Origin of the sequence: Methylocystis sp. (assembly GCF_051061285.1) — a bacterium.
GTDB lineage: Bacteria > Pseudomonadota > Alphaproteobacteria > Rhizobiales > Beijerinckiaceae > Methylocystis.
In genome coordinates this window covers 1-54,884 of sequence record NZ_JBPFEA010000036.1, presented here as the reverse complement: position 1 = coordinate 54,884, position 54,884 = coordinate 1, and the positions used below count along the sequence as shown (strand labels likewise).

The 54,884-nt window shown below is 63.4% G+C and carries 57 protein-coding genes and 2 tRNA genes (1 of these 59 running past the window's edge); 23 read left to right on the top strand and 36 right to left on the bottom strand.

The window, feature by feature from the left end; all coding sequences use genetic code 11:
* The 4 genes from ACR65T_RS13380 to ACR65T_RS13365 all read left to right on the top strand — a co-directional run.
* Positions 1-5,014, top strand: the 3' portion of a protein-coding gene (locus ACR65T_RS13380) for a hypothetical protein (protein ID WP_434496937.1). Its footprint begins 146 nt before the window's first position; only the last 5,014 of its 5,160 coding nucleotides appear in the window; its start codon lies off the left edge, out of view; its stop codon occupies positions 5,012-5,014.
* Positions 5,015-5,031: 17 nt separating this feature from the next.
* Positions 5,032-10,869 carry an alpha-2-macroglobulin gene (locus tag ACR65T_RS13375; protein ID WP_434496936.1) on the top strand — a complete coding sequence of 1,946 codons (5,838 nt, stop codon included), beginning with the start codon at positions 5,032-5,034 and terminating at the stop codon, positions 10,867-10,869.
* 248 nt (positions 10,870-11,117) lie between these two features.
* Positions 11,118-13,325, top strand: a complete 2,208-nt coding sequence (locus tag ACR65T_RS13370) for a transglycosylase domain-containing protein (RefSeq protein WP_434496935.1) — start codon at positions 11,118-11,120, stop codon at positions 13,323-13,325.
* A 155-nt stretch (positions 13,326-13,480) separates the two neighbouring features.
* Positions 13,481-14,494, top strand: a complete 1,014-nt coding sequence (locus ACR65T_RS13365) for an AI-2E family transporter (RefSeq protein WP_434496959.1) — start codon at positions 13,481-13,483, stop codon at positions 14,492-14,494.
* Positions 14,495-14,557: 63 nt separating this feature from the next.
* On the opposite strand, the gene murA is transcribed toward ACR65T_RS13365, so the two are convergent.
* The 4 genes from murA to galU all read right to left on the bottom strand — a co-directional run bounded on the left by murA (position 14,558) and on the right by galU (position 18,391).
* Complete coding sequence (gene murA, locus ACR65T_RS13360) at positions 14,558-15,853, bottom strand: UDP-N-acetylglucosamine 1-carboxyvinyltransferase (protein WP_434496934.1); 1,296 nt, start codon at positions 15,851-15,853, stop codon at positions 14,558-14,560.
* A complete protein-coding gene (locus ACR65T_RS13355) occupies positions 15,853-16,059 on the bottom strand; it encodes a hypothetical protein (RefSeq protein ID WP_434496933.1) in 207 nt (68 codons plus the stop codon). Before ACR65T_RS13355 ends, murA begins: the two co-directional genes overlap by 1 nt.
* Positions 16,060-16,112: 53 nt before the next feature.
* Complete coding sequence (locus ACR65T_RS13350; RefSeq protein WP_434496932.1) at positions 16,113-17,333, bottom strand: beta-ketoacyl-[acyl-carrier-protein] synthase family protein; 1,221 nt, start codon at positions 17,331-17,333, stop codon at positions 16,113-16,115.
* A gap of 173 nt (positions 17,334-17,506) precedes the next feature.
* Positions 17,507-18,391: a UTP--glucose-1-phosphate uridylyltransferase GalU gene (gene galU, locus ACR65T_RS13345; protein WP_434496931.1), complete on the bottom strand. Its 885-nt coding sequence runs from the start codon at positions 18,389-18,391 to the stop codon at positions 17,507-17,509.
* Between the two features lie 219 nt (positions 18,392-18,610).
* Between galU and galE the strand changes: the two genes are divergently transcribed.
* From galE to ACR65T_RS13320, 5 genes are all read left to right on the top strand, one after another.
* Positions 18,611-19,600 carry a UDP-glucose 4-epimerase GalE gene (gene galE, locus ACR65T_RS13340; RefSeq protein ID WP_434496930.1) on the top strand — a complete coding sequence of 330 codons (990 nt, stop codon included), beginning with the start codon at positions 18,611-18,613 and terminating at the stop codon, positions 19,598-19,600.
* An 86-nt stretch (positions 19,601-19,686) separates the two neighbouring features.
* On the top strand, positions 19,687-20,016 hold the full coding sequence (locus tag ACR65T_RS13335) for an ArsR/SmtB family transcription factor (RefSeq protein WP_434496929.1): 330 nt from the start codon (positions 19,687-19,689) through the stop codon (positions 20,014-20,016).
* A 2-nt stretch (positions 20,017-20,018) separates the two neighbouring features.
* Positions 20,019-20,486, top strand: coding sequence for an SRPBCC family protein (locus ACR65T_RS13330; RefSeq protein WP_434496928.1), 468 nt, complete (start codon positions 20,019-20,021; stop codon positions 20,484-20,486).
* Between the two features lie 68 nt (positions 20,487-20,554).
* A tRNA-Arg gene (locus ACR65T_RS13325) sits at positions 20,555-20,631 on the top strand.
* Positions 20,632-20,871: 240 nt separating this feature from the next.
* Positions 20,872-22,017 (top strand): hypothetical protein, encoded by a 1,146-nt coding sequence (locus tag ACR65T_RS13320; RefSeq protein ID WP_434496927.1) that lies wholly within the window; start codon positions 20,872-20,874, stop codon positions 22,015-22,017.
* Positions 22,018-22,308: 291 nt separating this feature from the next.
* On the opposite strand, the gene ACR65T_RS13315 is transcribed toward ACR65T_RS13320, so the two are convergent.
* Both ACR65T_RS13315 and ACR65T_RS13310 read right to left on the bottom strand, forming a co-directional pair.
* A complete protein-coding gene (locus tag ACR65T_RS13315) occupies positions 22,309-22,893 on the bottom strand; it encodes a thermonuclease family protein (protein ID WP_434496958.1) in 585 nt (194 codons plus the stop codon).
* Between the two features lie 176 nt (positions 22,894-23,069).
* Complete coding sequence (locus ACR65T_RS13310) at positions 23,070-23,219, bottom strand: hypothetical protein (RefSeq protein WP_434496926.1); 150 nt, start codon at positions 23,217-23,219, stop codon at positions 23,070-23,072.
* 38 nt (positions 23,220-23,257) lie between these two features.
* On the opposite strand from ACR65T_RS13310, the gene ACR65T_RS13305 reads away from it, so the two are divergent.
* Positions 23,258-23,491, top strand: a complete 234-nt coding sequence (locus ACR65T_RS13305; RefSeq protein WP_434496925.1) for a hypothetical protein — start codon at positions 23,258-23,260, stop codon at positions 23,489-23,491.
* Here ACR65T_RS13305 and ACR65T_RS13300 read toward each other — a convergent pair.
* On the bottom strand, positions 23,483-23,749 hold the full coding sequence (locus ACR65T_RS13300) for a hypothetical protein (protein WP_434496924.1): 267 nt from the start codon (positions 23,747-23,749) through the stop codon (positions 23,483-23,485). The two genes, ACR65T_RS13305 and ACR65T_RS13300, sit on opposite strands and share 9 nt — an antisense overlap.
* Positions 23,750-24,098: 349 nt before the next feature.
* Here ACR65T_RS13300 and ACR65T_RS13295 point away from each other — a divergent pair, with 349 nt between their 5' ends.
* Complete coding sequence (locus ACR65T_RS13295) at positions 24,099-24,398, top strand: putative quinol monooxygenase (protein ID WP_434496923.1); 300 nt, start codon at positions 24,099-24,101, stop codon at positions 24,396-24,398.
* A 259-nt stretch (positions 24,399-24,657) separates the two neighbouring features.
* Here ACR65T_RS13295 and ACR65T_RS13290 read toward each other — a convergent pair whose 3' ends face one another.
* From ACR65T_RS13290 to ACR65T_RS13275, 4 genes are all read right to left on the bottom strand, one after another.
* Entirely contained in the window at positions 24,658-24,879 is a 222-nt protein-coding gene (locus ACR65T_RS13290; protein WP_434496922.1) for a hypothetical protein, read from the bottom strand.
* Positions 24,876-25,241, bottom strand: coding sequence for a hypothetical protein (locus tag ACR65T_RS13285; RefSeq protein ID WP_434496921.1), 366 nt, complete (start codon positions 25,239-25,241; stop codon positions 24,876-24,878). The genes ACR65T_RS13290 and ACR65T_RS13285 overlap by 4 nt, the downstream gene beginning before the upstream one ends.
* The gene (locus ACR65T_RS13280; protein WP_434496920.1) at positions 25,238-25,627 is read right to left on the bottom strand and encodes a hypothetical protein; all 390 of its coding nucleotides are present in this window, start codon (positions 25,625-25,627) and stop codon (positions 25,238-25,240) included. The genes ACR65T_RS13285 and ACR65T_RS13280 overlap by 4 nt, the downstream gene beginning before the upstream one ends.
* 93 nt (positions 25,628-25,720) lie before the next feature.
* Positions 25,721-25,993, bottom strand: coding sequence for a hypothetical protein (locus tag ACR65T_RS13275; protein WP_434496919.1), 273 nt, complete (start codon positions 25,991-25,993; stop codon positions 25,721-25,723).
* A 66-nt stretch (positions 25,994-26,059) separates the two neighbouring features.
* On the opposite strand from ACR65T_RS13275, the gene ACR65T_RS13270 reads away from it, so the two are divergent.
* Positions 26,060-26,335 carry a helix-turn-helix domain-containing protein gene (locus tag ACR65T_RS13270; RefSeq protein WP_434496918.1) on the top strand — a complete coding sequence of 92 codons (276 nt, stop codon included), beginning with the start codon at positions 26,060-26,062 and terminating at the stop codon, positions 26,333-26,335.
* Between the two features lie 68 nt (positions 26,336-26,403).
* Complete coding sequence (locus ACR65T_RS13265; protein ID WP_434496917.1) at positions 26,404-27,477, top strand: hypothetical protein; 1,074 nt, start codon at positions 26,404-26,406, stop codon at positions 27,475-27,477.
* Between the two features lie 148 nt (positions 27,478-27,625).
* Here ACR65T_RS13265 and ACR65T_RS13260 read toward each other — a convergent pair whose 3' ends face one another.
* The 16 genes from ACR65T_RS13260 to ACR65T_RS13185 form a co-directional block, all read right to left on the bottom strand.
* On the bottom strand, positions 27,626-28,105 hold the full coding sequence (locus tag ACR65T_RS13260) for a hypothetical protein (RefSeq protein WP_434496916.1): 480 nt from the start codon (positions 28,103-28,105) through the stop codon (positions 27,626-27,628).
* A 435-nt stretch (positions 28,106-28,540) separates the two neighbouring features.
* On the bottom strand, positions 28,541-28,843 hold the full coding sequence (locus ACR65T_RS13255; RefSeq protein ID WP_434496915.1) for a hypothetical protein: 303 nt from the start codon (positions 28,841-28,843) through the stop codon (positions 28,541-28,543).
* Entirely contained in the window at positions 28,840-29,010 is a 171-nt protein-coding gene (locus ACR65T_RS13250) for a hypothetical protein (protein ID WP_434496914.1), read from the bottom strand. The genes ACR65T_RS13255 and ACR65T_RS13250 overlap by 4 nt, the downstream gene beginning before the upstream one ends.
* Entirely contained in the window at positions 29,007-29,438 is a 432-nt protein-coding gene (locus ACR65T_RS13245) for a DUF5681 domain-containing protein (protein WP_434496913.1), read from the bottom strand. The genes ACR65T_RS13250 and ACR65T_RS13245 overlap by 4 nt, the downstream gene beginning before the upstream one ends.
* The gene (locus ACR65T_RS13240; RefSeq protein ID WP_434496912.1) at positions 29,438-29,809 is read right to left on the bottom strand and encodes a hypothetical protein; all 372 of its coding nucleotides are present in this window, start codon (positions 29,807-29,809) and stop codon (positions 29,438-29,440) included. Before ACR65T_RS13240 ends, ACR65T_RS13245 begins: the two co-directional genes overlap by 1 nt.
* A gap of 8 nt (positions 29,810-29,817) precedes the next feature.
* Positions 29,818-30,519 carry a hypothetical protein gene (locus tag ACR65T_RS13235; RefSeq protein ID WP_434496911.1) on the bottom strand — a complete coding sequence of 234 codons (702 nt, stop codon included), beginning with the start codon at positions 30,517-30,519 and terminating at the stop codon, positions 29,818-29,820.
* Positions 30,512-30,721 (bottom strand): hypothetical protein, encoded by a 210-nt coding sequence (locus tag ACR65T_RS13230; protein WP_434496910.1) that lies wholly within the window; start codon positions 30,719-30,721, stop codon positions 30,512-30,514. Before ACR65T_RS13230 ends, ACR65T_RS13235 begins: the two co-directional genes overlap by 8 nt.
* Before the next feature lie 39 nt (positions 30,722-30,760).
* Positions 30,761-31,087 (bottom strand): hypothetical protein, encoded by a 327-nt coding sequence (locus tag ACR65T_RS13225; RefSeq protein WP_434496909.1) that lies wholly within the window; start codon positions 31,085-31,087, stop codon positions 30,761-30,763.
* Between the two features lie 441 nt (positions 31,088-31,528).
* Complete coding sequence (locus ACR65T_RS13220; RefSeq protein ID WP_434496908.1) at positions 31,529-33,829, bottom strand: DUF927 domain-containing protein; 2,301 nt, start codon at positions 33,827-33,829, stop codon at positions 31,529-31,531.
* Between the two features lie 146 nt (positions 33,830-33,975).
* Positions 33,976-34,287 carry a hypothetical protein gene (locus tag ACR65T_RS13215; protein WP_434496907.1) on the bottom strand — a complete coding sequence of 104 codons (312 nt, stop codon included), beginning with the start codon at positions 34,285-34,287 and terminating at the stop codon, positions 33,976-33,978.
* On the bottom strand, positions 34,284-34,634 hold the full coding sequence (locus ACR65T_RS13210; protein ID WP_434496906.1) for a hypothetical protein: 351 nt from the start codon (positions 34,632-34,634) through the stop codon (positions 34,284-34,286). Before ACR65T_RS13210 ends, ACR65T_RS13215 begins: the two co-directional genes overlap by 4 nt.
* A gap of 3 nt (positions 34,635-34,637) precedes the next feature.
* Positions 34,638-34,922, bottom strand: coding sequence for a hypothetical protein (locus ACR65T_RS13205; protein WP_434496905.1), 285 nt, complete (start codon positions 34,920-34,922; stop codon positions 34,638-34,640).
* A 68-nt stretch (positions 34,923-34,990) separates the two neighbouring features.
* Positions 34,991-36,040: a hypothetical protein gene (locus ACR65T_RS13200; RefSeq protein ID WP_434496904.1), complete on the bottom strand. Its 1,050-nt coding sequence runs from the start codon at positions 36,038-36,040 to the stop codon at positions 34,991-34,993.
* A 91-nt stretch (positions 36,041-36,131) separates the two neighbouring features.
* Complete coding sequence (locus ACR65T_RS13195; RefSeq protein WP_434496903.1) at positions 36,132-37,421, bottom strand: tyrosine-type recombinase/integrase; 1,290 nt, start codon at positions 37,419-37,421, stop codon at positions 36,132-36,134.
* A 219-nt stretch (positions 37,422-37,640) separates the two neighbouring features.
* Positions 37,641-38,429, bottom strand: a complete 789-nt coding sequence (locus ACR65T_RS13190) for a hypothetical protein (RefSeq protein WP_434496902.1) — start codon at positions 38,427-38,429, stop codon at positions 37,641-37,643.
* A gap of 56 nt (positions 38,430-38,485) precedes the next feature.
* Complete coding sequence (locus tag ACR65T_RS13185; RefSeq protein WP_123176748.1) at positions 38,486-38,686, bottom strand: DUF2905 domain-containing protein; 201 nt, start codon at positions 38,684-38,686, stop codon at positions 38,486-38,488.
* Positions 38,687-39,255: 569 nt separating this feature from the next.
* Between ACR65T_RS13185 and ACR65T_RS13180 the strand changes: the two genes are divergently transcribed.
* On the top strand, positions 39,256-39,939 hold the full coding sequence (locus ACR65T_RS13180) for an alpha/beta hydrolase (protein WP_434496901.1): 684 nt from the start codon (positions 39,256-39,258) through the stop codon (positions 39,937-39,939).
* A gap of 98 nt (positions 39,940-40,037) precedes the next feature.
* Here the strand turns inward: ACR65T_RS13180 and ACR65T_RS13175 are convergent, their stop codons facing one another.
* On the bottom strand, positions 40,038-40,796 hold the full coding sequence (locus ACR65T_RS13175; protein ID WP_434496900.1) for a class I SAM-dependent methyltransferase: 759 nt from the start codon (positions 40,794-40,796) through the stop codon (positions 40,038-40,040).
* A 107-nt stretch (positions 40,797-40,903) separates the two neighbouring features.
* Between ACR65T_RS13175 and gloB the strand changes: the two genes are divergently transcribed.
* The 3 genes from gloB to ACR65T_RS13160 all read left to right on the top strand — a co-directional run bounded on the left by gloB (position 40,904) and on the right by ACR65T_RS13160 (position 43,058).
* Positions 40,904-41,680, top strand: coding sequence for a hydroxyacylglutathione hydrolase (gloB, locus tag ACR65T_RS13170; protein WP_434496899.1), 777 nt, complete (start codon positions 40,904-40,906; stop codon positions 41,678-41,680).
* Positions 41,677-42,132: a cupin domain-containing protein gene (locus ACR65T_RS13165; RefSeq protein WP_434496898.1), complete on the top strand. Its 456-nt coding sequence runs from the start codon at positions 41,677-41,679 to the stop codon at positions 42,130-42,132. The genes gloB and ACR65T_RS13165 overlap by 4 nt, the downstream gene beginning before the upstream one ends.
* Before the next feature lie 86 nt (positions 42,133-42,218).
* Positions 42,219-43,058, top strand: coding sequence for a DUF5765 domain-containing protein (locus tag ACR65T_RS13160; RefSeq protein ID WP_434496897.1), 840 nt, complete (start codon positions 42,219-42,221; stop codon positions 43,056-43,058).
* On the opposite strand, the gene ACR65T_RS13155 is transcribed toward ACR65T_RS13160, so the two are convergent.
* From ACR65T_RS13155 to ACR65T_RS13140, 4 genes are all read right to left on the bottom strand, one after another.
* A complete protein-coding gene (locus ACR65T_RS13155; RefSeq protein ID WP_434496896.1) occupies positions 43,059-44,057 on the bottom strand; it encodes a biotin-dependent carboxyltransferase family protein in 999 nt (332 codons plus the stop codon).
* The gene (locus tag ACR65T_RS13150; RefSeq protein WP_434496895.1) at positions 44,054-44,785 is read right to left on the bottom strand and encodes a 5-oxoprolinase subunit B family protein; all 732 of its coding nucleotides are present in this window, start codon (positions 44,783-44,785) and stop codon (positions 44,054-44,056) included. The genes ACR65T_RS13155 and ACR65T_RS13150 overlap by 4 nt, the downstream gene beginning before the upstream one ends.
* Positions 44,786-44,790: 5 nt before the next feature.
* Positions 44,791-45,567 carry a LamB/YcsF family protein gene (locus tag ACR65T_RS13145; RefSeq protein WP_434496894.1) on the bottom strand — a complete coding sequence of 259 codons (777 nt, stop codon included), beginning with the start codon at positions 45,565-45,567 and terminating at the stop codon, positions 44,791-44,793.
* Between the two features lie 512 nt (positions 45,568-46,079).
* Complete coding sequence (locus ACR65T_RS13140; RefSeq protein WP_434496893.1) at positions 46,080-48,341, bottom strand: PAS domain-containing sensor histidine kinase; 2,262 nt, start codon at positions 48,339-48,341, stop codon at positions 46,080-46,082.
* Between the two features lie 329 nt (positions 48,342-48,670).
* Here ACR65T_RS13140 and ACR65T_RS13135 point away from each other — a divergent pair, with 329 nt between their 5' ends.
* Positions 48,671-49,027: a phasin gene (locus ACR65T_RS13135; RefSeq protein WP_196400583.1), complete on the top strand. Its 357-nt coding sequence runs from the start codon at positions 48,671-48,673 to the stop codon at positions 49,025-49,027.
* A 107-nt stretch (positions 49,028-49,134) separates the two neighbouring features.
* Positions 49,135-49,509, top strand: a complete 375-nt coding sequence (locus ACR65T_RS13130) for a phasin family protein (protein WP_434496892.1) — start codon at positions 49,135-49,137, stop codon at positions 49,507-49,509.
* 80 nt (positions 49,510-49,589) lie between these two features.
* Here ACR65T_RS13130 and ACR65T_RS13125 read toward each other — a convergent pair whose 3' ends face one another.
* The 4 genes from ACR65T_RS13125 to ACR65T_RS13110 are packed head-to-tail and all read right to left on the bottom strand — an operon-like array spanning position 49,590 to position 52,050.
* Positions 49,590-50,432, bottom strand: coding sequence for a shikimate dehydrogenase (locus ACR65T_RS13125; protein ID WP_434496891.1), 843 nt, complete (start codon positions 50,430-50,432; stop codon positions 49,590-49,592).
* A gap of 15 nt (positions 50,433-50,447) precedes the next feature.
* Positions 50,448-50,747 (bottom strand): acylphosphatase, encoded by a 300-nt coding sequence (locus ACR65T_RS13120; RefSeq protein WP_196394729.1) that lies wholly within the window; start codon positions 50,745-50,747, stop codon positions 50,448-50,450.
* On the bottom strand, positions 50,744-51,601 hold the full coding sequence (panC, locus tag ACR65T_RS13115; RefSeq protein ID WP_434496890.1) for a pantoate--beta-alanine ligase: 858 nt from the start codon (positions 51,599-51,601) through the stop codon (positions 50,744-50,746). Before panC ends, ACR65T_RS13120 begins: the two co-directional genes overlap by 4 nt.
* Entirely contained in the window at positions 51,598-52,050 is a 453-nt protein-coding gene (locus ACR65T_RS13110; RefSeq protein ID WP_434496889.1) for a gamma-glutamylcyclotransferase family protein, read from the bottom strand. The genes panC and ACR65T_RS13110 overlap by 4 nt, the downstream gene beginning before the upstream one ends.
* A 46-nt stretch (positions 52,051-52,096) precedes the next feature.
* Here ACR65T_RS13110 and ACR65T_RS13105 point away from each other — a divergent pair.
* The 4 genes from ACR65T_RS13105 to ACR65T_RS13090 form a co-directional block, all read left to right on the top strand.
* Positions 52,097-52,186, top strand: a tRNA-Ser gene (locus ACR65T_RS13105).
* Positions 52,187-52,343: 157 nt separating this feature from the next.
* Positions 52,344-53,549: a tyrosine-type recombinase/integrase gene (locus ACR65T_RS13100; RefSeq protein WP_434496888.1), complete on the top strand. Its 1,206-nt coding sequence runs from the start codon at positions 52,344-52,346 to the stop codon at positions 53,547-53,549.
* Entirely contained in the window at positions 53,546-54,505 is a 960-nt protein-coding gene (locus ACR65T_RS13095; RefSeq protein ID WP_434496887.1) for a hypothetical protein, read from the top strand. Before ACR65T_RS13100 ends, ACR65T_RS13095 begins: the two co-directional genes overlap by 4 nt.
* Positions 54,506-54,545: 40 nt before the next feature.
* Positions 54,546-54,884 (top strand): transposase (locus ACR65T_RS13090; protein WP_434496886.1); only part of this gene is annotated, 339 nt, incomplete at its 3' end.

Here is a 54,884-nt window from a genome sequence, read left to right as displayed (position 1 = left end):
CGCCGAGACAAGAGCCAAACCAAGCTCGATCAGCATTACGCCAAGCGAGTTGGCGGCGGATCGCGATGGCGCGAGCCTGATCGCCGCGCCGGCGCCAGGCCGCTATTCGATTCGTGCAAAAAGTCCCTCCGGCGCGCGCATCGAACTCATCGACATGATCGCCGGCCCGCTCGACTCAAGCGGCGCGCCCGGCCTGCGCGACGGACGCATCGACGCGTTGCTCGACAAGGGCGTCTACAAGCTACGGGTTTTCGGCGTGAAAGGCGCGAGCGGCAAGGCCGCGCTCTCCGCGCAGGCGTTCGTCGAAGCCAGCCCGTCGAAGCCGACGCTCGCGCCAGGGCGCATCCAAAGCGGTGAACTCGGCGACCTGCAGCAACGCTCCTATTCCTTCGACGTCGGCGCCGAGGGTCGCGTGCGCCTTGAAGCGATCGGCCGGGCGCTCAGCGACCTGCGCGTCTGGCGTAGCGACGGCGAACTCGTCGATCTCGCCTTCGAGCAGGAGACGGTCGAAACAAAGCCGGGCCGCGCGATGAATCGGCTGCGTGTTGAGGGCGCGCTGGAGCCGGGCCGCTATGTCGTCACCGCCTATGGCGGCGAGAAGCTGGTCTGGGCGCAAGGCGATGCGGCGCAGCCCTTCCTGCTGCGGCTCGACGCGCCGGCGCTGCTCGCGGCAGGCGTCGCCGCAGGCGTGATCGGCCCCTTCGGCGCCGAGCGTTTCGACGCGCCGGCAAGCTATGACGCTTTCCGTCTCGACCTCGCGCAAACGACGCCGGCGCGGCTTGAAGCGCGGCGCAATGAATCGAAAGAGATTGCGACGATCTCGAAGAACAGTCGTACGCCATCGGCAAACGTAAGGCTCGCGTCCGACGGCAAGACAAGCGCGCGTCTTGAAGTCTCCGGCTACGAGGGTCAGGCGTTCACGCTGCGTGGGCTACGCCAATCGGATCGCGAAACATTCGAAGCCTCTGGACCGCATCTTGTCGGCGTCGATCTTGCTGGCGACGGCGGCGACGAAGCCCCTGCCACGGCGCTTCTCGCGCGCATAGAGAAAGACGGCAAGACGCGGGTGATCGCCTCGGACGCGCCGCGCATCGGCGCCGGAAAAGCGTGGCGCGGAAAATTCAACCTGTTCGGGCCAACGTCGATTCTCTTCGAGGCGACGCGCGACGGACTCGTCGCGATCGATGTGAAAGGCGTCAAGATCGACGCTTCGATTGAACCGGCGCTTGGCGCGCTGGCGCCCCGCGCCGACGGAAAAAACCCGGCGCGCTACGATCTCCAGGCAGGCTATTATTTTCTCAAGCTCGAGCCGAAGGGCGACTCAGCCGGCGTTATCGACGTGACGCTCGGCCCGCCCGGGCTCTCTGTATCAGCGGCTGCGGCGGCGCCTTCCCGCTCCACAATTTCCTTCGGGACGCAGACTCTCGAAAGGGACGGCTCCTATCTCATCCTGACGAATGTCGCGCCGCAACTCTTAACCGGGCCGCGCGTCGTCGCGCTTCCCGTTGAACTCGACAAGGCGCCATTAGCGCTCTGGCAGGACGCGGGCAAGGACGTCGCATTGCCGGTGCGGCTTCCCAAGACCGGCAAGGCGATTGCGCGCGATTGGCATGGCGCCGATGTCGCGCTGACCTTCGGCGATCAAAAGGAAGAGAACGCGCAGCGTTTGGCGACATTAAAGATCGCGGCCGCGGAAAAACCGCGCGCGCTCGGCCTCATCTTCGTTCCCGATCCGACGCCGGCCAAGTCCGAGGAGCCCGGCAAGCCCGCGCCAACCGCGCTTTCCGCCGCCGTCGCGCGCCCGGCCTTCTTCGATCTTGCCCGCGACGAAACGAGGCGTCTGCGCTTCGACGTCGCGCAAGGCGGCCTTTACCGGGTCGAAACGCTGGGGCGCATGAAGACCGCGCTGCGCGTCGGCGCGAATGTTTCGCCGCGACTTGGCGAAGGCGATGCGAATGGACCCGGCGACAATGCGCTGGTGACGGCCTTTCTGCGCGCCGGCGGTTATCGCGCGGCAGTAACGGCGAAGGAGTCTTCCGGCCATCTCGGCCTTGCCGTATCTCCTGCGACTCTTGCGCCGACGACGAAACTTGTCGATGCGGGAATCGCCCGCGCGACGCTCGATTCCGGCAAGGGCGCCATCGTGCCGATCGAGATCACGCGCGAGGGCGAATATCGCATCGAGCTTCTCGGCCTGAAGCAGAAATGGCGCGCGAGATTGGAGGACGCCGACGGCTGGCCGCTCGCGGCGCCGGGCGAAATGCGGCGAGTCACGCGGCGGTTCGAGAAAGGCGTCTATCGGCTGGTCGTCCTGCCGAGAGACGTCGAAGCGCGCATGGCGGCGCGACTGACGCCAATCGTCGCCGCAAAAGCGCTGGAGGGCCATGGTCCGCATCCCCTGCCCTTCGGCAAAGCGCAGAAACTGCAATGGCGCGAACCGCAGGCGCGCGACGCGCCGCGTGCGCCCGACGTGTGGCGCTTCGCGCTCTATGGCGACGCAAAGATCGATCTTTCGATCGGCGACGGCATGATCGGCGAAATTTTTAGGGGCGAGAAGGAAAGCATCGGCAAAGTTGTCGCCGGGAGGCCATTCAAGTCGAAGCTGTCGGCAGGCGACTATCGGGTCGAGTCGCGAAGCCTCGCCCATGACGATCGTCTCGACTACGAGATTTCACTCGATTCGAAGGAATTGCAGCCAGATGCGCGGCGCACGGTTCAGCCACCGACGCATGTTGATTTCGCGCTGGCGAAGGACAGCGTCGTCGACCTTTCCAGCTTCGGCGAGATAGAGACCATCGGCGTATTGAAGGACGACAAAGGCGATGTGATCGAGCGCCTGCAGCCGCGCGCCGACGACTGGAATGTCGCTCTGTCGCGGCGGCTACCCGCCGGAAATTACCGCCTAGAGCTTGAAAAACTCGGCGCGGAACCGAGTGCGCCTGCGGAGGCCGAAGAGGCGACCGGCGAGACTGAAGAAATCTCCAACGAAGAAGAAGCCGCGGAAAGCAATGCTCCTCTTAGCGGCGTCGAGCTTCGACTGGCGCTGCCTGCCGAGAAGAATGACGGCGCCCTGGCGTTCTCGAGCGAGAGGACGCTGAGCGGAGAGGGCGCGCATATTCTTTCCCTCGCGCCGGCGCCCGCCGGGAGTCTCGCGCTGATCGCGGCGCGGTCGGAAGGCGACGTCGCCATCTCAATCGAACGGCGCGACGCTGGCGGCCAATGGCGCGCCATCGGCGTCGAGCGCGGGCGCGCGCCCGTCGCGGCATGGCCTGCGGCCGGCGAAGGCGAAATGCGCGCGGTCGTCTGGACGATCGGCGGCGAAAACGCGCCGATTTCGCTCGCCGCGCGCGCTGTCGAAAGCCGTCCGCGCCGACTGGGCGAAATCGCGCTTGATCCGGTCGACGGCGTCGCCGGAGTCTGCGTCGCCAAGGTTGCAACGCCCGACGCGGCCCTCGTGACGCTGGCGACGCAAGAGAATATCGCCGCCGGCTCGATGGCGGGGACATTATTGCGCGCGGCGCGCTCCGGACCGCTCGCGCCGCAAGCGCAAGACCTGTGGCTGATGGGGCGCGGCGACTGCGCCTCGCGGATCGGCGTCGCCGCTTTCGACTGGACGGGCACCGAGATTTCGCTCGACATCGGCGAAGGCGAGCGCGCGCATCTCGTTCCGCTCGCGCCAGCCGCCGGCAAGTTGCGGCTGTGGCTCGCGCGGTCCGCCTTCGCTCAGCCGGCGCTCGATGGCGGACGCGGCGTCGGCGTGGCGAAGGGCGCGGCGTTGACGCTCGCTGGCGACGCTCCGCTCGAACTTTGGAACGCTGAAGGAAGCGCGCCGATGCGCGTCGCGCTGAGCGCGATCGATGTCGAGACGCGGCCGGCGATGAAGGGCGGCGCGCAATTTTCGGGGATCATCGCGCCGATGAGCGCGCAGCCTGTCGACATGGATGACGCCGCCGGGCCGCTCGCGCTCGACCTCGCCGGGGGGCTCGCCGCCTTTGCGCAGCCGCGCGTCGTCTTTAGCGACGGCGCCGCCACGTCGCGCCTTCTGCACGGCGTCAAATCGCGCGTGCTTCTCGTCAATCTGACGCAAGCGCCGCTGCCAGCGCGGATCGCACGCGAGGCTGGCGAAACGAGACGACTCGACGCAACGCGCGCATTCACGCGCTTCTTCCCGGCGGCCGGACAGATTTCGCTGCCGCTCGACGCGCAGAAGGACGACAGGCTGATCGTCAGCGGCGCGCAGGCGACGGTCATATCGAACAGCGGCCGGATCGCGCGCGGCGAGAACATTGCGCTCGACGGCGCCGGCGAAGCGATCATCGAGCACGGCCCCGGCCTCGTCGCTTTCTGGATCGAGCGCGCCGGCGCATCGCCGTGGCCCGCGGCCTCGGCGCGCGCGCTCAATCCGCCGCAGCGCGTGGCGCTGCAGGGCGCCGCGATGCGCTTTTCGATCAGGAGCGATAGGCCCGCGCTGTTGAGAGCGACAGGCGGCGCGCCGGCGATCGTCGGTTTCACGCAGAATGGCAGGCGGGAGACGCTCGCTTTCGCCAATGGCGTCGATCTTCATCGCTACATGACGCCGGGAGACGCGACGCTCGATGTTTACGCGCCCTATGAAGGCGTGCTGTCCGGCGCGCTCGATATTTCAGCGCAGCCCGTCATCGAGGCGCATGAAGGCGTCAACGACGCGGTGGCGGTTTCGCCCGGCGCAAGCGCGCTCTTCAGCTTCGAGGTGAAGGAAGCGCGCAACATTGGCCTTGGCGTGCGCGCGGAACCCGACCGAGTCAGCGCGCGCCTGATGGATGCGCAGGGCAAGACGCTCGGCGAAGGCGTCGCGCAAACGATGACGCTTTCGCCCGGCCGCTATTTTATCGAGGCGCGCACGCCCGCCGACGCGCCGGCGACGACGATCCGCGTCGCGATCGTCGGGCTGTCCCCGCCCGTGAACGCGCCGCCTGCGGAGATCGTCGCGGAGCTGCTCGACAAGGCTGGCATGAAGAAAAGCAAGGCGCAATGATTGCGAAAGGCGCGGCGATGAAAAAACTTCTGCTTCTCTCTCTTTGCGCATTTCTTGGCGCGTTTCTTGGCGCCGCGGCGCCGCTGCGCGCCGAGGCCCCGCGCGTGTTCGACCGCGCGCAACGCGCCGATGGCGCGCGCGTCGCGCCGGATAGGTTTTTGCGCGCCTATGATCCGGTGACGGTCTTCTTCTCTAGCGACACGGGGCCGAAGGCCGGCGGAGCGGAAGACACGCCGCAAAAATATGTGAAGATGACCCCGCAGCCTGCCGGCGAATGGCGCTGGCTCGGTCCGCGCGCGCTGCAATTTCGACCCGCCGACGCCTGGAAGCCGCTGTCGCGCGTCGACGTGAAGCTCGGCGCGACGGAGATCAAACTCGTCGCGCTGCTGCCGACGCCGCGTTCGACGAATCCCGCCGAGGGCGCCGATCCGCAGCTGGAACTGACGCAGATCGCCTTCACCTTCGCCGAGCCGGTCGATGTCGCCGCGCTGACGCGGCTGCTCACGATCGAAATTCGTCCTTCGCCCGGCGTCTCGCCGCAAGGCGGACAAATGCTCAGCGCTTCCGCCTATGAAATCCGCGCCCTGGAGCGGGGCGAGCGCGCCGAGGAGCAGACCTACGTCTTCCGCTTCCGCGAAAGGATCGCCGACGGCCGCGTCGCCATCCTGCGGCTGCGGCTTTCCGACGAAGCCGGACTCGACGACCAGACCTATGAATTGCGGCTGCGCACTGCGCCGCCTTTCGCGGCGACGGAGGCAAGCTGCGGCCGCGGCTGGAGCGACGACCGCGCCGAAAGCGTGTTGCGATGCACATCCTATCTTACGTCGCCCGAGAGCGGCGAAGAAGAAAGCGACGCCGCCATCCCCTATGCGCCGGCGAGCAAGCGGCAGCTCACGGTCTCCTTTAATGCGACGCCCGAGACGATCGACATTCTGCGCGCGCGCGAGGCGCTGCGCATCACGCCGCCGGTCGACGATCTTGCCGTCGAAACCGACGGCAGGCGACTGCGCATGGTCGCGAAATTCCTGTCGGACCAGATTTACGAAGTCTCCATCGCCGAAGGCGCGCTGAAGGACGCGCAAGGACGCGCGCTGGCGAGCGCCTTCTCGCAGCGCTTCGCCTTCACCCGCGACGCGCCGGCGCTGCAATGGGACGCGGGCTATGGCGTCGCCGAGCGCTTCGGCCCGCAACTTCTGCCGCTGCGCGGGCGCGGCTATGACCGCGCCGACATCCGCATCCACGCCATCGATCCGCTGTCGCGCGACTTCTTCCCCTTCCCGGCGCATGGCGTCGAGACGAGCGATTCCGACGCGCCGCCCTTGCCCGGCAACGAGCCGAAATCCTGGAGCGAGACCGCAAACATCGAGGCCGAGGCGATCAAGCAGCGCGTCAAATCGCTTGGATCTCCCGAGGTGTCGCGGCTGGTCGATCTGCCGATCCGCCGCAATGGCCCCGACGCGAAATTCGGCGTCGACCTCAAGGAGGATTTCGCCAAAGTCAGCGGCCGCGACCAACCAGGGACCTATCTCGTCGGCCTGCGCGCCGTCGATGACGACAAGCGCCGTTGGCTGCGCGTGCAGATCACCGATCTCTCGCTGTCCGCCATCGAAGAGCCGACGCGAGTGCGTTTCGCCGTCACCTCGCTGTCGACGACGCAGCCCGTGAGCGGCGCACAGATCCGCGTCGAAGGGATCAAGGACGATAAATTCGTCACGCTCGCGAGCGGAATCACCGACGCTTCGGGCTTCTTTTCCTGGACGCCCGACAAGCGCGGCGGCGGCGAAGCGCGCCGCATCGTGGCGAACAAGGGGCTCGACACGCTCGTCATCGACCCCAACAGCGCGCCTTCGGAATATTCGCGGGAAATCTGGTCGAAGCCGGAGTCGGAATGGCTCGCCTGGACGAGCGAGGCGGACCAGCCGCGCGCCGAAAAGCCGCGCACGCTTTGCCATCTCTTCTCCGAGCGGCCCATTTATCGGCCGGAAGAATTTGCGCACATCAAGGGCTTCGTGCGCAGCTACCGCGGCGGCGCGCTGAGTCTGACGAAGACCGGCGGAACGCTCGTCGTCACCGGCCCCGGCAATCAGGAATGGCGCATTCCAGTGAAGCTCGACGCAAGCGGGAGCTTCTATCACAAGTTCGACGCGCAAACTCAGGCCACCGGCGACTATTCGGCGCGGTTCGAACCGGATGCGCCGAAAAGGACGAAGAAAACCGAGGCGCAGAAGAGCGATACGGACGAAGCCGCCGAGGCAGAGAGCGAGGCGGCGGAGCCCGCTCAAGACATCTCCTGCGGCCAGTTCACCTTTAAGAAAGAAGCCTATCGTTTGCCAACTTTTGAAGTCGTGCTTAATGCGCCGCAGACTGTTGCGCTCGACGGGACCTTCGAAGTCGACCTCCTTGCCCGCTATTTCGCTGGCGGACTTGCGGCTGAGCGCCCCGTCAAATGGCGGGCCGCGCAATTTCCGCATGTCTTCACGCCGCCGGGGCGCGAAGGCTTTCTCTTTTCGACCGACGCGCGCTTCTCCGGCGACGGCAAGTTCAAGTCGACCGCGGTGCTCGAGCGCGATCAGCGCACCGACGCCGGCGGCGCCGCCCGCATGACCTTCGACACCGCGATCGAACCGACGGCGCAGCCGCGCCGCTACTCCATCGAAGCGACGGTGACGGGCGACGACGGCATAGAAGTGCGCAATGTGCAGAACGTCATTGCGCTGCCGCCTTTCGTGCTCGGCGTGAAGACGCCGCGCTATGTCGAGCGTCCCGGCGCGGTGACGCCGGAGCTCCTCGCCATTGACGGCAAGGGCGAGCCGGTCGTCGGCCTCGAGATGACGCTGCGGCTCATCAAGCGCAACTGGATTTCGACGCTGCAGGCCTCCGACTTCGCCCAGGGCGCGGCGAAATATGTCACGCAGACGCAGGACGACGTTCTGATCGAACGCAAGGTGACGAGCGCCAAGGAGGCGCAGAAGATCGAATTGGCGACGCGCGACGCCGGCGTCTATGTCGTGCAGCTCGAGGCCTATGACAGGCTGAAGCGCCGTCAGCAGGTGAGCGTCGACTTTTTTGTCGGCGGCGATACGCCTGTCACTTTCGCGCGGCCGCCCGCCGAATCCGCGACGATCACGACCGACAAGGACAAATATGCGCCGGGCGAGTCCGCGACGCTCATCATCCAGTCGCCGTTCCAGAATGCGCGCGCGCTCGCCATCGTCGAACAGCCGGGCGGCGTCTATGACTATAGTTTCGTCGACATCAGCAACGGTTTTGGGCGCTATACGCTGCCGGTGAAAAAGGAGCAGACGCCAAAGCTCGCCGTGCATTTTCTGATCATGCGCGGACGGCTGAAGGATGCGCCGCCGCAGCCGACGGCGAGTTTCGATCAGGGCAAGCCCGTCACCATCGCGGCGACGAAATGGGTCGAGGTGACGCCGGTCAAGAATATCGTCAATGTGAAGATCGAACATCCGGCCAAGGCGCGCCCCGGCGACACGATCGAAGTCGCGCTACGGCTTTCCGACGACGCCGGCAAGCCGCTCGCAGGCGAAGCGACCTTCTGGATGGTCGATCAGGCAGTGCTGTCGCTCGCCAAGGAACGACCGCTCGATCCGCTGCCCGACTTCATCGTCGAGCGCGAAACGAAAATGGCGGCGCGCGACACGCGCAACATGGCGTTTGGCGTCATTCCGCTCGAAGAGATCGCCGGCGGCGACGGCGACGAGCTGCAGGAATGGGGCGCCGAGAACAATATTTCCGTGCGCAAGAATTTCACCCCCGTGCCGATCTATCTGCCGAGCGTGAAGATCGGCCCCGACGGCGTCGCCAAAATCAAAGTGCAGCTTCCCGATACGCTGACCGTGTTCAAGCTGCGCGCCAAGGCGGTCAGCGGGCCGGATCGTTTCGGCGCCGCGGGCGGCGAAATTCTGATCCGGCAGGCGCTCGTCGCGCAGCCGGCGCTGCCGCGCTTCATTCGGCCGGGCGATTCCTTCGATATCGGCCTTGTCGCGCGGATCGTCGAAGGACCCGGCGGCGCCGGCAAGGCGTCGATCGCAGCGCCGGCGCTAACGCTCTCGGGCGAGACGAGCCGCAAAATCGAATGGACGCAGAACAAGCCGGTGCGCATCGATCTGCGCGCTGCGGCTCCAGCCCAACTCGCCGGCGACGCGACGCTCGGATTCCGCATCGAGCGCGACGCCGACCATGCGAAAGACGCCGTCGAAATCGCTCTGCCGGTGAAAGAGGATCGCGATGCGACGCGCCGCTTCGAATTGGTCGAGATCGCGCCCGGCGAAACCAAGACGCTTGCTCCCACTGGCGAGCAGGCGCGGCCGGGCAGTTTCTCGCGCGAAGCGATCGTCGCCGCTGACCCCTCGCTCGTGAGGCTCGTCGCCGGATTGAATGCGCTGGTCGAATATCCCTATGGCTGCACCGAACAGCGCCTGTCCCTCGCGCGCGGCGGACTGGCGCTGAAAAGCTTCGGACCAATTCTTGCGGCCGCGGGGCTCGAGGATCGGGTCTCGGCCAATGTGAAATCGACGGCGCAGATCATCGACCAGTCGATCGACGCGGATGGGCTCGTCGCCTTCTGGCCGCGCGCGCGCGGCAACGTCTCGCTGACCGCATGGTCTTATGATTTCCTCGCGCGGGCGGAGCGCGCCGGCGAGCCGATCGACAAGACGCTACTGGATCGTCTCGCCAATATCCTGAAATTGTCGCTACGCTCCGATTATCCTCGACTGCTGTCGGGCGATGAATTGCGCGAGCGCGTTGAAGCGCTCGCGGCGCTCGCGGAAGGCGGCAAGCTCGACGACTCCTATGTCGCGGAATTTACGCGCCGCGCCGACTTTTTGCCCAATATCAGCGTCGCGCAGATGGCCTCCGCCGCCGCGCTTCTGCCCAATGTCGATCAGCGCGCGCTCGCCGGACTGATCGATACGATGTGGAGCCGCGTGAAATTCGCCAGCCGCAACGGCGTGCAGGTCTATGCGCGACAGGCGGCGGAGAGCGCTTCGCCGATCATTCTGCCTTCCGAGACCCGCAGCCTCGCCGAGATGGTGCGCGCCGCGGCGCTCACCGCCTCCGGGGACCCGCGCGCCAATGCGCTGCGCGATGCGCTGCTGCGGCTTGGCGAAGGCGACGGCTGGGGAACGACGAACGCTGACGCCGCCGCCATCGAAGCGCTGGCCGAGGGGTGGCGGCGGCCGACCGCGCCAATCGGCGTGACCTTCAATGATGGCGGACAGGATCGCGCGCTGACGCTCGACGCCAACACGCCGGTCGTGCGCCATGTCTCCAGCAGCGACGCGCCGCTGAAGATCGCCAACGGCTCCAACGCGCCGCTCGTCGCGATGATCGAGACACGCTACATGCCGGCGGAGCCGGGCGCCAAGGCTCAAGCGACGAGCGACGGCTTTACGATCACGCGCCAGGGCTGGCGCATCGAAAGCGGCAAGGCGCCGGAAAAGATCGAAATCCGCGACGGCGTTCTGCAGGTGAAGCAGGGCGACCTCATCGAGGAGACGGCGGAAGTGGTCAATCCCGAAGATCGCACCCATATCGCGATCTCGATTCCGCTCGCCGCGGGCTTCGAGCCGCTCAATCCCAATCTCGCCACGGCGCCCGCTGAGGCGCAGCCCTCAATTGCGCCGACGCTGCAACCGACATGGGTCGCCTTTGGCGACGACCGGGTGTTCTACGCCTATGATTCGCTGCCGAAGGGAACCTACCGCTTCGCCTTTCGCCTCCGCGCGCAAACGGCCGGCGCCTATACGCAGCCGCCGGCGCATGTCGCAGCGATGTACAAGAAGGGCCTTCGCGCGACGAGCGCCGGAGCGAGGGTGGAGATCGGGAAATAGGCGCGCGTAACGCTCTTTGATTGTGGGAGTTGGTCACGCAACCGTCTCCTGTTTGAGAAGCGCGCGTGTAACCCTCTCCCCAGGGGAGAGGGTGGCCCCGCGAAGCGGGGTCGGGTGAGGGGAAACAATCTTCGCAGGTTCGACGCAACCGCATGCCGACAAATATCGTAACCCCTCACCCGGCTGCTCCGCAGCCACCCTCTCCCAAAGGGAGAGGGTGGGCGCGCGGCGTCGCGCTTGCGCTTACTGTGGCCATCATTGCAACCGCCGCCTGGCTCTCGCATGAGGCGCTGTCGCGCGCCGAACTCATCTCTCCGCGCGCCAGCGCCATCGTTTACGACCGCAACGGCGCCTTTCTCACGCAAATCGGCGACAAGACTCGCGATCCTGCGGCCAAAACCCCGCGCGTCGATTACGGCTATTGGCCGCTCGCCTCAATTCCGCAGCGCATGGCGCGCGCGACGCTCGCTCTCGAAGACCGCCGCTTTTACGATCATCCCGGCGTTGACCTGCGCGCGCTGCTGCGCGCCGCATGGCGCAATCTGACGACGCGCGGCAGACGCGAAGGCGCCTCGACCATCGCCATGCAAGTCGCGCGCATGCAAGGCGAGAGGCCGCGCTCATTCGCCGAAAAGCTGATGCAGGCGGCGACGGCGCTCGCCATCGTCGCGCGCAATGGACATGAGGCGACGCTGGCGCATTATCTGCGCCTCGCGCCTTACGGATTGAACGGCCATGGCGTCGCCCATGCCGCGCGCTTTTATTTCGACAAGCCGGTCGAGGATCTTTCCTGGGCGCAGGCGACGCTGCTGGCCGCCATCCCACAGTCGCCAGGACGGATGAACATCTCCCGCGAGAGCGGCCTCGTCCTAGCGACGGCGCGCGCGCGTCACGCTGTCGCGCGGCTCGAAGAAGAAGGCGCGCTCGACGCCGCGCAGGCGGCGCTGGCGCGCGCCGAGATCGATCATATGCGGCCGCTCGACGCCAAGCGTCGTCCCGAAACGCTGCATCTGGCGCTGCGCTACGAAGCGCTCGCGCGCGAGGGCCTGGCGCGCACCGTCGCGGACAATGACCGACGCATCAATGCGACGATCGATCTGGCGGTCGAACGAGACGTGCTGCATCTCGCCCGCCGCTATCTTTCGAATTTCCGCCGCCGCGGCGCACGGCAGGTCGCGGTGATGGTCGTCGAGCGAGGAACGAACGCCGTCATCGCCGACGTCGGTTCTTCTGACTATAACGACCCGCAGGCCGGGGCATTCGATTTCACCCGCGTGCGGCGTTCTCCCGGCTCGACATTGAAGCCTTTCATCTATGCGCTGGCGTTCGAGCGCGGCGTGCTCAAGACGACGGATCTCTTGAACGATATTTCCGAAGGCGCGTCGGGCGTATCGAACGCCGACGGGCTCTATCTTGGACCGCTGACGCCGCGTCAGGCGCTCGCCAATTCCCGCAACGTGCCGGCGACAAATCTGCTGCGGCGCGTCGGGCTTGAGACGAATTTCAATTTCCTTCGCGACCTCGGCCTGCACGATCTCGAAACGCCGGCGGAGAGTTTCGGGATTTCCATGGCGATCGGCGCGCTGCCGACGCGGCTCGAGGATGTGATGCGCGCCTATGCCGCGCTCGCGGACGACGGGATCATGCGCGAACTTGCGTTCACGCGCGACGACGCGCGACGTCCGGCGCGGCGCGTTTTGTCGGTCGACAGCGCGCGGCTGATCGCCTCGATGCTCGCCGATCCGCAGGCGCGGCTTCCCTCTTTTCCGCGCTACGGGCCGCTCGAATATCCGTTCGCCGTCGCCGTGAAGACCGGCACGTCGCAAGCCTATCGGGACGCCTGGACGATCGCCTTTTCGCATAAATTCATCGTTGGCGTGTGGCTCGGGCGCGGCGACGCCGGCCCAATGCGTTCGATGACGGGCGTTTCATCGGCGGCGCGGCTCGCCCACGCCGTGCTCGCGAAGCTGCATGATTCCAAGCCCGGAGACATCGCGCCGGAAACTTTTGCGCCGCCGCCGGGACGCATCGCCATCGATCTCTGTCGCGCCGACGGCGGCGCCGACTGCGCGCAGACGCTGCGTGAATGGGTGAAGCCGGCGGAAACGCGAGAGGCTGCGACCTACGATGGGAGTCCTGCACAGGGCCGGAGCATGGCTTCCGCGCCGGACTCTCTGGCGACAGGAGCCGCGCCGCTCGTCATCGCGACGCCGGAGCACAACACGCATATCTGGCGAAACCCGGAGCAGCCCGAGCGCTTCAACCGACTCGCGTTGAAGCTCGCGCCAACAGGCGCAGATGCGCAGATCGTCTGGACGGTCGACGGCGAACCTTTCGCCACGGCGCAGGCGAACGAGACCGTGTTCTGGCCGATGACGCCCGGCAGACATCGCATTCAGGCGCGGCTGGCGCTCGCCCCGGTCGCGTCGCGCACGGTGAAGGTTGTGATCGAGTGAAGGGACATATCAGGAAACCGTCGTTTCAAACCGTGTAGGCGCAAAATCGCCAAATTCGTGAATCGAAGTAGATGGTTCTCAATTACGGCGCTAAACTCACGGCTTAGCGATTGAACATTGACCGGTGCGCCATGGATAACAAAGTCGTGAGCATTATGGCCGGGCTCATCATCGCGTTCGTTGTGCTTGCAGCGTCTTCACTGGCCCAGGTTGTGTTCGAGCCGGTGATCTTCGCGATATTCATCATCGCGCTGATATGGCCGCTACAGAAAGCGCTCGCGTCCAGAACGCCAAAAGCCTTGGCGCTCCTGATCACCATTGCCATCACTCTTGCCGTCGTCGTTGCGCTGACGTCGATGGTTGTATGGGGCGCCGGCGAAATCGCCGACTGGATTCGTCAAAATCTCGTGAAGATTGCAACGACGTTCCGCAACTCGACGAAGTGGCTGGAGGATCACGACATATTCGTGATGTCGCATGTGACCGAAAATTTCGACGCCGCGTGGTTGGTTGGCTTTCTCAGAGCGGTCGCGTCGAGGATCAACGTTCTTGTTGGCTTCTCGCTTCTGGTCTTCATCTTCTTGATCATGGGCCTTGTCGAGACGGAAGATTTTCAAAATCATATCGCGAAGCTGCAAGACCAGGAGACAAGTCGTCGTCTGTTGACGGCGAGCCAGTCGATTGGCCGGAAATTCCGCAAATATATGATTGTGCGCACGATTGCGAGCATCGCGACGGGCGTCGCGGTCGCCGGTTTTGCGCTGCTGATGGGTCTCGAGCTTGCCGTCGCCTGGGGAATCCTGGCCTTCGCGCTGAACTATCTGCCCTATATCGGCGCGTTGATCGTTACTGTTCTTCCGGCGTTCTTTGCTCTTGTTCAATTCGATTCCTGGCAAAGCGCGATGTTCGTGTTCGTGGTTCTCGCCGTGATTCAATTTGTCATCGGCAGCTATCTCGAGCCGCTGATTTCGGGTTCGGCGCTGGCGATTTCGCCATCCGTCGTGACATTCGCCGTCGTTCTGTGGACTTTTCTGTGGGGCCTGCCGGGAGCCTTCATCGGCGTCCCGCTGGCGATCGCTTTTCTCACGCTCTGCGCGCAATTTCCGTCAACTCAGTGGATCGCCACGATGTTCTCTGGAACATCGCGAACACGGTCGCCCGTGGACTGAGCAACCTCGATTCAAAGAGAATCGAGAGAGTCCGAAGGCGCCGAACGAAACGCTACGCCTCGCTCACCCCGCCGCGGTGATGCGCTCGATTTCCGCGCCGCAGCCGCTCAGCTTTTTCTCCAGGCGCTCGAAACCGCGATCGAGATGATAGACTCGGTTGATCGTCGTCTCGCCGCGCGCGGCGAGCGCCGCAATAACGAGCGAGACAGAGGCGCGCAGATCTGTCGCCATCACCGGCGCGCCATCGAGGTGATCGGCGCCCGTCACGATCGCCGTGTCGCCTTCGAGCTTGATGCGGGCGCCAAGCCGCGCGAGCTCCTGCACATGCATGAAGCGGTTCTCGAAAATGGTTTCGGTAATGCGCGAAACGCCCTTGGCGCGCGTCATCAGCGCCATGAACTGCGCCTGCAGATCGGTCGGGAAGGCCGGGAACGGCGCCGTCGTGACGTCGACCGGCGAAATGCCGGCGCCGTTACGCGTCACCCGCAGTCCTTCATTCGTCTCGGTGATGCTGGCGCCTGCCTGCACAAGGGCGTCGAGCCCCGCCTGCAGAAGATCGGCGCGCGCGCCGGCGAGCAGAACGTCGCCCCCCGTCATCGCCACCGCCATGGCGTAGGTGCCGGCTTCGATGCGATCGGGCATCACGGCGTGTCTTGCCCCATAGAGCGAACCGACGCCCTCGATTTCGATCGTCGAATGGCCGGCGCCCTTGATGCGCGCCCCCATTTTTATGAGGCAATCGGCAAGATCGACGACTTCGGGTTCGCGCGCGGCGTTGCGCAGCACGGTGGTCCCGCGCGCGAGCGACGCCGCCATCAGCGCCGTATGCGTGCCGCCGACGGTGACTTTGGGAAAGTCGATCTCGGCGCCGACCAGACCGTTCTTCGCCGAGGCGACGACGTAACCATTTTCGATGTCGAGTTTGGCGCCGAGCTTTTCCAGCGCCATAAGCAGAAGATCGACGGGGCGCGTGCCGATAGCGCAGCCGCCCGGCAGCGATACGCGCGCTTCGCCGCAACGCGCGACGAGCGGCGCGAGCACCCAGAAGCTGGCGCGCATGCGCGAGACGAGATCATAGGGCGCGGTGGTGTCGACGATTTCGCGCGCGGTGAGATGAACGGTGCGGCCGGCGTCGACGGACTCGCCGGTACGCTTGCCGGCGATGGCGTAATCCACGCCATGATTGCCGAGGATGCGCTCGAGCAGCATCACGTCCGCGAGGAGCGGCATGTTGGCGAGCGTCACGGTTTCGCGCGTCAGGAGCGATGCGATCATCAGCGGCAAGGCGGCGTTCTTCGCGCCGGAAATCGGGATCACGCCATTCAGCCTGGTCCCGCCGACGATCTTGATCTTATCCATCACCCCTCGCTGTCGGTTTTCGAGTCCCCGCCGTGTTTCGCTGGCGCCTGGTCCCGCAGCGCGCGCTCGCGCGCCTTGCGACGGGCAAGATTGGCGCGCAAGGCGGCGGCAAGCGCCGCCTTCTTCTTCGACTCGCTGTTAGACTTCGGGCTAAAATCCGCCCCTTTTGGGGCGCCCCTCCTGCCCTCCTCGTCGTTCTCAGCCATCGCGATCGACCGCCCCAGTTGCAAAACTACTGCGATTCTAGGGCCCTAGCCGATCAAGTCATCGCCCGCACGGCGAGCGTCGCGTTGATGCCGCCAAAGGCGAAAGAATTTGAGAGCGCGACGCGAATCGGCATTTGCCGCGCGACATTGGGGATGGCGTCGACCGCGCATTTGGGGTCCGGCTCAAGAAAATTGATCGTCGGCGGCGCGATCTGATCGCGCAGCGCGGAAACCGTCACGACGAGCTCCAGCCCGCCGCTTGCGCCGAGCGCATGGCCATGCACGGGTTTCGTTGACGAAACCGGCGGCGGCGCGTCGCCGAAGACGGCGCGCATCGCCTGCGACTCGGTGATGTCATTGGCGTAGGTCGCGGTGCCATGGGCGTTGAGATAGTCGACGTCGCCGGGCTCCAGTCCGGCGCTTTCGAGCGCAAGCCGCATGCAGCGCGACGGGCCTTCGACATCGGCGCGCAGCGGATCGAAAGCGTCGCTCGTCGTGCCATAGCCGGCGAGTTCGCAGAGCGGCGTCGCGCCGCGCGCCAGCGCGCCTTCCAGCGTCTCCAGGATGAAGACAGCGGCGCCTTCGCCAAGCGTCATGCCGTTGCGCTTTTGCGAGAACGGGCGGCAGAGATCCGGGGTGAGAACGCGCAACGCCTCCCAGGAGCGAATCGAACCATTGATCACGCAGGCTTCGGCGCCGCCGGCGATCGCCCGGTCGGCGCGGCCGGCGCGCAGCATTTCGAAGGCTTCGCCGATGGCCTGCGCCGCCGAGGAACAGGCGGAGGCGAGCGCGAAGGTCGGTCCCTTGGCGCCGTAGCGCATGCCGAGAGTCGTCGGCGCGGCGCTCGGTATCAGGCGCGGCACGGTCAATGTGTCGGGGCGGCCGTCGAGCTTATATTCGAGATAGGCGTTGTTATCGATGGTCGTGGCGCCGCCGATGCCGGTGCCGATGATGACCGCGGTGCGCGGCCCGCCGACTGCCTTGCGCTCAAACCCGGCTTGCGCAAGCGCTTCATCGGCGGCGACGATGGAAAATTGGGTAAAAGGATCGCAATAGGGGAGCAGTTCGGCTTCGATATGCGTCGCCGGATTGAAATCCGGCACCTGCGCGGCGATCTTGATCCGCCCAACATAGGGGCGCTCCGATCTCAGCGGGCGCACGCAAGACATGCCGTCACGCGCCGCGCGCCACAGCGGCGTCGCGCCAACGCCGGCGGCCGACACCGCGCCCATTCCGGTAATGACGATTCTGCGCGCGGCGCCTTGTTGCGGCATCAGTGTTCAATCCTTTGCTTGATTTTCAACCACGCGCGACGACGCGCCGATCTTAAGAATCGTTTGAAGGTTTAATGAGTCGCGCGCCGGCGTCAAACGCGGGACCGCGCCGCAGACAAGAGCCACAGTTCGCCAAAGACGCGCATAAGCCACTGTCTTTTTTGGATATACACCTAGTCGAGCATCTTCTTCAGCTCGGCGCGCAGGCCCTCCGCGACGTCCGGCCGCGCCAGGCCGAAGGCGACATTGGCGACAAGGAAGCCTAGCTTCGAGCCCGTGTCATAGGTCCGCCCGTCGAAGCGTACGGCGTGAAAGGGCCGCGTCTTCGCAAGATGGATCATGGCGTCGGTGAGCTGAATTTCGCCGCCAGCGCCTTTTTCATGCTTTTCGAGCAGCGCGAAAATTTCCGGCTCCAGAATATAGCGACCGGAAATGATGAAATTGCTGGGCGCCGTCCCCTGCGGCGGCTTCTCGACCATCCCTGTGATTTCGAACGTCGCCCCGTAGTCCTTGCCGCGCGCGACGATGCCGTATTGATGCGTCTCTTCCGGCTTCACTTCCTCGACCGCGATGATATTGCCGCCGTGTGTTTCGTAAGCCGCGACCGCCTCGGCGAGACAGCGCGCGCTTTTGCCTCGCGCGGGAAGCGTGATCATGTCGGGCAGCAGCACCGCGAAGGGCTCGTCGCCGATAATGTCGCGCGCGCACCAAACCGCGTGTCCGAGTCCAAGCGGCGCCTGCTGGCGGGTGAAGCTTGTCGCGCCGGCGGCTGGCAGGTCCGACATCAGCGCTTCATATTCCTTGGTCTTGTTGCGGCGGCGCAGTGTGTCTTCTAGCTCATAGGCCATGTCGAAGTGATCTTCGATGGCCCCTTTGCCGCGCCCGGTGACGAAAATGAAATGCTCGATTCCGGCTTCTCGCGCCTCGTCCACGACATGCTGCACGACCGGGCGGTCGACGACCGTCAGCATCTCCTTCGGCACAGCCTTGGTGGCCGGCAGAAAGCGCGTGCCGAGCCCGGCGACGGGGAAAACAGCCTTGCGAATGCGTTTGCTCATGGAGAGGCCCATTGAGAAGTGAGACGGCGAAGGGTGATAGCGGCGAATCGCTCCGGAAGCCACTCGCCGCGGGATCGATGGAAGAAGTCTTGAAAAACGGGCCGTTTAGCACGATTTGGCTGGATCGCAGAGTTCGCGACGCGAATGGCGCAAAAGACATGAGGCGTTCAGGCCCTGCGGCGTTAACATCAGCCGATGATACGAGAGGAAGGTTGTGGCATGACGGTTCTGGTTACGGGCGGCGCCGGCTATATCGGCAGTCATACGGTTCTCGAACTGCTGGACGCCGGCGAACCTCCGCCCGTCGTGCTCGACGATCTCTCGACCGGATTCCGCTGGTCGGTTCCCGAGGGGACGCCGCTCGTGGTCGGCGATTTTGGCGACGCGGATCTCGTCGCGGATTTGATCGAGCGCTATGCCATTGATGAGATCATCCATTTCGCCGCAAAGATCGTCGTTCCCGATTCCGTCGCCGATCCTCTCGGTTATTATTTCAACAATACGGCGAAAGCGCGCACCCTGCTCGCGACGGCCGTGGCGCGTCGCGTCAAACGCTTCATCTTTTCTTCGACCGCCGCCGTCTACGGCGACCCGCTGCAAAATCCGGTCAGCGAGGACGAGCCGCTAAAGCCGGTTTCGCCCTATGGGCGATCGAAGCTCATGGTCGAGTGGATGCTGGAGGATACGGCGCGCGCGCACGGCCTTGCCTATGTCGCCTTGCGCTATTTCAACGTCGCCGGCGCGGATCCGAAGGGTCGTTCGGGGCAATCGACGCCGAACGCTACCCATCTCATCAAGGTCGCCGTGCAGGCGGCGCTCGGCCTGCGCCCAAAACTGCAGGTCTTCGGCGACGATTATCCGACGCCGGACGGCACATGCGTGCGCGATTATATCCAGGTCACCGATCTCTCGCGCGCCCATCTCGACGCCTTGCGCTATCTGCGCGACGGGGGCGCGAACCTGACGGCCAATTGCGGCTATGAGCGCGGCTTTTCCGTGCTCGAGGTGATCGAATCAGTGAAGCGGGTTTCGGGCGTCGATTTCGCCGTCGAATTTGCGCCGCGCCGGCCCGGCGACCCCGCCGCGATCGTCGCAGCGAACGAAAGAATCCGCCGGGCTCTCGGCTGGACGCCGCAGTACGACAATCTCGACGAGATCGTTCGTCAGGCTCTGGAGTGGGAGAAGCGCCTCATGGCGCGCGGCGGCTGATACAGCGCAGGAATGCGTCCGTCCAACACTTAAGCGGTTTGTGAAGTTTCTGTCGCCGCTGACGGCGCGCAATGATACTTAAGCAAATGCCTAAGCGTTCTGAGAATCTCGATCGCATGTTCTCGGCGCTCGCCGATCCGACGCGACGCGCCATGGTCGAGCGCCTTGCGCGCGGGCCGGCGAATGTCAGCGAATTGGCCGGGCCGCTCAACATGTCGTTGCCAGCGGTCATGCAGCATCTGCAGACTCTGGAGCGGAGCGGGCTTGTGACGAGCCGAAAGACAGGACGCGTGCGCACCTGCCGCATCCAGCCAAAAAGATTCGACGCCGCGCAGGCGTGGCTCGCGCGGCAACGCGCGCATTGGGAGGCGCGCTTCGATCGTTTGGACGCGTTCCTGGAGAAAAGCGAGGATTAAGGATGGGCGATCAAAAACTGGATCTTGAAATTTCCCGATTCGTGGCCGCCCCCCGCGCGCGCGTCTGGAAGGCTTGGACCGACCCTGAGATCCTTAAGCAGTGGTGGTGCCCGCGGCCCTGGACGACCGAGGTTCGCGCCTTCGACTTCCGTCCCGGCGGCGGCTTCCACACGTTCATGAGCGGCCCGGATGGCGGAGAAAGCGACAATCCCGGCTGCTTTCTCGACATTACGCCACAGGAGCGCATCGTCTTCACCTCGATGCTGGTCGGCGGCTGGCGTCCGGCCTCGCCCTGGCTCGCGTTCACCGCGATCGTGAGCATGGCCGACGAGGGCTCCGGCACGCGTTACGTCGCGCGCGTCATGCACAAGGACGACGCCGAACGCCGACGCCACGAAGAATTGGGATTCTACGATGGCTGGGGCGCATGCATTACGCAGCTCGAGGACGTGGCGCGGAATATTTCCTGAGCAGCAATGCCGGCCGGCGCGCGCACGGAATTTTTTTAAAACGCGCGCCGTGCTAAAGAAGCTCGCACGGTCCCGTAGCTCAGCAGGATAGAGCAGCGGTTTCCTAAACCGAAGGTCAGGGGTTCGAATCCCTTCGGGACCGCCAATAATATCAAATACTTAGCTCAGATTCGGCCGCGCCATCCCTGGCTATGGCGCCATTTGGTAAGCGGCCGGTAAGCAGAATTGCCGATTTGGCGTAGCCGACGAGGGCCAATCGGATGATTGCGTGCCCGTCGGGGGGCGGCCGATATACTCGTCCTACTTCCACCAGCTATCCCTACGTTAATCCTGCCCCGTCCGAAGAAAGCCTATCTTCGCTCTCAATTGGAAAAAGGAAAGCTGTATGGGCGAGAACGCGGCGCGTCCCATAACGGTTAATAGGGAAGAGCTTTTTCGTCAGGTCTGGGAGACGCCATTAATCCAGCTTGGCGAGACTTACGGCATCACCGGTAGCGGTCTCGCCAAAATTTGCGACCGGCTGGCCATACCCTATCCTTCACGCGGTCACTGGGCCAAAAAAGCCGCAGGCAAGCAGGTTTCGCGGCCTTCGCTGCCACCTCCAAAGCCAGGAAATCCATCCTCGGCAACGATCAAACCGACCATGCCAAAACCCCCGCTTGTCCTTTCGGCGGAGCAGACGGCATTAGTAGATAAAGCCGTGCGGGATGGTCCTATTTCTGTCCCGGAACGCTTAGCACGGCCGCACCCTGTCATTGCTGGTTGGATTGCAGAACACGACCGACAGCGACGTGATGCCAAACGCGAACGCGATATCTTCGGCCCCATCTTCACTGAGTGGACCGACACCGATCATCGTCGTCATCGCATTCTCGATGCCCTCTTCAAGGCGGCGGCGAGACAGGGTCTAAGAGCCGAGACGGGCGAGCGCGGAAAAACGTATTTCACCTCGGGAAGGGATAAAATCGAATTCAAGCTTCGCGAGAAACAGAAACAGGTTCGCAGACCAAAAACAGAAGGCGAGATGCGATGGTCGCTGCCAGGCGATCGCAATTGGACGCAGGTGCTCGAACCCACCGGAGTCCTTGTTTTCAAGATCGATAGCTATTTGGGCGACAGCGCAATTCGAAATGAATGGATAGAAGCACCCGACGCGCCGCTTGAGAAACAGCTCCAGGAAATCGTCTGTTCGGTCATCCTCGCTGCGTCAGCGCTCGCAAAATTGCGCAATGAACGCGAGGAGGCCGAACGAAGGCGGCTTGAGTCGGAGCATCGCCGGCAAATCGAGCGTGAGCGTCGCCAAAGGGAACACAATCAGTGGCGCCGCTTTATCGACCTCGCTCACAGATGGGAAGAGGCAATGACAGCTCAGCGTTTCCTTGAAGAGTTGAAGGCGCACGAGCCCCATCTGACCCAAACAGTGTGTGGGCGGTCAATTGCCGAATGGTTTGATTGGGCACAGGATCAGATCCGCAATCGTAATCCGATGAATGGTGGGGTTGAAGGCATTTTCAAAGACGTTGACGGGTGACACCGTGGACCTATCGAGATTAATGCGAACTCCGAAGACCCGGATCTGGACCAGCCTTTGGATGGGCAACCTCGCATCGGCGGCTCAGTTCTTGCCCGTCACAGCGAGGTCGCACCTTCGACGCAATGCCGATGGCGCCGCAGATACCGTTCATCACTCTCGCGCGGCCGCGCCGCTTCGTCTGTTCGGCGTGCTGCTCTCAGGACGTTCATCTGATGCCGGACTGGCCGCCCTATCGGGGGCGGAGATAACGAAAAATCCTGATCGTCGCCGGCCGGGCTGCGATGGGAGCTACAAGCCTCCCCGACGATCTTTTCGCCATTCCCAAGGCGGTTGAGCCGAGCCGGCCCATAGCCCTCTTTTTGCGTTCTTCGCTTCCTGTTCGGCGCCGATGTGGTCGCTCGAATAGCGACGATACGCGAACGCATGCCCGTTTCGCACAAGCCAAGCCTCTATATCGACGCCGCGCACGGCGCACGTGGCGACAGTGCGGCCGTAGCGATCTGTGTCTCGCTCGCGGCAGGTGACAGGCGACGCGCCGATGAATCCATCGAGAGCCATCGCGGCAATCTGGCCGCAGCGATAGGACGTGCCAGAGGCGTCAAAGCAGGGCTGTCCTTTCTCGGGTGCGTCGATGCCGTGAAGCCTAATACGCTGTCCATGGATTTCGATCGTATCGGCGTCGATGACCGAGGCTCTGCCAATGATTTCGGCGAGCGCGGCGCTTGAAAGGGTCGCCGCTAAGATAGTGATGATGATCCGCTTTATCGGGGCAATCACTTCGGCGCGAACTCCTTTGGCTGCTTCGATTCGATCGCCTTCACTCCGAACTTGGCCGCCTCTGCGGCGCCTGCATTTGGTCCCTCGGCTGTGCATCGTGTTGTTGGCGGACTTCCGCACTTGCGCCCGATATCAGCCCAGCCGACGCAGTGGCCGTCCGGCGCGCGGTAACCCGGTCCTCCGCGGCACCCGCAGCCGCTGCAGGCCTCCGTCTGCGGGATGGCGCCAACGAAGGATAAGAGAACGGAAGCGATGAAAGGCGCCACGCGCATCTATCCGCCACTCCGAAGCGCATAGGCGAATGCGACCAGGAAGATCACGAACAGCGCCAGGCTCGGCCAGTCATAGCGCTCCCAGAACGGCAGTTTGCGCCACTCGCGCTCGGCGTCACGATCCCGATTGTCTTGTCCGCGCCAGCCCATGAGCGATTATTAGACCAGCTCCTGGAGCCGCGAAAGAGATGACGCCCCCGCCGTTCGCCCTGCCGCTTCGGATCCGCAAGGCCGCCGAGGCCTTCGTTGTGGAAGATGCCGGCGGCGTTGCGCTCGCCTATGTCTATTTCGAGGACGATCCGAGCCGGCGCGGGCTCGTCAATCGGCTCCCTGGCCGCGAGGCCAAGGCCGTCGCTCAGACGATCGCGAGAGCGTTAACGGCGGCGCTACGCCTACATGAGAGCGTCGGCGACCTATTCTGACGGAACGTTCAATTTGGCGGGAAGCTGCGCCCGGATCACATCCACGATCCGCTCAATCGCGGCCTCCGCGTCGTCTCCGCGCCGCTCCGACGCGGCAAACTCTGCCGTCTTAGCGGCAAGCTGCGACCGCAGAATCTCAAGCTCCTTGTCCGCCTGTTCGGCGGCGGCCAACATTTGCTCGATTTGTGCCTCGGCCAAGCGCAGCATCGTCTCGGCGCGTTCGGCGCGCAGCTCTGCGCGGCCCAGCTCTTCCTTCACCGCATCGGCGACTTCATGAGCGCGCATTAGCGCTTGAGCTGCCTGCTCATCGAATGCTTTGATCGCCGCCGCCGTTTCCGACACAAGATTTAGCGCGGCCGTGACATCGTAGCTCTCACGGGCAGGCTGATGAGCCGCGCCCTCGCTTCCGCGGACGGGTTCGCCCGTCGCTTGGTTTAAATCGGGCGCATTCATTGACGCCTCCAGCCGTCGCCTGTTTAGGCTTGTCGAGCACCGACAGACTATTGGTTCCCTGATGGTTGCGCGACCAAAGAATCAACCGTCGTGCAAAATGCCTCGAAAGGTGCAAACTGACGGCCCGGAGGCCATAGTTCCCAAGGAGGTCGCAATGGTAAAGTTTGGCATCTTGGCGACGCTGGAAGCGAAGATCGGCAAGGAGCACGAGGTTGCGGCGTTCTTGAAATCGGCGCTGCCGCTCGTGGAAGCGGAGCCGGGCACGGTGTCGTGGTTTGCGACCCGAGTGTCGACAACCACTTTTGGCATCTTTGACGTCTTCCATGACGAAGCCGGCAGAGACGCTCACCTTGCCGGGGAGGTCGCGAAGGCGCTCATGGCAAAGGCGCCGGAGCTTTTCTCGCTACCGCCGAAAATCGAGAAAGTTGACGTGCTGGCATCAAAGCTGGGCTGATCGTAAAAAAAGCCCCGTTGTTACAGCCACGGTCGGGGCGTTCCTGGCTCCGGCAAAGAGGAGACCAAAGCCGGCGAGTTGCGGAAAGCCTAATCGCTCACAGCCTATGCCGCAAATCCTCGGGCATGAGCCTTGCGCCGATCCTTCGCCGCCGCCCACGCCGTGGCCAGGCATTGCCGGAAAGTCCAGCCGAGCCCGAGGCGCTTGCCGTCTCGGAACCGTTTGTGGGCGTCCCGCATGATCGCGGCGCGATCGTAAGTCACGGCCTCAGCCTTCTCCGCAAACCGTCCGACTTCAGCGCGCAGCGCTCGGCGCTCTCGACGATGCGATGCGATATGCTCATCGCCACGCCGTCGTAAGTGTCCGTCACGCGAGCGAGCCAAAGGAAGAGCCGGGCGAGCTTGATCCGCCACGTTATCGCAATGATGGTGCGAAGCGGCAGACGGTGAAGCCGCGCCTTGACGTTGCTGAGGTCAGTCATCGACGCGCATCCAGACAGGCCAGCGTCGTCGCCGCGACCATCGCATGCTCGTTAACGCACCTGAGGAAGCCAATTTCCAGCCCGCCAATTTGGCCTCGCCCCGCCATGTCGCGCACGATGCAACTTAGGAGAGTGGCGTTGCCGATCGTGGGATATCGTCCGACGAAGGATAGATACTCGCCCGCGAGCGCGCGGCCGGTTTCGCAGTCTCGAGAGTAGCTCCCCGAGGGCTTCACGGCCCAATAGTTTATGCCTGTTCCCCTTGGTTTCCGCCGCTTCATAAAGGACAGCACGTCAGCATGGTGGGGGACCTTGCCGCGCCGACGATCGCGCGCGTCCGAAAACTTGATTATGTTGCTCATGACCGCGCCTCCTGGTCCAGCACCGCGATTGCATTGCGGATGGCGTCGCCGACCATGTCACCGACCCAATTGTCATTGACGATGTCGTCTTCGTCCAGAAAGTCGGCGATGAACCGAAGGAATTTGGCCGCGCCTGCGGGCGTTGTCGGCTTAGTTGAGTACAAGTCGATATCCGCATCGAAGTAGACGCTACAGGCGGCGTCCTGGTCAGGCCCTTCCTCCGATTGATTGAAGGCGGCATAGGCGCATTGGTGTTTCTCAATAGCCGCGAAGATCGGGTCGGCTTCCGCGACGACGCCAGCAATGGCGGGAAGTCCGGCGACGGGCGCAGCGGCAAGGCCGGCGAGCATGTCCCGCCGCGATGGTGTATGAGACTGTTTAGCCATGATGTGGACCCTCTATACTTCGCGTTGTGGTTAGGCCGGGCTTGGCGATGAAGGCGCGCCTCGCCCGGCCGCTTCTCAGGCGGGCCTTGTCGATCAGGCCGCGAATGATCCGGCGAGTCGGCCGGAATGCGTGGTGTAGAGACGGCATAGGGGCATGCGAGGCGCGGGGCGGTCGGCGATGCAGGAACCAACCGGAAAACCGACGTTGCTCTCATCGCGCACGCGCGCCGCCTTGGCCTTCTTCCATTCCGCCGACAGCGCCTTGGCGAACCATTCCCGATAGGAGCCACCGACCGATTGAACGCGCCAGCGCGCCATGAAGTGCGCGGCCTTCATGATGGCGGAGCGGTCGAAGTTTGCGGACATGACGGCGGCTCTCCATCCGTGATACTATATGGATCATACATTGTGATACAAAAGGTGTCAAGAAGAATGAGCCAAAAAGTTTCAGAGATGCAATCAGGGTCGCTATCTGTTGCTCAATTGCGCGGCGCGCGGGGCCTGCTAGGCTGGTCGCAATCTCAACTCGCAGAAGCGGCCGGTCTGTCGCTACCGACGATAAAGAGAACGGAGCTTGAGACAGTGAAAGTCTCGGTTGATGCACGCGAAAGGTTGCGCGCTGCGCTTGAAAAGGCCGGTGTCGAATTCATCGCCGAGAACGGCGGCGGGCCAGGGGTAAGGTTGAGGAAGAAGGGAAGCAAGCAATGAGCGGCGGCGCGCGTGTGTTGCGAACGTTGCATGCGTGCGCCGTTGTAGAATCGTAAGAGGGGAACGATTTGAAACTCATTCCTCAAATACTCGCATATTTCGCCCTATCAATAGCGCTTGGTGCGCCGACGAACCCCGCGCTGGCGATGACCTTCTCACTGAACAAGCACACGGTCATAGCGGGCGGTGAGATTGTGTCTGGCGACGCCCGCGCGCTCAAGGCATTTCTAAAATCCGGAGGCATAAAGTCTGATGTGGACAACAGTTTCGAAATCGTCCTGTCCTCGCCTGGGGGAAATCTGTTCGAGGGGATGAATCTTGGAAGGGTAATCCGCGAAGCGGGACTCTCGACGACGGTTGCGCGCGCACAGACGTGCGCTTCTGCCTGCGCACTCGCCTACCTAGGAGGATTTTTCATCGGTGCGGCTGCCGATGCGATTGGGCGTCAACTAGAATATGGAGCCCTTCTTGGCTTTCACGGCTTCGCGGTTGAGCGTGACAAGGTGATCTTGATGAATGAAAGCCTCGAAAGTTCAAGAGTCGTAAGCGCGCTGATATTGGCATATGCAGAAGAAATGGGGGGAGTTGACCTCGGCTGGCTTGCTCAAAAGCTCAATGTCTCTGCGAGCGCTATGTATTTTGCGCGGACGCCAGCCGATATTAAGGCCCTTTCCATCTCAGTGATTGGCCTGCCGAGGAGATTTCCAGAGCAGTGGCATTTGAATGTCTGTAGAAAGGCCATTGAACCATTTCGTCCACAACCCGACCGCATCGAAGATCGGACCAAAGGACGTAGCGAGGCAATCAGGACGATCAAGGAATTGAGACAGGCTGTTATCAGAGGTCGCTTCGGAGATAGCTCTACTGGGCTTTTGTTCGAAAGCCTTGGGGACAGCGACGCGCTCGATCTCGTGATGGCCGAGCCATTTTATCTCAATCAAAAAAAGCCGATTCTCGATGCACGCAGTGTCGAACTGGAGCGGGGTGCTGGATTGTATTTCGATCGTTGTTTAGTAGTGAGGTCAAAAGCGTCCGTCAGCGCCATCCTTTTAGATGCGGTTGGCCAGCGAGTTATTCTCAAAGAATTTGACGAGAATGCAGGCACGTTAGCATTGTACCCGGATGATCAGCAGCTTTGGTAGCGGGGCAGCTTTCGCCCCGCTGGCGCACTCCCGCGAAGCACGCGGGCGAGCGTTTCCTGCTCAAAGCAGTGCGGCTCATCTCGCCGTCCGTGCGCTTCCTAGTCGAACCGGAACCAAGCCTGTCTGTCCGCGCAGGTGCGCCGCGAACTCACTGAACTGTCGGCTTCGCCGTAGCGTCCTTAATGCACTTCTTCGTGAAGCTCGTCTTGGCGGCGCCATGCAGTTTCTTTTCAACAGCGGCGGCTTCGCAGGGAGCAGCTGCGGCGTCCCTTTCGCACTTCTTCATAAAGCTGTTCAGCGCCGCACCATGCAGCTTCTTTTCGCTTGCCCTGGCGGCGCAGTCCGGAGCGGCTGGCCCAGTTTGGGCGTAAGCAGCGACGGAAAACGAAACGCCAGCGGCGAAGATCGAAGCGGCCAAAGTTCTCCTCGACATACTATCCTCCTCAAAAAGTGGAGCCAGTCGGGCCCAGAGTTGGCGATCAATATCCGCGACCGAAGCGGCCTGTATGAGGGTTGTAGTTACCCTCAGCGCCATAGTTGTCATGAGTTGTGCTGTTGGGATTGGTCTGATAGTGCGGCTGAGTGTAACTGCCATTGATGTTGTAGTGACCACCAACGAAATGGTCATTTGAATTTGATCCGTTCCCGTAGTTGTAGCCTTGGGCGCTGGCCGGGACTGTGAAAGCCGCAATGGCGGCGACGGCGCAAACCATCCTAATCATATTCGTTCTCCAATTATTAACGAGGCCAGATTAGCGGTGTCGCTACTTGGAGTCCATTCAGCGCTAGATGGTCGCAATCACATCTAAGCATGCCTGCTACCTAATGCCGCGCCAAAGCGCTCCCTCGTCTAACCGCCGCTTTGACAGCATCGACGACAACGAGGAGTTCTTCATCGGTAATGCAGCAGGCGACGCCGCCCCTGGCCCTTATGGCCTCCCGCGTCGGGGAGCGGCCGCCCAGATATTTTCGGAAGGTCTCGTTGATCGCGGACAATTCATCATCGGAGAATGCGCAGAGCCGGCTAGGGCCGCTCTTGCTTTCGATCCGCGCCAAGCGGCGCTCAAATTGTCCGCGCATCGCCCTTGCCCAGCATACGCGCGACTGTCTCGCAATCCCCGCGCCGATCTGCCTCGATAATCAAGGCGAGGTTTTCGGGATCGTCGCTGAAGCGCACCTTAAACAATTGCGCAAAGCCTGCATCCAATCCGCCGGCGCGAAACGCAGGAATTACGGTCGACATGACAGCAGGATCATAGTCGCAGGCGGCTTCAAGCAATTGCTCATCGGTCATATAACGCCAGTTGGTGACCCGATTGCCGGTTCGCTCCAGCCTCACTAGGCGCGTGAGATTGGCTCTGGTCATCGCCGCTTCTCCGCGCCGCAATAGACGGTCTCCCATTGCTCCTCGGTCATTATGCGGCCACTGGCGACCTCGTCATCGGGAAGTGTGTCGAGCACGACGTAGTTGACGCCTCCCCGTCCATCTGCGGCCTCAAGCCGTTCCAGGCGCTTCTCGGTCGTGATCCTCATAGCCCCGCTCTCCCCTCAAGCCGTTTCAGCCGCTCGTCGATCTCGGTCAGTTCGATGGTTCTCACGAAGCCATCGATCAATTTGGAGACTTCCGCTGCCTCGCCAGGAGTAATCTCGCCACTGGCGACAGCGGACAGGATTGCGCTTTGCGCCGCCACCGCATCGGCGACGCTTTCGATCTTTGGGAATTCGAACGAAACCGGACTGTCTCGCCGTGCTGGCGCGATCCTATCGAGAACGATCCGCGCCGCGGTCATGTCGCCATCCTTCGCAGAGTCGAGAACAGCTTTCACGATAGCCTCAGCGTCGGCCTGCATGAGCTTTTCGGCAAGCAGCGTCGTCTTGTGGCGCGCGCCCTTGGGCTTGCCAGGGTTGCCCGGCTCGAAAGGCTTCCCCCGCGAATTGGCCGCGTTTTTACGCGAGGTCATTAATGCTGCGTCCCGCCGACTGCATGCGATGGCGGCTCGGCGTTCTTCGTGAGCTTGTTCAGTGTGTCGCGCAGTTCAATTAAGCCAGCGACAGGCAAGGCGAGGCGCGCGACGACGACATATTGCGCGTGGCTCTTGGCGACCCCTTCAAGCCGATCGTCGCCGTAATGGAATAGAGCTTCTGCGGCGATCCGCGTTTGCGTGAATGTCAGCACGGCAAAACCGTCGCCGAGATGCACATGGAACGGCCCGACGCAAAAAGTCTGCGCAACATTGTGGGGGTCTATTGCTGTCGGTCGCGCGTCTGAGTCTTGCGTCGCGTCGTTCCGTGGCTGATCGCATCGGGGCGAACCGCCTTTGGCTTTTTCCATAGGGTGTCTCATCGTTGGAAATAATGGCCGAGTTGGTTTCTGATCGCCTGGCCGGCGAAGCTGCTCGGCAGGATGCTCGTGCCGCCGGTAAACGGCGCCAGCGCGAGGCCGCCGAGCCCGAGCGTCCCCGCGAGATTGAGCCCGCCCGCAAGCGCCGTCCCAAGCCCGGATTGCTGCTGCTGTTGCGGCTTGTAGAGGTCCATCAGGCTGTTCGTCGTGTTCTGGAAGACGTTCGCCTGCTGCGTCCCCAATCCAGTGTCGAGGTTGGCGAGAGCGCCTTGCCGCCCGGTCTGGCCCTGCGCAGCGTTCAAGCCCATGCCGGAGAAATTGCCGAGACGATCCTGCCAATTGCCATATTCCTGGTTGGCGAGGCCCTGCGAATATTTCAAAATGTCCTGGGTGTTATTGCCGCTTGCCAACATGCCGCGTGATGCAGCGTTGCGGTTCAACGCCTCAAGACCCTGGCCGAGCGCAAACTGATAGCCCGGTCCGGCCTGAAACGCATTCGTCGCCGCCTCATTGCCGGCCGCGCCGCCGAGCCCGAGCGCATTGGCCTGCATCCCCGGCGCGCCGGAGGTCGCCTGCGTGTAAGGGTCGTAATAACTCGTATCGAAGCGCTTGACCGCAGAATCATGGCCACGTCCGAGCGCGTCGAGGCTGCCTTGCTGGCCTAGCATAGCGGCGAGCAAGCCCATTTGGTTATTAGCCAATAGAGCCTCCTATTTCTTCCGCCTTCGCCGCTGATTGTTCGATCGCGCCGGCGACGGCGCGGCGGACGAATTCGCTCGTCGAAAGCTGATTGGCTTGCGCCGCTCGCTTCACGGCTTCCGTAAATCCCCTCGGCGCGCGGGCGCGCACGGTCTCGATGAACCGTGCGGCGTTCTTGGGATGTGAGATCGTTTCCGTCTGCATGCGCGACGATGCGCCGATCGAGCGAAGCGCGCTACAGAACTACTGCGTTTGTTGCGAGTTCTGTTGCTGTTGCGAAATTTGTTGCGGCTGGCTCAATCCGGCGCGCCGGAAATAGGAGATGACCAGTTCGCTCTCGCGGTCGCCGGCAAGATAGGCGCGCAGCGCGCGGGCGTCGTCGTCGAGAAACATCTGCAACGCTGGCCTGCTCACCATCCAGGGACCGCCCGCGACGCGGCGGCCGATGTAATGGGTCTGGCACCAATTGCGCAGGGTTGATTCCGATCGGCCGGCCAATAGAGCGGCTTGCCGCAGCGTGATCGCTTCTCGCTTGTCATAGGGGATCAGGACTTGCGGATAGTCGTTCATGCACGACCTCGCGTCGGCGCGCATTCGTTGCATATCCACACATCGCGACCGTCATTGCCCGGCCAGGCGAACGTGGCGAGATGGCCGCAGCGGCAGAAGCGGTCGGTTATCCCATCGCGTGCGGTTGCAGCGTTCCGGCGATCGGCTTCGCGCTGGAGACGCTCGGGGTCATAGAGCGGCGTTACAGGGAGTCCGTTCCGACTCGGTTCCAACGCGCGTTCCGACATGCTTTCGGAGGAAAAGCCGCTTTCTCTTTTACCCCTGACTTCATGTGTTGGAACTGTTGGAACCGTTGGAACCACGGGGGTTTTGTGTTGGAACTCCATGTTGGAACTTGTTGGAACGGAAGGTTGGAACGGGACCGGTTCCAACGTTCCAACTCCAACAGCCGCATTTTGAGCACTCGCGCCGCGCATCGTTCGCCGCAGCCTTTCGAGCATGTCAGGGCGCATCGGCGCCTCCGTCCAAAATGCTCGCAGTGAGGACATAGGCCCATGCCCGCTGATTGCCGCCCAGGTTCACTTTGCACTGGAGCCCGCGGCCGCCCTGTGTTCGCAACATGCCGCGTTCACAAAGAGTCTTGGCGACCAATGTCGCATCCAAGCCCGAGCAAATTTCCGCTTTCCAGGTCTGAGGCGGAACCCACCACTCGCGATCGGCGCCGGAGCCCTTGCGCCAGCCGAGCCGATTAGCGACAGGGCGATCGTCGGAATCGTCAACCGCCTCGAAACGGGCTTCGCCGTGTTGTTCGATCGCCAGCCGCACTTGTTCGATCGCTTGCTGAATTTCCGCCGGCTCAGTTCCGCCGCGCCCGTCTATCCACCGCTCAAGAGCCCAGGCCGCCGCCGTGCGAGCCTCGCCTTCACGCCAAGGCGTGACGCTCAGAGCCGTCGCTAGTTCGCCGGCCGCCGCAATTAGCCCAAGTCGAGCCGCCGCCCGGTCTATCTGGCCGTCGGCCATCGCCGGCACAGTAGACGCGACAAACTCGGAAACCATCGCTCGGACGGTCTCGCCGTCGATTCTGTTCGCGATGAGCCGCCGCACAAATTCCGGTCCGGCTGTCCCATAATTAGAGGTTGCGGCGTGCTTGAAGGTCGCGGCCAGTTTCGCGGGATCGCCTTGCTGTCCGGCATGATCGAAAGCCCCGCAGCCCGCGCCCCGATCGGCGGGAATGTCCAACATCCGGACGAGCTGCCCGGCGCGAGCCCGCCGGCTCTTGTCCTCGCGCAGTTTCGTTTCGGTTGGGATTTCCCCGCTTGATAAAATGAGCGCTCGCCAGCTCTTCGGTTCGCGCAGCGCGCCATCGCGCGCGGCTCTGGCTTTGCCGGTGCCGTTCGAGAGGGAATAAAGCGCCGACGCTGCGTCGCGCGCTTCGACCTGACCCAGTTCGTCAAGAACCAAACATGTATCGGTCGCCGACGCCGCTGCGCCTTCGAGCCCGTTCGCGGTTGCCCGCCACGCTCGCATATATCCTGGCGATGCACCGCGTCCCCACCCGCTCGCGCCCAATTGCAGGAGCGTCGTCTTCCCTTTCGACGAAGGGCCGAAGAAATTGAGCCCGCCGCCCTCTTGCCCCGCGAGATGCAAAAGCGGTCCAGCGAGCGCCGCGCTAATCGCAAGCACGGGCAGCGCATGTCCGGACGCCAGCGCGCCGACGCCATTCCGCCAATCTTGAAGCGTCCCGTGCGCCTCATACGGACCCAGCGCCGCCGTATCGAGAATCACATGTTCGCCGCCACGCGGTCCGATGGTCTCGCCCGGCAAAACGAAAACGTCGCGCCCTGCGATGGAATGCCATCCAGTCCGCGAAACCATTGTTACGCGGCCTTTGACTCTGGCCCCCGATAGATAGGTGACGAGCGCGCGTTGCTGGCCGCGATTGATGCGCAAGCCTTCGTCCGCGAGTAGTCCGCATAAAGAGGCCGGGTCGCCGTGCAATGCGGAGTCTGATACGTGGCGAAGGTGTTCGCGCTTGTCGCCGTCGAGGAAGCGAAGCCATTTGCCCCAGGCTCGTCCATGTGGGTCGCGCGTAGCGCCAAGGATTTCAAACGGCCCGCAAATCCATTCTTCAACCTTCTCTGTGTTCTCGCCGCGACCTTTCGTTGCCTCCATCGTGAGCCCGTCCGACGACATCGTGAACGCGCCATAGGAGACATATGCCGGAGCAGGCTCGAACGGTCTGGCGAGGCTATGGGCGGCTCTTGCCAGCGCAGCAGCGTCCGCCCATTCGTCTATGGCGTCGGCGGCGTCGAATCCTTGTATCGATTCGTGCGAACCGCCGTCGGGCGACATGCTGGCGAGCGCTGGCGCGTCAATGATCGAAACATCGCATCCAAAGCCGTGAAGGATTTGAGCGACATCGCGCGCATACTTCTCGCCCGGCGCATCGGCGTCGGGCCAAATCATCACCTTACGTCCAGCGAGAGGCTCCCAGTCGGCCTTGCCCGCAGCCTGTGCGCCGCCCAGCGACGTGACGCAGACGCTCTTGCGGAATATCCGCGCCGCCGCGTCTGCCGCCTTCTCGCCTTCGGTCACGATGACCGGCGCGCCAGGGCTCGCGGCAAGCCTGTCTAAGCCGTAAAGCGGGCGCGGCGAAGGGATGCTTTTCCATCGCCAATCCGGCTCGCCATCGGCCTTGCGCCAGCATGTTGCCGGCAGAAATTGTTTGCGCTCGCCGGCCGGGTCATATCGGTGAACCTCGCATAGGAGCCCCCCGCCCGCGTCGCGATATGGCCAGACCATTGTTGGCGCGCCGAAGGAAGGATGACGACGAGGCGGCGGAGGTGCATCCGCAGGAACGGGTGACGCTAGCTCGCCGTCATCTGGCGCAGGCATCACGGCGACGGTTGCGGCCGACAATTCCTCGGGGGTGAGAGGCGCGAACCTATTCATCGGCGCGCCCCCTCATTCATCCCAAGCATTTGCGCGAGAAGGCGCGCAGCCTCGGATTGCGAGACGCCCTCAACATAGGCGACCAGCGAAACCGGATCGCCGCCCTTGTCGCCCGTCGCGAAGTCGCACCACCGACAGTTGAGGCGATTGACTTTGAAGCTCCCAAGGCTTCTGTCGCGGCGGCGCGGATTGAGCGCCACCCATTCCCTGTGCACGGCCTTGCCGCTGGGCAGTATCCGAGCGAGCACCGCCGGGAGCGCCGACAGTGCGGCTTGGTTGATGACGTCGAAGTCGAGGCGCTGCTTCATGCGTGGCCCCCGTCGCAAACGAGCGCCATAACGGCCGCATAGAGCGCTGGGTCTAGCCGTCCGAAGTCGGCGAGCGTTTCCGCAAAATCGCGTCCACGCGCCAGATCGGCGACGAACTCGAATGCGGCACGGGGACCGCAGGCGTGAATTCGTTGCGCTACGCGCCGCAAGTGCGCCGGCTCGAACTCCGGCCAATTGCGAGCGAGCGTCGCGCGGCTTGGAAGTTCTTTGAGATTGAGGCCGGAGGTGCTATTTTCGGAACTGTCGACGCCCGCCAGGCTGTGACGAATCGGGAGGCCGTTCCCCGCGTAACGCGGGGGCGGCTTTCTCCATTTCGGGGTGGTCATGCTTCACGCCGCCGCCGCATCGGAGGTCGACTTTTGCGGCGCGCCGATCTTCGACAGCGCCCAGGCGTCCAAGTCTTCGGGCTTGTAGATCGCAGCGTTCGCCGCTTTGTGGAAGATCGGGCCGCCGCCGACGACGGCGAGCTTCGCCAGGCTCTTCTCGGAGCCGAATCCGAATTTGGATTTCAGATATTCGCCGGCCTGCTTGCGGCGGAGATATTGTGCGGGATGCAATGTGGTCACTCCTTTCAGCACGCCGTAGCGCTTGGAATGACTAAGGAATTTACGCACAATTTCGTGTTTGTCGAAATGTTCTAATGCCCCGAGCAAAAAATCTTCGGGGCATTATCTTGGGGCATTTATTTTGCCAGATTTCCAATGGGCCCTTTGGCCCTCGAAACTCTCGGGACATTTTGCGGGACATTTTTCGACGGTCTGCCGGCCCGCGCGTTTGGATACATCTCGCGCCAAACATCCTCGAAACGCGGTTTCGTCACGCCGTGATTTTGGAAGAACTGTTGATTATCGCCCCACGTCCGAATAGGCGGTCTTCCCGCTAATTTATGTTCCTTTGTTTGCAGCCACTCCCGCAGATCATCGTCTGTCATTGGAGACGACGAAGCGACTCGTTGCCATCCCCTCACAATGTCCAGGTCATCGAAAGCGTCGCGTTCAAATAAGACAACCATGGGGAGCGCCGAACAGTCGGCCTTGAGTAAGCTGGGCTGGCAAGTCTCAAACCAATCTTCGAAGGCGAGAACCTTCAATCGGCCATCCGTCTCGCAATAGGTCGCTTTGCTCAGCGGCAATGCGATGGCGTCACGAAATTTCTCTAACAGCGCATCAACTGCTGCCGGCCCTTCGCAATCTAATTGTCTCTCAGCGTTCCCAAATTTTTCCAACGCCTCGGGCAGCGAAATGTATGAGCTAGACGCTTTGACAGTTGCGGCGGGCCACAACGACAGCACCTCGTCGCGGGAGCAAGCTCGAATGTTGCTCCAGTAGTCACGCCGGCCATCGCTGATCGTCGTCGTATCGTCGGGGTATAACCTGAGGCGGCGACGATTGCTGAAAATCATTTGCAGCGACGTTTGACCAAAGGGATCTTCCGCTACGTCCGGGAATTCCCTTGGCTTAATTCTCTTAAATGCGCGGCTATCATCGCCATCTCGCAAACCTTCAACCCGCAGCCGACTGGTATGTATTGCGTTCAAGAGTTGGGGAAGCGCCTTATCCCACGCACGCGCATGAACAGGGGACGATCTCGAAGAAAATCGGTAATCGGGGACATTTTTGTTTTCGAAGGTAATCGAAGAGGGACCGAGATCGCGCGCACCGCCCTCTGTCGCAATCCATTCGCCTACGCGATAAAGTGGTATTCTGACCTCAGGCAAATCGTCCTTATTCATACGCGAGCCCTCGCGAAGCCCATAAGTGGAGCACAGGGAAGCGAGCGGGCTTGTCTCGCTTGTCGGATGCCTCCTATCCCCGCGCGTCTCGTTACTTGGCTCCGGAGTGCGGTTTCTTCAACACCACGACGTCGCCACCCATCTTTCCCTCCATCGCCGCCGAGATCGTCGCGCCGATCGTGTCGACGGCGCGGCGCAGCGGGTCCGCGTCGAGATGAGCGTAACGATGCGTCGTCGCGGCCTGCGAATGCCCAAGCAGCTTCCCGATGATCGGAAGGCCGAGCGACGCCCCTGCCCCAAAGCTGGCGAATGAGTGGCGAAGATCGTGCAGCCTGACGCCCTCAAGGCCGGCGGCGCGCTTCACTGCCGCCCAGGGCTTCTTCAAGTCCGCGCGCGACGCGCCTTCCTTGGCGCCCGCGATGATGTACGAATTGCCTTCGATGCGGGGCAACGCTGCCAGAACCGCCTGCGCCGCCGCAGAGAGATAGATCGGCTTCTTTCCCGTCTTGGAGTCGGAAAGGAAAATCACGCCGCGCTCCAAGTCGACCTGCGACCATTTCGCATCAAGAATTTCCCGAAGACGAGCGCCGGTCAGAAGCAGAAGCCGAATCGCGGCGACGGCGAAGGGGTCGAGCTTGACGCGGCGCTTGTCAGGCTTGGCTAGGTGCTTGGCTCTTGGCCCGCCTTCGTCGACTGCCCACGGCAAGCCAATCGTCTCTGCGTCTCGCAAGGCGTCCCCCAGTCGCGCAAGCTCCGCGCTCGTGAGAAACCGCTCTTTGGCTTGCTCGGGATAACGTTCGATCCCTTTGGCTGGATTATCGGCAAGCGCCACTTCGTCCCGGCGAGCGGCCCAATTCCAGATGGCCGATATGACGGCAACGGCACGATTGGCCGCTCCAGGAGCGTCGGACAGGCGGGCGTGGAGCCTCGCCACGTCGCCACGACGCACATCGACGACGCGTTTACCCCCAATCGCAGGCAAGATGTGATTGCGAAGCAATCCCTCGTATGTCTGACCTGTTCGGCGCTTCCGTTTGGCGGTGACATGCAGGCGCATGAACTCTTCGGCCACATCGCCAAAGGTCCGAACCTCGCGCGCGGCCCGGCGTTCGGCGATCGGGTCCGCTCCGGTTTCAACGGCCCCCAAAATGACCTTGGCTTGCGAGCGGGCTTCGTCTGGAGTCAATCGCCCGTGCTCGCCAATGGTGACGCGGCGAGAGCGCCCGTCTTTGCGATACTGCGCGACGTAGACCTTCCGGCCTGTGGGGAACGCGGCCACGCCGAAACCGGCGAGCGCGTCATCCCAGAGAAAGATGCGATCTTTCCCCGCACGGCATTCAAGGGCGTCGACCGCTCTCTTGGTGACGCGACCTTGCGCCATGTCCAGATCCTCTGATTTCTGCGCCGGTAAGCAGCTGGTAAGCAGTCCCCGGAAATATCCATCGCTTACCAGAAATCACGCGAGAGTGACATAGCCCTTATATTTGTTGGGATGTGGAGAAGTTATAAAACCGTGGAAATCGCCAGAGCAGGATAACCTTCAAATTCCTAAACCGAAGGTCAGGGGTTCGAATCCCTTCGGGACCGCCAGAAGCGCGCCTCAGCGCGCCTCCGGGAAGATCGCCAGCACCGTTTCAAGCGGCCCTGAATCGACCGTCATGCCGCCGTTAAATGGATTGTCCATCGCGGCGATCAGAAAGATCACCGAGCCGAGAAACAGCGCCATCGCGCCGCTCAGGATCAGATGGACATGGAGTTCCATGTCAAAGATGCATATCAGGCCAAGCAACAAAAAACCGCCGAGACAGACCACCAGCCACAGCTCCTTTGGAATGCCATTCGCGCCGGCGGCGATGAGATAGCGGCGATGCTCGACAAGCGTGTTCAGGCGACTGAACGTCTCGGTCTGAACGATTTCCTCGCTTTTCAGCTTGGCTTGAAAACTCATCAGCTGCGCGAAGAGCGCCGTCAATCCAGGCGAACGTGAATGGGGGTCCTGAGGAACATTGGGCGGCGGATGGACAGCGTCGACCGCCTCGTGCGCATAGTTGCGCAGATTGTCCTGAAGCTCGCCCCGCGTCGGCTGCGGAAAGCCGTCGAAATCTCGATGAAGGGTGGCGATCGTCACCGCCTCCTTAGAGATAATGTCCTGAACGGAAGAAAAATCCTGATAGGCCTCGACCGCGAGCAATCCCAGCAAAATTCCGTAAAGCGTCGAAAAGGCGGCCAACGTCAACCCGATCATTTCATTGGCGTTGCGACGCCCATGCATCCACCCATGCGCGAGCCGATTGAAAAGAAAAACGCCGAGCCAAGTCACGGCGACCGAGCCGACGCAGAAGAGAGCGGCCATTTGCGGGACGGACAAACTTGTAAACGACTGCGGCACCGGCGCCTCCTTCTTCGGCGGCATTAGCGGACGCCCGCGTCGAATTGTCAAAAAACTTATCGATTGAACAGCCACAAGAGCAGACTGATGACGACGCTCAAAATGAGCGACGTGGCGAGTGGAAAATAGAATTTAAAATTGCCACGCTCGACGACGATATCGCCTGGCAGGCGCCCGAGGCCAAATCTCTCGCCGACCATCCACAGAAGGCCGAGGCCGACCATGACGAGCCCCGCAATGATGAGAAACTTGGCCACAGGGTCAGCCTTTCATCGCGTTCCTGATCGATGACTTTCCTATTGCTATTTCGCGCATTTCGACGAAATCGCCAGCGGGCCACGCGTTGTTCACCATTGCGTTTTCAGGTGACACATTGTCGCAAAGCTAGGAATCTCAGCGCGCTTCGCTTGACCAGGCGCGTCGTCAAAGTTTAGGTGCCGACGAAGGGTTCGACGCCATTACATTCGCCTGCGGCGAACCGACGCAATCGAACCGACGGCGCATGGCGCGGCTCTTGCGGGAGCCTGTTCGAGACGCAGGCCGCGCGACGCTTCGCAAAGCAACTGTCTCACTGAATGGGTCGCTCCTGATGCGATCGCCGGCGCGCAGCGTTTGCGTGCGACTATGAGGGTTTTCATGAGGCCTGATCACATTTATCTCGCCATGACCATGGTCAAGCACAGCACGCTGGCCGCCGCCTGCATCTATGCGTTCAAGATCGTCTCGTTTTTCGTTAAGACACTATAGTTTCGCGCGCCGTTGCGCCGCCGCCGCGCTTCGCGCATAAACCTCGCCACGCATCGATGCGACGGAAGGGCGCAGGTTCATGGCGGCGATTGATGGTCCGAGAGTGCAGGCGCGTTCCGGCAAGCCAAAGCAGCTCGTCGTTTTTCTTCACGGCTACGGCGCCGACGGCGCCGATCTCATCGAGATCGGCCGCCAATGGCGCGCCTTCCTTCCCGACGCGGATTTCGTCGCGCCGCATGCGCCCGACCGATGCGCCGCGTCGCCGACCGGCCGGCAATGGTTTCCGCTCACCATGCGAGACCCGGAGGAGCGCTGGCGCGGCTGCGTCGCGGCGCGTCCGACGCTCGACGCCTTTCTCGACGCCGAACTCGACAAGCGCGGGTTCGACGATCGCGCGCTGGCGCTGGTCGGATTCAGCCAGGGCATGATGATGGCGCTGCATACGGGTCTGCGCCGCAAGCGCGCGCCGCGCGCGATTCTCGGCTATTCGGGAATCTATGTGCTCGGGCCGGCGCAGGCGGACGAAGCGCCGCTGGCCTATGAGAAACCGCCGGCCGTCCTCTTGGCTCACGGCGAAGAAGACGAAATGATCCCGGTCGAGGCGCTGCTTATGTCCGCCAATGCGCTCGCTGACTCGGGCGTGCCGACCCAGTGGCACCTCTCGGCGCGGCTCGGCCATGGGATCGACGAAACCGGACTGATCCACGGCGCCCTGTTCCTGGCGCAGTCGTTCGGCGTCGCCGTCGAACTTCGCCGACGGTGACGCACGAAGTTTTCGGGCGTGAAGGCGATTTTGCCGCCGATCGCAATTGTCGCCCCATCGCATAGGCGTGCGATGGCTCGGCGTTTTGGTGCAACGCTCTAACTTATTCCTTCCAGCCCCGGCTCGGCGCCGGCAGGCTCCATCGCCGGCTCAAGTTCGATCGGCAGGCGACGCACGGCGCGGCGCGCAACCGGGCGATAAAGTTGCTTCGTCGCCTCGACGATATGAACGCCGCCGCCCGGCAGTGAAAAGCGGCCGGCGATTCGCTCAAAGGCCGGCGCCGAGCGCAGCAGCGAAGCGCGCTGGAACGGCGGCACATAAAGCGCCTCGTCCCAATAGAGCGGCAGAAACTGCGCCGCCTGCAACAATTGCTGCAGCTGGCCGCGCGAATAGGGGTGGCCTTGTCCAAAGGGCGTCGTGTCGACGCGCGCCCAAAGCCCCGTGCGGCTCGGCGCGACGATCAGCACTCGGCCGCCCGGCGCAAGAATGCGCCAGATCTCCTCGAGGAGATCATGCGGGTGTTCGTCGGTCTCGAGCGCATGCACGATCAGGATGCGATCCATGCTGGCGTCGGGCAGCGGCGTCATCGACGGCTCCACCAGGGCCGATGCGGAGCGGCCGTCGGGCGGCCAATGGACGACGCCCTGGGTGGCGGGCATAAAGGCGAGGACCCGCTGCGCTTTCTCGCGAAAGCCGTCGAGATAGGGGGTCGCGTAGCCAAGGCCGAGCACGCGCAGGCCGGCGTGGTCCTGCCAGCGCGCGCACACCAACCGCGACACAAGGCGGCGGGCGACCCCGCCCAGCGCCGTATCGTAAAACGCGCGCAATTCGACAACGTCGAGCATGGCGCGGATCATCGGCGCAATCGGGCAATGGCGCAAGACGCTGGGATCGTTCGCACGCCGCAGTCGCGTTTTTTGGCGAAGCGCGTTTATGATAGGGACCGCCCGAGGAGACAAGCCCGATGGCATTGGAAGTCGCGCAGTTCATTTGCCTCAACGATAATTTCGGCTTGCTCGCTCATGAGCCGGAGCTCGGCGCGACCGCGAGCGTCGATGCGCCCGACGGCGAAGCGATCGCCAATGAGGCCGAGCGACGCGGCTGGCCGCTGACGCATTTGCTGCTGACCCATCACCACGCTGATCACGTTCAGGGAACGCAGACGCTCAAGGCGCGCTTTCCGCACATGAAGGTGATCGGCGCCGCCAAGGACGCGCATCGGCTGCCGCCGCTCGATCGCGCGGTTTCGGAGGGCGATATCGTGGAAGTCGGCGAGGCGCGCGCGCGCGTCATCGAAACGCCCGGCCATACGCTTGGACACATCGCCTATTATTTCGGCGACGATGAAATCGTGTTTGTTGGCGACACGCTGTTCTCGCTCGGCTGCGGCCGCGTTTTCGAGGGCACCATGGACATGATGCATCTCACTCTCGAAGCGCTCGCCAATCTGCCCGGCGAAACACAGGTGTATTGCGGACACGAATATACGCAGGCCAACGCCAAATTCGCGCTCACTGTCGATCCCGACAATCCGGTGCTGCGCGAACGGGCGCAAACCGTCGCCGAGCTGCGCAAGGACAAAAAATTCACGCTGCCGACAACGATTGCGCTCGAGAACGCCACAAACCCGTTTCTGCGCGTCGAGGACCCGAGCGTGAAAGCCGCAATGGGCATGCAGGACGCCGATCCTTTCGCCGTCTTCGCGGCGATGCGCGAACGCAAGAACAGCTTCGCCGCATGACCAACGAGCTTTCGACGCAGGAGGTCGTGCGGCTCCTCGAGCTGGCGCCCCATCCCGAGGGCGGCTTTTATCGGCAGACCTTTCGCGATTCCTTGCCGGTCGGCGGCCCCCGCGCCGCCTCGACGGCGATCTATTATCTGCTCCCGGGGGGCGAGGTATCCCACTGGCATCGGGTCGACGCCGCCGAAGTCTGGCACTTCTACGCCGGCGCTGCGCTGGAGCTTAAGATCGCGGCGCAGGGCGCCCCGACCGAAGTCTTGCGCCTGGGCGCCGAGCTCGCGGCGGGCGAGCGGCCGCAAGCCGTGGTCCCCGCGGGCGTTTGGCAGTCGGCGAGAAGCCTCGGCCAGGGGGCGAGCGAATGGACCCTCGTCGGCTGCACGGTCGCGCCGGGCTTCGAATTCGCCGGCTTCGAGCTGGCGCCGGCGGACTTCTCGCCCGACTCTTTGCCTTGAACGCAAGGGCTTTCAGCCGAACGGGGGCTTTGAACGACCCGGCGGATAGTGTATCGGGTCGCAGACAATAAAAGAGGAAATGCCGAATGTGTTGGAGTGGAGAGGCGTCAACGGTGTTGGCGACGGCGGGGATCGCCGGCGCGGCCTATTCGGCGCTCAAGAAGGATCCCGAACCGGTCGCTCTCTGGGTCTGCCTTCTCTATTTTGCCAGCATGGAGTCGCTTCAGGCGGTCGCCTATTCGGTTCTCAACCAATGCGACTCGCCGCTCAATCAATTGATGACCATGTTTGGTTATCTCCACATCACATTCCAGCCCTTCTTCATTAACGCCGTCGCGCTCTATTTCATGCCCAAGGACAGCGCCCGCATCATTGCGCCCTGGGCCTATTTCGGCTGCTTCGTCGCGGCCATCGCCATGCTGCTCCAGCTCTATCCCTTCGACTGGGCTGGCCACTGCGCTGCTGGACGCCCGCTGTGCGGCGACATGCTCTGCACGGTCCGCGGCGAATGGCACATCGCCTGGCTGCTGCCGACGAATGGCATTGGCAATTCCATGGTCAACAATCCCTATCTCGGACGCGGCTATATCGAATATCCGCTGATGGCCTTCTACATTCCATCGCTTTACGGCAGCTGGCGCTTCATCCTGTTCTCCTGGCTTGCCGGACCGTTTCTCGCCGGCCTGACGACCAGCAACATCAATGAGTGGCCGGCGGTCTGGTGCCTGTTCTCGATCGGACTCGTGCTCGCCATCATCAAGACGCCGCTGCGCTATCACCTGCATGTCGGCGACCCGTGGTGGATGATGCTGATCAAATGGTGGAAGCGGCGCAAAGCGGCGGCAAAGGCGGCCCTCGCCGCGACGGCGCCGCAGCCGGCCGAGCCCGTCGCTCTCCTCACCGAGGTCAAGGAGCCGGCGGAGTGATCAGTCTCGTGCGTTGACGACGCCGCCGACGAGATTTTCCGCCAGCAGCGACTCGGTGGTGATCTCGGCGCCTAGAGGCTCGCGCGTCGCGCCGGCCGCGATGGCCGCAAAATAGGCGCGGCGGGCGGCGACCGCCTCGTCCCAATCCACGGCGCGGAAAGACAGGTCTTGGCCGGGACGCAATTGCGCCAGCCGGCCGAGATCCGCCCCGATGACCGTCGCGATTTTCGGATAGCCGCCGGTCGGCTGTCGGTCCGCCATCAGCGCGAGCGGCGCGCCGTCGCCGGGGATCTGGATCGCGCCCATGGCGACGCCGTCGGAGACGATGTCATGTCCGCGCCGATGCCGGATCGCCGGCCCCTCGAGCCGATAGGCCATGCGATCGCTGCGGGCCCCGATGCGCCAGCGTGCGTTCTGAAAGGCCTCGATCTCCTCCGGTGCGAAATAATCCGCCTGAGGCCCGAGAACCAGGCGGATCGGCGCGTCGCTCGACATCAGCCAAGGCGCCGCCAGGGCCAGCGGCTCGAGCGGCGGCGCCGCCGCCTCGGCGAGCGTCAAGGCGTCGCCGGCGGCGAGCGGCTTTGGCCCCAGCCCGGACCGCGCGTGCGTCGCGCGCGAACCGAGCGTCGGCGCGAAAGCGAGCGTTCCGCCGACGGCGACATAGCACCAGGCCCCTGACGGGCCAGCGCGCAACACGAGCCGTGCGCCCTCGGCAAGCGGCAGCAGGCACGCCGGCGGCATTGGCCGCCCGTCGAGCCGGATGTCGAAATCGCCGCCCGCCACCGCGACGCAAAGCGTCGCGCCTTCCGCCCGAAGCGTCATGCCGCCGAGCGAAACTTCGATTGCGCTGTCGGCGCCGGCGGCGCGCGTGGCGGCGCGATAAGCGCCAAGATCCATCGGTCCCGCCGGCGTGACGCCGTAGCGCGACAGTCCGAAGCGCCCCTCGTCCTGGATGGTGACGCCGGGCCCGGCGGCTTCGATCAACAGCCGCGCGCTCAAAGCAGCGTCTCCCGGCGCGCCACCGCCTCGCCGGCGCTAGCGCGGGCATCGAGCGCCAGGAACGTCTTCGCGTCGATCGGCTCGAAACGCACGGCGTCGCCTGGCGCGACAAGAAAAGGCGGGGTGCGGTCCAGCGCGAACATACGCTCAGGCGTGCGCCCGACGACATACCAGCCGGTCGGCATGGGACTAGCGGCGATCAGAGAGAGCGCGCCGCCGATCAGCGCCGCGCCCTGCGGCGTCGCACCGCGGGGGCTGACGCGCCGCGGGATCGCGAGCGCCTGAGGCAGTCCGCCGAGATAGCACCACCCCGGCGCGAAACCATACATGTAGGCGCGATAGTCGGCGCCGGCGTGCAGCTGCGCGATGGATTGCGGCGTCTGCCCGAGCAGCGCGGCGGCTTCGCCAATATCCTCCGCAAACTCAGGATCATAGCAGCAGGGAATGGTCCAGCGCACGGCTGGCTGCGACGCCTCAACGCCGGCTGGCCCGATCAGAGCGTCGATCGCCGCAATGAGCGCGGCGCGCGAAATTTCGAGCGGCTCGTAGCGCAGGAACAGCGCGCGGTAAGTGGGCGTCGTTTCGCGCAGGCCGGCCGGCGGCGCGGCGCGAAGACGTTCGTCAAGGGCCAGCACGCGCGCATTGACCGCCGGATTGACGCTGTCGCCGAATTCTACTGAAAGCGCCGCCTCGCCGCAGTCGAGAAAGCGCGGCGTCTCATAGTCCATCGCGATCACGCTCCTGCGAAGCCGCGCAGCTTCCAGCCGTCGCCTTCGAGCGCCGCGCGCAGGCTCCGGGCCATTTCAACCGCGAGCGGGGTATCGCCATGAACGCAGACCGAGTCGATCTGCGTCGGCAAGAGTCCGCCGCTAATGGTTCTCAGACCGCCGCTGGCGAGCATGTCGCGCACGCGGGCGCTGGCTCTTTCGATATCCTCGATAACCGCGCCTTCTTCCGATCTCGGCTGCAAGCGTCCGTCGTCCATATAGGCGCGGTCGGCGAAAATTTCATTCACGACGCGCAGCCCCGCGCGCGCGCCGGCGAGCGTTTGCTCGGAGAGCGCAATCGCGAGCAGCGCGAGCGACGCATCGACGCCGCGGACCGCGCGGGCGATGGCGTTCGCGACGTCAGCGTCGCGCTCGGCGATATTGGCGAGCGCGCCATGCGCCTTCACATGCGTGATCCGATGTCCGCTCAAAGCCGCGAGCGCCTGCGCCGCGCCGAGCTGATAGGCGACCGCGCGCTCGATTTCCCGCGCGCTCATCGGCAAACTGCGCCGCCCGAAGCCTGCGAGATCCGGAAACGCGACATGAGCGCCAACGGCTACCCCTTTTGCTTTGGCGTGCGCAAATGTCGTCGCCATGATGTCGGGGTCGCCGGCGTGGAAGCCGCAAGCGACATTGGCGCTCGTTACGATATCGAGCATGGCGTCGTCGTCGCCCATGCGCCAATGGCCGAAGCCTTCCCCGAGGTCGGCGTTAAGGTCTATAGTGCGAGGTGCGGAAGTCATGAGAAATGCGGTTCGCCTTTGACGAGGGGCCGCGAGATTGGCGTAACCGCGCCACGGCGGCAATGCGCGACGCTCGGTCAGTCTGCGCGCCGCAACTTCTATGGGCCGATGGCTTCAGCGCCGCGATTGTCGGCCTGTGACGGGGCGATCCGATGCAGCGAAGATCGGCACAGCCCCCCACAAATAGGGCAAGGCGGCGCTTGACAAAGACTGTGCCCTTTGGTGAAGCTGTATCGCGGCGAAGCCGGAAAAAATAGCCACTGGCTGGCGCAACGTGGGAGGAAATAAAAATGCAGTATCTTATCCCGGGACTTATGCTTGCTATCGTTGTCGGCGGCGCTCTCGTCGCGATGCGGATCGGCAAGTAAGCTCAAGAAATCAGGGCGTTTTACGTCCTATACGGTCCGTTGGCGGGCAGCGGCCTGGCGTAAGCGCCGACGTTATTGCGCCAACGGACTGAGCTGCTCCGTTCAGCTCGTTTCCTCCGCCCCCCTCTTCCCTCGACTTTCGGACTATTCCGCCGCGAGCGCTTGCGGCGGCGGAAACGCGATTTCGATCAGCGTGCCCTCATTGTGACGGCTCTTTATGCTGAATGAGGCGTGATTCGCCTCGATCAAGGCCTTTGTCAGCGGCAGTCCAAGCCCCGTTCCGCTCGCCTTGCGCGAAGCGCCAACCTGCCGGAACGGCTCCAAGGCGGTTGCGACATCCGCCTCCGACATGCCGACCCCCGTGTCTTTGACGCGGATGACGACAGAGCCGGCGTCGTTCAGCGCGCTTGACACGATGACCTGACCGCCCGGCTCGTTGAACTTCACCGCATTCGACAGAAGATTGAGAAGAATCTGCTTGAGCGAGCGCGCATCGGCGCGCAGCGGCGGCAGGCCCGCGGCAAGCGCGAGACGCATGACGACGCGACCCTGATTGGCCTGGGCCTGCATGATCGACGCGCATTCGGCGATGGCTGCATTGACGTCAACGCGCGAGAAGGAAAGCTCCATCTTGCCAGCTTCGATCTTCGAGAGATCCAAAAGATCGTTGACGAGGGATAAGACATGCGCGCCGGAAGCGCGGATGTCTTTCAAATATTCCTTGTAGCGGGGAGAGCCTATCGGCCCGAGCCGCTCCTCCATCATTACTTCCGCAAAGCCCATGATGGCGTTCAGCGGGGTGCGAATCTCATGCGATACGCGGGTCAGGAAATCAGACTTCGCCGCATTGGCGCTTTCGGCTGCAAGACGCGCCGCTTCAAGCGCGCGATCATCCGCCGATGCGGCCTCCCGAGGCTCGGCGGAAACCAATATCACCGGCTTTCCATCAACGGAGACCCGGCGCAGGATGAGATCGACGGGGAAGCCGCCGCGCAGCGGCGCCGTGGTCAGCGATACTCGCGCGTGGGCGTGCGGCTGGGCGTCAGAAAAACGCTCACGGACGATTTGCGCGTCGGATGGGCTGAGAAACGACGTCAGGTTGCGGTTCTCAAGCGCTGACGCCTCTGTCCCGAAGCAAGCCGCGAATGGCGCGTTGGCTCTCACCACCACCCCGTCGTCCGCCACGATCGCAAGCGGCGCGCGCGAAAGGTCGAAAGCCGCGCCAAGCAGCGCGCTCTCGGACTTCGCCCGCGCAAGCTTTTCTTCGAGCGCGCGCGCGAGCGCCAGGGCGCTTCGCTCCGGGCCCGGCGCGATGAACTCGAGATTGCGACGCGTCGGCGCTGCTTGCTCGTCAGGCTCGGGCTCCGACGGCGCGACGGCCTCCGCTGCGGGGATGACGAGATCGCCTTCCGTGAGCGCCCGCGCGATTTCGTCAAACGCCAGGCGTTCGCTCGAACTGAGCGCCTCTCCCACATCGACGCGCGTCGAAGCCGGCGCGCGCAGCATCACGACATTGTCGGACGACGGCTCGAAGGCGTTCTCTTCAATACTCCGGCCGGAATTCGTCGCCGCGGCGGGTTCGGCGACTCGCCCGCGATCAATGTGCAACACGCCATAGCCCTGATAGCCGAGAAACCGCCCCGCGGAATCGGTCATCTGCAGAGCGCCGAGCGTCGTCGGCACACATCCGGCGTCGCCTTCCAAGGGCCACTCGACCTCGACGCCGCTCCACGCGCGGCGCGAGGCGACGGCGCGGGCAAATGCGGCGTCGAGCGTCAGGGCATGCGCCGCATCCTGCACTGAGCGGCCGAGGATGTCGGCGGATTTTTCACCCACCACGTCGGCGAGCGTGTGGGTCACGTCGGTGAACCGTCCTGCCGCGTCGGTCTTCCATAAAAAGCGCGGAGAACGAGCGCCGTGTCGCGCCGCAAGGCGGCGGCGGAGGGCCGCCGTCGCGTCGTTGACCCGCGCTTCAGCCGAAGCGTCGGCCGCGCGCCGGTCCTGAGCTGGCGCATCCGCGCGCGCGCCAAGCGCCGCGATAACGAAACAGTCGCCGCCTTCCGCGGCGAGGCTGCGGCAGAGAAAGGTGACCGTTTGCGCCTGCGCGAAAGCACGAAAGCGTAGCCGCTCGAGACGAAGACCTGGGCGGCGGCGCAGTTCGCCGACAAGCTCGGCCAGACGTCGTGGCCCTGGATCGTCGCCGCGAAATAGCCGCTCGGCGAGCCCGCCGGCGTCTTCGCCAAAGACGGCGCGAGCCGGATCGTTCAGAAACGCAATGCGCAAGGGATCGCCGCTCGCCGCGATAATCGGCGCGCCGGAGGCGCCGAGCGCCGAAAAAACAGGATCCGCCGCCACGCAAGCGGCTGCTCGCGCGTCTTCCTCAAGGTCCTGCTGCGAACCGCCCATTGCCTACCGCCTCAACCGACGGTCTCGCTCGCCGCGCGCTTCCCAGGCGTCTCGTCGGCTCGACGCTAACGGATGAAAGCAAATTAGTCGCCGCCGCGCGCAAGGTCTATGATTGTCGCGCGTTTTTCATAGTATTTCTACGCTTCCAGCACTTCCGTCCCCGATCAGCGCTTCCGCCTCGATCTGCTGCGGCGCACAAATTTGTTGCATTGCAACATCAAATCGGGCAGTATGAGTGAGCGCCGGATCGCCGTTGGGGCCGGGCGCGGCGCGGGTTAATATGGTTTAGCGCGGGGCTTGTTTGATTTTTCACCGCACGGAGGTGCGCCATGGTCGAAGCTGTCTATCAAATTCCCACTGAAGTCCGCGATTTTGCGGAGAAGAGCGTCGAACAGGCGCGCAAGGCGTTTGAAGGTTTCGCCGGAGCCGCGCAGAAGGCGCTGGACACTTCGGCGGACCTGCCGTTCGGGCTGCCGAGCGCCAAGGACGTCAGCGCCAAGGCCCTGTCTTTTGCCGAGGCCAATGTCAACGCGGCCTTCGATCTGGCCCAGAAGCTCGTCCACGCCAAGGACCCGCAGGAAGTTTTCAAGCTTCAGTCGGAGTTCGTGCAGGCGCAGCTGCGCGCGATTCAAGAGCAGACCACGGAGCTTGGCGCGAGCCTTCAGCGCACGACGACGAAGTCCTAACGGGGAGAAGCTCAATGGCCAATCCGCAGAACGTTTCCCCCAAGCCAAAGGCCCCCGAAACGAAACGCCCGGCCCCCAGCGTTCCTGAGACCGAGGCGGCTCCGACGGTGAGCAAAGCTGTCAGCGAAGAGCCTGCGCCCGCCGCCGTCGAAGCGCAGACGCCGGCGGTTGTGGCGGCTCCGTCTACAGCCCTCGCGATCTCCGAACCGCCAAAGCCCGCCGAAAACGAGGCCGAAGGATTCGACCCTGCCCTCTGGCAGCAGAAGTCCATCGATCTCTGGGCGGAAAACTCCACAGCGTTCCTCGACTTCGCCGAGCGGCTCGCCAACGCCAAGACGATCGACGAGGTGACGACTCTTCAGTCGCGTTTCGTGAGCGAACGGATTGACGCGCTGCTGCGGCAGTCGACCGAATTGATGACGCTCGCGCAACGTCTCCTGAACTTTTCCATCGCGCCGATCTACGGCGCGCGCGCGGCGTAACGCGAAAATTGAGTTGATGTAAGAAGAGCGCCGCGGGCGATGTCGCGGCGCTCTTTCTTTTACAGCGTCGCGACGATCTTTTACAGCGTTGCGACGATCTTGGCGCGCAGCGCCGGCGTCACGTCCGGCATCACGCCGGTCCAGTCGCGGAACGCCGGGCGCGCCTGATGCAGCAGCATGCCGAGCCCATCGACGGGCGTCGCGCCATGTTTGCGGGCGGCGGCCAGCAACGGCGTCTCCAGCGGCGCATAAACGATGTCGGCGACGAGCGCCGATTTCGGCAATGCCGCGAGCGACAGATCCAGCGGCGGCTGGCCGACCATGCCCTGGCTCGTCGCATTGACGAGAAGGCCCGCTCCGGCGAGCCCCGCCTCGCGTGCTTCCCAGCGCAGGGCCGACACGCGCGGGCCAAAGTCGGCGGCGAGAATTTCCGCGCGCGCCAGGGTGCGGTTGAACAGACGAATCTCGCTCGCCCCCACCTCAAGCAAGCCGTGGACGATCGCGCGCGCCCCGCCGCCGGCGCCGATGATGACGCAGGGCGCGCGCTCGGCGCGCCAAAGGGGCGCCGCCTCATAAAGCGACGCGATGAACCCATAGCCGTCGTAGTTAAGGCCGGTCAGTTCGCCGTTCTTTTCGACGACGATGCAGTTGACCGCCCCGATTCGCGCCGCCGAGTCATCGACATGATCGAGAAACTGGAGCGCCGTCTCCTTATGCGGAATCGTGAGATTGCAGCCGGCGAAGCCGAGCGCCGGCATGGCGCGCAACGCCGCCTCGAGTCGGCCGGGCTCGACCGGCAGCGGCGCATAGCAGCCCTCGATTCCATATTGCGCGAACCAGTGATTATGGATTTTCGGCGAGCGCGAATGCGCGATCGGCCAGCCCATGACTCCAGCGAGAACAAATTGATGGCCGTTCGTCATCTTCTCGTCTCCAGCTCACGCGTCAGGGGCGACGGAAAATCCCGCGCCGCAAAACGCGACGAGCGCGGCTTCATCCGCCGGCTCCTCGCGCAGTGCGTCGACTCGCGCGAGCCGTGGGCCCCGGCGCGCCGCAGCGATAAGCGCGTCGAGCGCCGGGCGCGGCCCAGAGACGACCGACTCGACCGCGCCGTCGCGCCTGTTGCGCGCCCAGCCGGTGAGATCGAGCGCGAGCGCCTCACGCACGAGAAAGGCGCGATAGCCGACGCCCTGCACCCGGCCTTCGATGAAAAGGCGTATGATCTCCCGATCGCTCATGATTGAACCGCGATATTGTCGATGAGCCGCGTCGCGCCGAGCTTCGCCGCGACGAGCAGACGAATGGGACCATCCGCGAGACAGGAGGCCGGGGCGAGCGTCTCGGCATGCCGCGCTTCGAGATAGTCGACCTCGAATCCGGCAGCGGTCAGCGCGTCCCGCGCCGCGCCCGTCGCGGCGCCGATGTTCTCGCCCTTCAGGATGTGCCGGGCCGCTGCGCTCATTTCGCCGTGCAATTGCTTTGCGCGCGCGCGGTCCTCGCGGGAGAGATAGACGTTGCGCGAAGACATGGCGAGGCCGTCGGCCTCGCGCAGAGTCGTCGCGCCGAGAATTTCGGTGGCGATGTCGAGATCGCGCGCGAGACGCTTGATCACCAGGAGCTGCTGGTAATCCTTCTCGCCGAAGACCGCGACGTCGGCCTGCGCCTGATTCAGGAGCTTTGTCACCACCGTCGCCACGCCGGAAAAATGCGTCGGCCGAAATCGATCTTCGAGGTCGGCGGTCGCCGGCCCCTCGAGCACGACTTTCGTCGAAAAGCCTGGGGGATAGATCTCGTCGACGGAAGGCGCGAAGACGAGATCCGCGGCGACGCTGCTAAGCTTCTCGACATCCGCCGCAAGCGTGCGCGGATAGCGGGCGAAATCTTCGTTCGGCCCGAACTGCGCAGGGTTGACGAAGATCGTGACGATGACGCGGTCCGCCGCCTGACGCGCCGCCTCCACAAGCGACAGATGGCCGGCGTGGAGCGCCCCCATCGTCGGCACAAGGCCAATGCGCTCGCCGGCGGCGCGGCGCGCGCGAACGTAGCGGCGCAGTTCGTCGACGGCGCCGACGATCGGCGTTTTTGCATTCACGATCGTCGCCCCGATTTCTGAGCGGTAAGCAGGCACGACAGATAGTCGACATACGGGCCGGGCAGCGCTTGCGCCCGCGCCGCGGCGATGACCGCCTCGAAATAGCCGCGGGGCGCCGCGCCAAGATCGGGCCGCGCGCCGACATAGGTCAGCGCGCGGACCGAGCCGACCGGTTCGCGCAGAATCGGCAAATTTTTCTTGGCGTAAAGGCCATGGGCGACGTCTTCGTAGCGATCGAGCGCGGCGACGTCGCCGACCGCGACGTCCCACAGCACGCCGTGAACGCTCATGCGGCGGTCCGTCGCGACGCTGACAAAGCCTGAAGGCATGAGAATTGTCCTGAAGCCGGCAAGCCGTCCCCGCCCGAGCAGCCGGGACCGCGGACAGCGGCCCGCCATGGCGGCGGCGTCCATGTTGGAGCCATAGGCGAAGTAGAGCGGCACGCGCAAATCCCAGTCGCGAAAAACACGACGCGTGCTATATCACGACGAACGCGGAAGGGTGGCCGAGTGGTTTAAGGCACCGGTCTTGAAAACCGGCGTGGGGGCGACTCCACCGTGGGTTCGAATCCCACCCCTTCCGCCACCGCCAATGTTTCATTGCGTCGCGCTGCGTCTCGAAAATCCCTATTTTTCTGAGGATTGCCGGGGTTTTCGCCCTCTCCCCTTGTTCAACGCGTAACAACCGATTACATCGAATTTCATATCGTAAATGTGGGCGAGAGTGCGGGCGGAAAAGAACCATGGCGCGAATGCTGGCGAAGCTGTCGCCGCTCGGCGTGAAGCGGGCGACCAAGCCCGGCCTCTATAGCGACGGCGGCGGCCTCTATCTGCAAATCGCCGAGGGCGGCTCCAAGAGCTGGATTTTCCGCTACGGCGCCGCCGGCAAGCGCTATCTCGGGCTCGGCCCACTCCACACCATCGGGCTCGCCGAGGCTCGCGAACGCGCCCTGGCCGCTCGCCGCATGATCCTGGACGGCATCGACCCGATCGCCGCCAAGCGCGAGAAAGCCGTCGCCGCGCATCTCGCCGCCGCCAAATCGATCGCCTTCAAGGAATGCGCCGCCGCCTATATCGAGGCGCACAAAGCCGGCTGGAAAAACGCCAAGCACGCCGCGCAATGGACGGCGACTCTCGAAACATATGCCTTTCCGATCTTTGGGCGCTTGCCGGTCGCTTCTATCGATACGGCGCTTGTCCTTAAGGCCCTACAGCCGATCTGGACGACGAAGGCGGAAACGGCGAGCCGGGTGCGCGGGCGCATCGAATCGATCCTCGATTGGGCGAGAGTGCAAGGTTATCGCGAGGGAGAAAATCCCGCCCGCTGGAAAGGCCATCTCGACCATTTGCTCCCCGCGAAAGGCAAGGTCGCCAAGGTCGAACATCATGCCGCCTTGCCCTTTGCCGAGCTGCCGGCCTTCATGGCCGATTTGAAGACGCGCGAAGGCAACGGCGCCCGCGCCCTCGAATTCGCGATCTTGACCGCCGCCCGATCTGGCGAGGTGCGCGGCGCGACCTGGGACGAAATAGACTTCGACGCAAGATTCTGGACCGTCCCGGCTGACAGAATGAAGGCCGGGCGCGAGCATCGCGTCCCGCTGTCGAAACAAGCGATCGCGCTATTGCGACGCCTGCCGAGCAATCGTCGAGACGACGCGCTGATCTTCCAGGGCGCGAAGAAGGACTCGCAGCTTTCCGACATGTCGTTGACCGCAGTGTTGCGGCGCATGGGGCGCGGCGATCTTACCGCGCATGGCTTCCGCAGCACGTTCCGCGATTGGTGCGCTGAGAGAACCGATTTCCCCGCCGAAGTCGCCGAAATGGCGCTCGCCCATACCGTCGGCAACAAGGTCGAGGCCGCTTACCGGCGCGGCGATCTTTTCGAGCGTCGTCGCGATCTGATGCAGACCTGGGGGAACTATTGCGATGGACGAAAGGGCCGCCGATGACGAACGATGACGACGTCGAATCCCTTCGCCAGTTAGCGGAGCGAGCCGGGGCGGATTTTCAGAAAGCGCCCAGCGTCGAATCTCGCGCCAAATTAGATCGGGCTTTGACCGCTTGGGAAGAAGCCTTGGAAAAGGAAACGCTCATTCACGAATCGAAGATTCCCGAATTCATCTTGATAACTGATCCGACATGGCGCCGCTGGCGCGACAAAGAATTTCCAAAAGGATTCCCGCAACCGAAGCAGATCAGCGGGCGCGGCAATTGCTACAGCATCGACGAGCTGCGGTGCTGGGATGAGTCGCGCATCCTTCAGATCGTGGAGGACATAGAGCCCCGTCAATTGCCGGAGCCGCGCGCGCATGCGCCAGATAGAGGCGCTGAGAAAATGCGCAAAATGGGCGCCGCAACATACGAGCCAACGGCGGAAGAAAAACGCGAACATCAACGTCGCCTTATGGCAATGAACTTCAACGAACGATGGACCGCCGAAGTCCGCGACACGATCGCTTTTATGAATTGGGAAATCGCCCAGCATTTGAGTAACCAGGTCAATTCGAAAGCGGAAAAAATGAGCGCCGAGGCAATGCTCAGAATCATGCGACACGCAAAAATGGAATTAGAAGGAAACAAAATATCCATCAAGCTGAGAAAGGATTTGGAGCGCGCAGGGTTGAACGCCGATCGCTTCATCGAAATTTGCGAGACGCATACAAAGATGCCTCTGCGCGCGTCGGGAAGCGACGCCTTCGAACAGAGGATCGCCACCAAATATGCGCGAATTCTATTGGAGCGCGCCGGGCGCAATGATCTGATCGTGACGACGAAGGGCGTAACGAAGGACGGAGCGAAGCCAGGGGCTTGGGCGAGATTGGCCGCCGCGCTTTACGGCGATCCCGACGCCGACCTCAGCCCTTATTGCCGAGAGCTAGGCTCAGGACCTATTAAATTTGATTGAGGCGTGATTCACAAGGGCGTCGGATTCGGAGGCCCTTGCGATGAGCGAATTGTTTTTGCTGAGCGCGCGCCAGATGGCGCGGATTTCGCCGTTCTTTCCTCTGGCGCATGGCGTGCCGCGCGTCGACGATCGACGGGTGGTCAGCGGCATTGTCTATGTCATCAAGCACGGTCTGCAATGGAAGGACGCGCCCAAAGGCTACGGGCCACACAAGACGCTTTACAATCGCTTCATCCGCTGGAGCCGGCTTAAGGTCTTCGATCGCATCTTCGCCGCACTTTCCGGCGAGGGCCCAAGACCCGAGCGCATCATGATCGACTCGACGCATCTGAAAGCGCATCGCACGGCGGCGAGCCTTTTAAAAAAGGGGTTCTTTCCC

Excerpts from the sequence above, each read along its gene's own strand:
- ACR65T_RS13375 (WP_434496936.1), top strand. The coding sequence starts at position 5,032 with ATGAAAAAACTTCTGCTTCTCTCTCTTTGCGCATTTCTTGGCGCGTTT.
- ACR65T_RS13365 (WP_434496959.1), top strand. The coding sequence starts at position 13,481 with ATGGCCGGGCTCATCATCGCGTTCGTTGTGCTTGCAGCGTCTTCACTG.
- murA (WP_434496934.1), bottom strand. The coding sequence starts at position 15,853 with ATGGATAAGATCAAGATCGTCGGCGGGACCAGGCTGAATGGCGTGATC.
- ACR65T_RS13355 (WP_434496933.1), bottom strand. The coding sequence starts at position 16,059 with ATGGCTGAGAACGACGAGGAGGGCAGGAGGGGCGCCCCAAAAGGGGCG.
- ACR65T_RS13350 (WP_434496932.1), bottom strand. The coding sequence starts at position 17,333 with ATGCCGCAACAAGGCGCCGCGCGCAGAATCGTCATTACCGGAATGGGC.
- galU (WP_434496931.1), bottom strand. The coding sequence starts at position 18,391 with ATGAGCAAACGCATTCGCAAGGCTGTTTTCCCCGTCGCCGGGCTCGGC.
- galE (WP_434496930.1), top strand. The coding sequence starts at position 18,611 with ATGACGGTTCTGGTTACGGGCGGCGCCGGCTATATCGGCAGTCATACG.
- ACR65T_RS13335 (WP_434496929.1), top strand. The coding sequence starts at position 19,687 with ATGCCTAAGCGTTCTGAGAATCTCGATCGCATGTTCTCGGCGCTCGCC.
- ACR65T_RS13330 (WP_434496928.1), top strand. The coding sequence starts at position 20,019 with ATGGGCGATCAAAAACTGGATCTTGAAATTTCCCGATTCGTGGCCGCC.
- ACR65T_RS13320 (WP_434496927.1), top strand. The coding sequence starts at position 20,872 with ATGGGCGAGAACGCGGCGCGTCCCATAACGGTTAATAGGGAAGAGCTT.
- ACR65T_RS13315 (WP_434496958.1), bottom strand. The coding sequence starts at position 22,893 with ATGCACAGCCGAGGGACCAAATGCAGGCGCCGCAGAGGCGGCCAAGTT.
- ACR65T_RS13310 (WP_434496926.1), bottom strand. The coding sequence starts at position 23,219 with ATGGGCTGGCGCGGACAAGACAATCGGGATCGTGACGCCGAGCGCGAG.
- ACR65T_RS13305 (WP_434496925.1), top strand. The coding sequence starts at position 23,258 with ATGACGCCCCCGCCGTTCGCCCTGCCGCTTCGGATCCGCAAGGCCGCC.
- ACR65T_RS13295 (WP_434496923.1), top strand. The coding sequence starts at position 24,099 with ATGGTAAAGTTTGGCATCTTGGCGACGCTGGAAGCGAAGATCGGCAAG.
- ACR65T_RS13290 (WP_434496922.1), bottom strand. The coding sequence starts at position 24,879 with ATGACTGACCTCAGCAACGTCAAGGCGCGGCTTCACCGTCTGCCGCTT.
- ACR65T_RS13285 (WP_434496921.1), bottom strand. The coding sequence starts at position 25,241 with ATGAGCAACATAATCAAGTTTTCGGACGCGCGCGATCGTCGGCGCGGC.
- ACR65T_RS13280 (WP_434496920.1), bottom strand. The coding sequence starts at position 25,627 with ATGGCTAAACAGTCTCATACACCATCGCGGCGGGACATGCTCGCCGGC.
- ACR65T_RS13275 (WP_434496919.1), bottom strand. The coding sequence starts at position 25,993 with ATGTCCGCAAACTTCGACCGCTCCGCCATCATGAAGGCCGCGCACTTC.
- ACR65T_RS13270 (WP_434496918.1), top strand. The coding sequence starts at position 26,060 with ATGAGCCAAAAAGTTTCAGAGATGCAATCAGGGTCGCTATCTGTTGCT.
- ACR65T_RS13260 (WP_434496916.1), bottom strand. The coding sequence starts at position 28,105 with ATGACCATTTCGTTGGTGGTCACTACAACATCAATGGCAGTTACACTC.
- ACR65T_RS13255 (WP_434496915.1), bottom strand. The coding sequence starts at position 28,843 with ATGACCAGAGCCAATCTCACGCGCCTAGTGAGGCTGGAGCGAACCGGC.
- ACR65T_RS13250 (WP_434496914.1), bottom strand. The coding sequence starts at position 29,010 with ATGAGGATCACGACCGAGAAGCGCCTGGAACGGCTTGAGGCCGCAGAT.
- ACR65T_RS13245 (WP_434496913.1), bottom strand. The coding sequence starts at position 29,438 with ATGACCTCGCGTAAAAACGCGGCCAATTCGCGGGGGAAGCCTTTCGAG.
- ACR65T_RS13240 (WP_434496912.1), bottom strand. The coding sequence starts at position 29,809 with ATGGAAAAAGCCAAAGGCGGTTCGCCCCGATGCGATCAGCCACGGAAC.
- ACR65T_RS13230 (WP_434496910.1), bottom strand. The coding sequence starts at position 30,721 with ATGCAGACGGAAACGATCTCACATCCCAAGAACGCCGCACGGTTCATC.
- ACR65T_RS13225 (WP_434496909.1), bottom strand. The coding sequence starts at position 31,087 with ATGAACGACTATCCGCAAGTCCTGATCCCCTATGACAAGCGAGAAGCG.
- ACR65T_RS13220 (WP_434496908.1), bottom strand. The coding sequence starts at position 33,829 with ATGGTCTGGCCATATCGCGACGCGGGCGGGGGGCTCCTATGCGAGGTT.
- ACR65T_RS13215 (WP_434496907.1), bottom strand. The coding sequence starts at position 34,287 with ATGAAGCAGCGCCTCGACTTCGACGTCATCAACCAAGCCGCACTGTCG.
- ACR65T_RS13210 (WP_434496906.1), bottom strand. The coding sequence starts at position 34,634 with ATGACCACCCCGAAATGGAGAAAGCCGCCCCCGCGTTACGCGGGGAAC.
- ACR65T_RS13200 (WP_434496904.1), bottom strand. The coding sequence starts at position 36,040 with ATGAATAAGGACGATTTGCCTGAGGTCAGAATACCACTTTATCGCGTA.
- ACR65T_RS13195 (WP_434496903.1), bottom strand. The coding sequence starts at position 37,421 with ATGGCGCAAGGTCGCGTCACCAAGAGAGCGGTCGACGCCCTTGAATGC.
- ACR65T_RS13180 (WP_434496901.1), top strand. The coding sequence starts at position 39,256 with ATGGCGGCGATTGATGGTCCGAGAGTGCAGGCGCGTTCCGGCAAGCCA.
- ACR65T_RS13175 (WP_434496900.1), bottom strand. The coding sequence starts at position 40,796 with ATGATCCGCGCCATGCTCGACGTTGTCGAATTGCGCGCGTTTTACGAT.
- gloB (WP_434496899.1), top strand. The coding sequence starts at position 40,904 with ATGGCATTGGAAGTCGCGCAGTTCATTTGCCTCAACGATAATTTCGGC.
- ACR65T_RS13165 (WP_434496898.1), top strand. The coding sequence starts at position 41,677 with ATGACCAACGAGCTTTCGACGCAGGAGGTCGTGCGGCTCCTCGAGCTG.
- ACR65T_RS13160 (WP_434496897.1), top strand. The coding sequence starts at position 42,219 with ATGTGTTGGAGTGGAGAGGCGTCAACGGTGTTGGCGACGGCGGGGATC.
- ACR65T_RS13150 (WP_434496895.1), bottom strand. The coding sequence starts at position 44,785 with ATGGACTATGAGACGCCGCGCTTTCTCGACTGCGGCGAGGCGGCGCTT.
- ACR65T_RS13145 (WP_434496894.1), bottom strand. The coding sequence starts at position 45,567 with ATGACTTCCGCACCTCGCACTATAGACCTTAACGCCGACCTCGGGGAA.
- ACR65T_RS13140 (WP_434496893.1), bottom strand. The coding sequence starts at position 48,341 with ATGGGCGGTTCGCAGCAGGACCTTGAGGAAGACGCGCGAGCAGCCGCT.
- ACR65T_RS13135 (WP_196400583.1), top strand. The coding sequence starts at position 48,671 with ATGGTCGAAGCTGTCTATCAAATTCCCACTGAAGTCCGCGATTTTGCG.
- ACR65T_RS13125 (WP_434496891.1), bottom strand. The coding sequence starts at position 50,432 with ATGACGAACGGCCATCAATTTGTTCTCGCTGGAGTCATGGGCTGGCCG.
- ACR65T_RS13120 (WP_196394729.1), bottom strand. The coding sequence starts at position 50,747 with ATGAGCGATCGGGAGATCATACGCCTTTTCATCGAAGGCCGGGTGCAG.
- ACR65T_RS13100 (WP_434496888.1), top strand. The coding sequence starts at position 52,344 with ATGGCGCGAATGCTGGCGAAGCTGTCGCCGCTCGGCGTGAAGCGGGCG.
- ACR65T_RS13095 (WP_434496887.1), top strand. The coding sequence starts at position 53,546 with ATGACGAACGATGACGACGTCGAATCCCTTCGCCAGTTAGCGGAGCGA.